Below are 57,671 nucleotides of genomic sequence, written 5' to 3'. Positions count from 1 at the left end.
CCCTGCTGAATATCTGCCGCAACGCGATGCAGGCGATGATGGAAAATCCAAACCCGGAGCGACCACCATCACTAACAATGAAAACCCGATCGATGCGCCAGTTTACGATTGGCCATCACCGTCACCGCCTCGTTGTTCGTGTCGATATTACTGATAACGGCCCTGGCATTCCTGAAGAGATTCAGGAGAGTCTTTTCTATCCGATGGTTACGGGACGCCCTGAAGGTACAGGCCTTGGCCTTTCGATCTCACAATCCATTATTAATCAGTGCGACGGCATCATTGAATTTGAATCCGAGCCCGGACGCACCACATTCTCAATTTATCTGCCTTTGGAATCACTATGAGCACTGTCTGGATCATTGATGACGATAAATCCATCCGCTGGGTTTTAGAAAAAGCACTGCAACAGGCGGGGATTGAAACCAAAGTATTTGAGCAGGCTGAACCTGCACTCAATCAACTGAAAAAAGAGCATCCCAGCGCCATTATTACGGATATCCGCATGCCGGGTATGGATGGTCTCACGCTGTTGAAGCACGCAAACGAGGCACATCCTGATTTACCAGTCATCATTATGACAGCGCACTCTGACCTTGAGAGCGCGGTCAGCTCGTACCAGAGTGGTGCCTTCGAATATCTGCCAAAGCCTTTCGATGTCGACGAAGCGGTCAGCCTGATTCAACGTGCCATAGATCACTTCTCTGAAATTTCAGCACAGGCACCATCGGTTGAACCTGAGATGCCAACGCAGGAGATCATCGGTGAAGCGCCCGCAATGCAGGAAGTTTTCCGCGCCATTGGTCGTCTCTCGCAATCGAATATTACTGTTTTAATTAACGGTGAATCAGGCACGGGTAAAGAACTCGTCGCTCATGCACTTCATAAGCATAGCCCTCGTGCTCCTGAGCCTTTCATTGCTCTGAACATGGCTGCAATTCCCAAAGATCTGATTGAATCAGAGCTTTTTGGCCATGAAAAAGGCTCTTTCACCGGCGCTGGCGGCCAACGTCGTGGACGTTTTGAACAAGCTAACGGTGGCACCTTATTCCTCGACGAAATCGGTGATATGCCGGCTGACACCCAGACACGACTGCTTCGTGTACTGGCTGATGGTGAGTTTTACCGCGTAGGTGGTACGACACCGGTCAAGGTGAATGTGCGCATTATTGCTGCAACGCACCAGGACCTTGAAGGTTTGGTAAAAGACGGGAAATTCCGCGAAGATTTATTCCATCGTCTTAACGTTATCCGTATCCACCTGCCTCGTCTCGCCGATCGTCGTGAAGATATTCCGAAACTTCTGACGCACTTCCTGCAACGCGCAGCCGAAGAGCTTGAAGTAGAGACTAAGTCGCTGCGACCAGAAACCGAAGAGTTTTTGTCTACCCTGGACTGGCCGGGTAACGTCCGCCAACTCGAGAATACCTGTCGCTGGATCACTGTGATGGCATCTGGTCGCGAAGTGCTGGTAAAAGATCTGCCACCTGAGCTTCTGGAACAGAAAAGTGATATTCAGACCTCAGGTAACTGGGAACAGAATCTGCGTTTCTGGGCTGATCAACAGCTGGCCTCGGGCATGACGGATCTGCTTGATACCGCAGTTCCTATCTTTGAACGTATTATGATTGAGACCGCACTTAAGCATACCGCGGGTCGTCGTCGCGATGCCGCAAACCTGCTGGGATGGGGCCGGAACACCCTGACAAGAAAGATCAAAGAGCTGCAGATGGACACCGAAGATCATCATGACGATGATCATGGCGATGACTGACTATTTCAGCTGACCGCGACAAAACAACCGGGAGCCTATTACTCCCGGACTTCCCTGCGATATAAAATGCGTTCATGCCCACGGAAGACACCGAAGCTGACGGTTGATGAGGGCGATTCAAAACTACCATCTCCATCGTAATCGCCTCGTAACCACTGCGGGGCAGTGTAGCTCAGAGACGCATCACCTGTATCCGGTGTGCCGGGTACCAGTGTTGGGGCGAGCAAGGTAATTCCCGCATTACCACTGCTCCCCCCGGTTAACTGACCTGAGGTGGCCGTAATCTGACTGATACCGTCGACAGAAGCATTGGCACTGTCCCAGACGGTACAGTCATCGTCAGTATTCTGTACATACCTGCCGCCCTGGAAATATTCTGTGATCAGCCTTGCGGTCAGATCGTGGGTTTCGGCACCAAAGGTATCCTGTAAACGCATACGGCCAAAGCGCACACTCACCCCACTACCATCAGGTGTAAAGTCGACACTGGCAGACTGGGTTACCTCGCCGTCGGTAACACCGGTAAGCGTAAATTGCAGCTCCGGAGAAAAAGGATTTATTTCAGCATTTAAATCACGCACATAGGCGATGTTATCTAGTGGTGAAAAGACATACTCCATCACCCCCGGCGTACTTACCGTTAATGAGCCAGCCTGATAATCAGTAGTAGGAGAACCAGCCAAAGAGAGCGCCAGGCCATCGTTGCCCACAACACTCTGGTCGACTAACGGGAATGAAACTCCGTTAAATACGTCACCGGCCGATAAACGCATAAAAGCAGTGTCAGTATAATTCTGAGTAATCTCAGCATCGGCTGATGCGTTGTAGGCAGAAACAATGATTGCCGGTGCCACCAGCCATGAGAAAGATTGCCCGGTGTAGCTATTTCCAGTACTACAAGCGCCAGAAAATACGCCAGAGTCTGCCACACTCACCTCAAAATACGCGGGAACAAACCGCCCCAGCGGCGCACTTGAGAAGGTGGCTAAATTGGTATCAGACAAGGTGCCGAGCGCTGCGCCAAAATACAAAGGCGGCGTTGCATTTAGAGTAAATACACCGCTTTCTCCTTGCGTAAGATTAATACTCGAAACGCCGCTGACGCTCACAGGGTGAATATATTCAGCGGGTTCCAGTGTGCCATTTTGTCCGGCGGCTGGTGCGACAACGGTTGAAGACAAAGTAATCGGCGATCCTGAGCTGTAATTTGGTGTCGTGATGTTATCCAAACAGAAATCACTGTCGCTATCTGCTTCCCAGGCGACCGCACGGATATTCACTGGGAATGTCACACCTGCAAGTGAGAACACAGGACAGTCTTCATATGGCTCGGTACAGACATTGGCTGGATCAATACACAAACCCGCTGGGCGCGCTACAAAGCTGGTTTGTCCATTCAGGATCAGTCCAGCATCAGCACCACTTCCGGTATAACTGGCAAACAGTGTTTTCTGCCCGGCGTCGTCGTAGTTAAAGGACGTCAGCGAGGCGGTGCCGGAAGCATCAAAGGCAAGAGAGAGGCTTGTTGGGCTTACAGGCGAAGTGGACACATCAACGCCTGCAACTTGCACAGCTTTACTGCCAGAAGCTGGCGCGTTGTAACGGGTGTATATATCCACGGCCTTCGATACGTTTGCGAAAGCCGGCACACACTCAGGTGAGTTATCGCTCTTTCTGACTGCCTGTATAGTCGCCGAAGCGGGTCCTTTCGCGGATATAAAATCAGGAACACTGACTACAAAACCCGCATCGGCAAACGTCAGGTTACACGCCACAGATACGCTGCCACCATCCACTGAGCAGAGATTACTGCCGCCGACTTTTGCGGGCGACGATGATGACACTCCAACAATCGCTGTACCAAGGGCAGTCTGGCGAAGCTCAAAGCTACCGCTACCACCCGACAGAGTTCGTGTATTGCCACCGACCCAACCCGTAGGCAACAGGGTTATATCCACATCGTCGGTATACAGACTTGAGCAAGTACTATCGGCACAGGCCAGAATATCGATGGTTTGAGGCTTGCAGGTTAATGCGTCAGACGCATAAGACAACCGGAAATGATCCGGGCCTGCCGGTGGTAAATCGGCTGTGATCTCAATATCACTGACATACCAGTTATCACCGAGGAGGTCGAATACACTGATCCCGCCGCCGGTCATGACATAACGTAGCTGGAAATTGTCGTGGTAAGCGTTCGCAGGTAGCGACGCTGAATAGGAATAGCTATCCCCTATTGAGAGCAGCCCAAGAAAGCCGTTGTCTGCAACGAAGGTCGTCAGGGTCTGCCAGCCTCCGTTACTTCGTCGGTACTGAACAACTAAGTCTTCTCCGGGGTTAGGTGCAGTACCGATAAGCCCAAATCCGAGGCTGAAAGGCACGTAAACATCGAAATTAATATCAACAGAATCTGCTTCAGAGAAATCAAATACCCGTGACTCGACTTCGACATAACCATTACGAAGATTGAGTTCGCCCAGTGAATTAATCACCACCCGGGAGGTGTTACTGGCTATCCAGTCCACACCGACAACGGCACTATTGAGCAGGTTAAACAGCACCGGAAGAGCAGCCACAGATGATGTGCACAGATAAAACAATGCTGAAATAGCCCAGACTCTGGGCCGCACATGAAACTGCTTTTTACTGAGGCGCATTTATCTCAACTCTTTTTTGTAGATAACCCGCTCGTGGCCTCGATAGATACCGAAGGTCGATGTTGCTGATGGATCATCGTTGAAGTTTCCATCACCGTTAAAGTCACCTTCCAGCCAGACGGGGGCATCATAAGTCACGGTTGCATCACCTGTGTCAGGTGTGCCTGCTACCGTGGTGGGGGCTGCTAACTCAAGACCATCGCTACCCGTCGTACCCGAAGAGACAGATCCTGACCCGGGTTGGATCGAGCTTAAACTATCGACACTGGCGTTAACGCTGTTCCATGTCGAACACGAATCAAAGGTGTTAAGGACGTAGTCGCCATCAGAGAAATATTCCATCGACATGGGAAGCGTAAGACTGCTGTTTTCAGGGCCGTAACTGTCTTCAATTGTCATCCTGCCAAAGCGCATATCAACAGAGCTTCCATCGGGTGTGATATTTACCGTGTTATTTACATTCACCTCACCATCAGAGACTGCTGAGCCAATTTCAAAGACCAGATCGGGACTGAATGTATTTATTTCAGCATCGCTGTTGCGCAAATAGGCGAGGCTATCTGCTGCAGAGAATACATATTCCATTTGCCCTGCTGCCGAGACACTTATTGTCCCGTCGTTAAACTGTGTATCAGGCACACCAGAGAGCTGCAACCGGCTGCCGTCGTTACCATCCGTCGCATTGTCTTCCGTGGGATAGGTAATATTATCTGCGACGTTCGCCGCAGTCAGTCGACGGAAATCGTCGTGAGTATAATTTTCAGTCACTGCCTTGGGGCTTGCCCCATTATATGCGGTGAACGCGATTGTAGGAGCAATTAACCAGTCAAATGACTGACCGGTGTAAGTGTTACCCGTCGGGCAGGCTGGGGAAAACTCACCAATATCACTGGTCGAAGCTTCGAAGTGATCGGGTATGAAGCGACCGGTTGGTTGGCTTGTATAAGTAACCGGCGTCGTACTGGAGGTTGACCCAAGTGCGACACCAAAATATAAAGGTGGCGTTGCATCGAAGGTGAACACGCCAACTTCACTCTGCGCAAGTGCAATGGTGTTTGTTCCTCCCGAGCCACTTGAACCAACATGCGTATACGCTGTTGGAATCACTGAACCGGCGGCACCGGGAACAGGCGCCAGCAACCCCGACGACAACAGAATATTCCCGCCCGAGTTGTAATTCGGCGTCCCGCTATTCCCCGAGCAGAAATTGGAATCTCCGTCAGACTCCCAGGCGACAGCAGTAATATTGGCGTTAAAAGGAACCCCTGCCGTACCGAATACGCCACACGAAGCGTAAGGCAAACCGCAGCTACTGCCTGTATCAATACACATACCCGCTGGGCGCGAGATATACGAGTTACTACCTTCCATAATCAAGCCGAGATCGGCCCCTGTACCAACGTATCTCGCATACAGTGATTTCTGACCGGCATCGTAATAATTCAACGAAGGTAGCACTGCCTCACCATTACTATCGAAGTTCAGCGGCAGCGTTGTCGGCAATAGATTATTTCCTGATACCGCTACGCCGCCCAGACTTGTCGCCATGGTGCCAGAGGCAGGAATATCGTAACTCGTCCAGAAATCTACATTTTTAGTGACATTGGCAAAGGCCGGTACACATTGTGGCGCGTTATCGCTTTTGCGCACCGCCTGTATCGTCGCTACAGCCGTCCCCTTACCTGCAATAATATCCGGTACATCGACCAGAAAACCGGAGTCAGAAAAGGTCAGCGAACAAGATGGCGTAAAGGAGCCACTATCGATTGAGCAACGGTTAGTGGAACCTGTCATCAAAGGGACTGAAGAAACAACATCCAGATCAACTGTTCCGGCCGCGGTACGGGCCAGCGAGGCAACACCACTGCCACCCGTTATCGTAACGGCATTGCCTCCAACCCACCCTGTCGGTGATAAAACAATGTCGACAGGGTCTGTATACAGGCTTGAACAAGATGCGTCTTCGCACACCTGAATTGTTACGTCCTGCGGGTTGCAGGTCAGCGCCGCTGAATTATACGAAAGACGAAAATGGTGAACCGCAGATGAGGTATCATCGCGTGTACCTACATAGACATTATCAATGTGATAAAAGTCGTAACGCCTGAATATCGAAGTCGTGCCGTCAGCTTGATAAAACCTGAGCCTGAAGTTGCTGTGCAGGGCATCGTCAGGTACCCGAGCCTCATATCGGTATGCTTCGCCCGAATTTAATATCGAAGGATCATGGAAATCAATCGTACGCCACGTGCCATCAGGTAAATAAATCTGCACATACAATTCAGCCGCTGACGGGTCTTCACTGTCGTAATTCCCTGGCGTAATTGCATCCGTACCACTGAAGTTATCATCGCCGTAGCGAATCCAGTACTCCAACTCAACAAACGTCTCTCCTGACAAATCGATGCTGCGTGTAGTCGTGGCTCGCTCACCACAGCAGGTAAAAAAGCTACGAGTACCGGTCTCGGCGGTATGGTTGCTGATCTGAGAAGTGAAGTTGCCATCAAAAATGGTGACGTACCAATCAGGTATCGTCCCGCCAGGAGGTGGCGCAAGAAATAAGTCGCGTTCGAATTGATCTTCAAAAAGTGGGTAGCGCGTCGTCCCCACTTCAAAATCGGTTACTTTCAGATCATCAATATGCCAGAAGTCCCGACGGGTAAAAGAGCTTCCTGAGCCGTCAGCCTGATAAAAACGAAAACGGAAATTGCTGTGTAATCCTGCAACAGGAATTCTGGCATATACGTTATAAGTATCACCGCCAGATGAGCCGCCCCCCTCCCATAACTGTAAGGCCTGCCAACTACCATTATCCAACAGAACATCCAGTCGGAGATCGTCACCGCTTGAAGGCCATTCACTGTAGTCATCAGAACCGCTTCTTAGCCAGAAATTAACTTCAGCGTAGTTCGAAGCACTCAGGTCAATAGGGTCTGAAGTAACATAAACCTCGTCGCAGCATATAAACATACTGCGGGTTCCGGAATTAGCGATGTAAGTGCCAATGCCGGCCTCACCGCGAGAACCAATGGGTGTCACTGTGTATTTTTGCGGGCCGCCGTTCAGATTGCTCCGCTCGAAGTCGTCCGACCATAAATCGATGCGAGCCATGGCACTCATGGAGGTAAACAATAAAGACAGCAGCGCATATTTCAGCATAATATTCTTCCAGCTAACCTTTGGTTACGGCAAAACCTGCAGCACCTTGCTAAACCTTCCCGATATAACTAAATGATATTCTTCAGTTTGGCTTTTTCTATTCTTTCACAAAACGTCACGATGGACTGTATTAACCTCGTAATCACAGCGCTATGTAACGGCAATCTAGCTATAGGCGGGAGACACTACCGAGCCCGAACTTCTAGCGTTCGTGACGCCTGATCAAGTCCGGTGCCACAAGAACCCTGCGATATCAGGGTATAGAGATCCTCGCCATCGACGGTCATCTGAACACAACTGACGGAAACACTGCATCCGCGCAGACCAGGAGCAGTAAAAGTCGCAGTAAAAAATGGGGAAGTTGCACAGGCTCGCCCGGGAGAACCATCCGGAGGCAGCAGTACATTAAGAGCCGCTTCGGTACCTGATTCAGCAGCGTAAAAAGCGCGCTCTCCCTGAATATGTAGCACACTCGACTGACCGCTGGTCGTTTGCATGGACCCCATAGCGGTCACAATGACAGCCAGAACAGTGATGACAAATAAGGCCATGGGCAGACCAAAGCCACGCTGCTGCTGTCGATATACTCGCATTCTATTATCACGGAACATTAACAACCCTCACCTGCTGACCTATAGACAGCGTTTCGCCCGTTGTCGGGTGTTGCAGCACGTACTCAAAAGCCACCAGCCCGCTTCTGGCCAGAGTCGGATTCTGATAGCGGAAAGTCATAGATCCTGCCTGAAGCGGAAATGCCAGAACGGTACGCCCACTTGCCCGGTCAGAGGGAAGGGCCGCCCTGAGATTGGCAACGTCACTGACAAACCCATAGTTGCGATAGCGATAAAGATAAGCGCCATCCTGACAAATGGTTTCTGGCGCTGACGATAAATAGTAGCGACGCTCAGGTGAATCTGACGGAAACGTATGCGAGCTGGCCAGGGTCACATCGACTTCTGTTGTTCCTGCAGGCACAGAGCCAATATCAGGGGTCAGTGGGCCCGGATCATTCTGGGCGTACAGGTTAGCCGATCCGATAGGATAAACAGATACGTAACCACTCGCACCGTCGGATACAGAATAAGGCGCTGCACGAAAAGAGGTGACGGCTGAATTAACCGATAAATCAGTGTACATGGATGCAGCAACCACCGGCATGTATTCAACGCACAAGCCATCGGCTGTTGTGCGGATACTTCCCGGAAGCGCATCACGCAGCGCACGGCTGATTTGTTCATTAACGACATAACCCGCCGCCGCTAATTGCTCGCGGCCGTTACTGGCGATAAAGCCTTCACTGGTCGAGCGGATAAACTGCACTGACATAGTACCCAGCACCGCTGCGATGACCATGGTCATCACCAACTCTACCAGCGTGAATCCAGACTGACGCGACAGACTCACTACGCTCAGCGATTTCATCAACATCAGTAATTCCCCTTATAGACAGAGAATACTGAGGTATCACCGGTCGGATCATTGATAGAGATTTGTATGCGCTTAGTACCACCGGTATTCACACCAATAGAATCATCACAGACCACGCTGATAGACACTGTGTAGCCGCTGTAGTCGGTGGCCAGAGAAGCGTCCATCGTATCCGGGGCTTCATTCACCACCACGTTGTAGTCATCGACATCATCGAAATTATCGCGACTTTCACCATCGTCGGTAATCCGACAGGCTCCAGTATAGGCCGGTACACCATTAGTACCCGTCGCTTCGTCATACCGGCGCGACAGTATTTCATCAAAATAGAGCTGAGCCAGATCGACGGACCGGGTCTGAATAAGAACGTCAGCAGAGCGCCCCGTAAGAACACTGAACGCACGCAGAGAAGCGACTAAAGCGACGGAAATAATAACAATCGTAATGACCATTTCGACCAGAGACATGCCGCGCATTTTTAGCATAAAGTGCGTGCCTCCTTCAGGGCTGGCAATTACCGATATAGGCGAAACCGCTGGCAGAAATACAGAGTGAATGGGAGTTACCGGCGGAGAAAACAAACTGAGTCGCAGCCCCCGTTTCTGCATTCGTATCGAAGTTAATGGTGACGCTACCGCCGTCAGACAATGATGCGCCATTAACCGCTAGTTCAGCGCCACTGCGCGGCGCTTCTTTAGTACCAAAAGTGGTTGTCCCCTGCGAAACAGTGAAAAGCCAATCAGAGCTGGTCTGAGAAACCGTGAGATTGACCGGAGTTGCCGCCACTGCATTTGCCAGTGCTCTTCTCTGAGCAAGGATTGCTACCGACACCAGTTGCTCACGAGCAGCAAGCGTAGTGTAGCGATCGGTATTCAGGAAAAGGCTGCTTGCGCCGATTGAGATAATGGCGATCAATGTGATCACCATTATCATCTCAACCAGAGTAAAGCCTCGTTGGCGGATCAAATCAGCCTCAGCAACCGTTTGGATCAACAACAACCTTTGGCGCGGCGGTGATTGGATTCACGTTTTCCACTGCGGCGGTTGCAGCGGTGTAAGTCACAGTACAGCCAGCGCCAGTTGTCAGGGTATAAACAGCCTCTTCGCCACCTGCGGCGGCTCCATGAGTAATCTGGTAGTCACCAGCGACCTGAGCAGCGTCAGTGATGCCAGCCTGTACGGCCTGAGGGTAACCGTTCACCATAGCAATGGAGGCGCCTTCAAGAACCACTGGCTGACCGGGCGTTGAACCATCTGCCAGCTGCTGCGCATGTGCAATGTTGGCAGCAGCTCGTAGCGCACCAGCAAGTGCATTCAAACTAGCGACCCGCGCGTCCTGACCAAAATCTGCGAAACGCGGCAGCGCAAAGGCAGAGAGCACACCGAGAATAACAATTACCATGATCAGTTCGATCAGTGTAAAACCTCTTTGTTTTTTCATGTCCCGACTCCTGTGTGTTATCGGATATTCCAGCTTACGCGGCCATTGGCCGAGCTATAGTCAATGTAAAATCTGTCGCCACTTGCTCTGTGGTAGTACCGACAATGTCCCTCTACGACTTCGACCCGGAAATCGGCGCTGGCATTATCACCAGCGGTCAGTGTCGGAACTTCTATATCCAGAAGACTATTCCACAGCGCTTCACAACTCAGTGTCATTGTTACTCCTGATCCGGACATCCCTTCCGGTTCCTGCGGTACGGGCCAGCCATATTGATTCATGACAAAGCCTTCAAGCAGGGTGCTGTTTTTATCGGTCATCCAGGCTTTCCGGAAAATCATGACTCCGGTCTGCAGGGAACTACCCACCGACTTAACATGTGCACGCCAGGCATCTTCGATAATGTTGTCCATCCGGGGCACCAGAATCAGTATCCCGACCATCATTACCGCTAATGCGATCGCCGACTGGAGTAGAGAGAAACCTCGTTTCCGGCCGACGTTCAGTAACGTCGTTGGCATACTTAAACCTTAGTCAACAATAGAATTTTTGAAGCTGGATTTAACGAAAATAAACAAATATTGAATTACAAAAACTTCTGTTACATATGTGGCGTCAGTGTCTAACCTGACACCGCACCACTGAGCTCCCATACGGGTAAGAAAACACCCAGTGCAAGCACAAGTACCAGCGCACCCAGAAACACGAGGAGAATCGGTTCTATCGCATCTGACAGTTGTTTGAGCTCGTAGTCGACCTCTTCCTCATAAAAGTCAGCGACTTCATCAAGTAGCCGGTCAACAGACCCTGTTTCTTCACCAACCGACATCATCTGCAGTACAAGTGGTGTGAACAGGCCAGTTCTCTGCGCCGTATTAGTCAGCCCTTCGCCACGCTGGACCCCATCCCCCATATCGCTGACAGCATTACCGATATATTTATTACCAACACTGGCCGCTACAATAGACAGGCTATTCAGGATTGGCACACCGGCCGTTAACATCATAGAAAACGAGCGTGAGAAACGCGCCAACGCAATACGCTCAAAGATGCTGCCAATCAATGGGATATTTAATTTAGTGCGATCCCACCAGACTGCGCCCTCGTCCGTAGATATAAACTGACGGAACGCAATACCGCCGACAACCAGGCCTGCCAGCAATACGTGCCACCAGTTCTGCATAAATTCTGAGACAGAAATAAGGATCAAAGTAGCAAACGGCAGATCAGCGCCTAACTTATTAAAAACCGATGAAAAACTTGGAATCACAAACATGGTGACCACCACCATAGCTATCGTAATAGCACTGACGACCATGATCGGATAACGCAACGCGGACTTAATACGCTTTTTAGTTTCACGTTCCATTTCCAGGTGTCCGACCAGGCGCAGCAGAGCGTCATCCAGATTACCCGTGCTTTCACCAATATGGATCATGCTGACGTAAATAGGAGAGAAGAGTTTAGGATGTCTTCGAAATGCCGAAGCCAGATCAGAACCACCGACCAGTTGCTCGCTGATGTCCTGCAATACCGTGCGCAACTGATCGTTGTTGGCACTCTCGGCCAGCCCGGTCAGCGCTCGTATAATAGGAACACCTGCTTTCGTCAGTGCATATAACTGGCGGGTGAACAGAACGAGTTCTTCTGATTTAATTTTCCGTGAACGCTGGACTGTTTTACCGTCTTTTGCCGGTAATGCTTTTTGTTGCTGAATTTTTAGCGGTGTAATGCCACGCTGCATCAATTGGGATACGGCGACTTCCCGGCTACCTGCCTGCAGGGAGCCCTCTACCGCCGCTCCCGAGTTATCACGACCGCGATAGAGATAGATAGCCATCAGATCTCCTCGCCGTCCAGAGTCGCAGAAACGCGGAAGACTTCTTCCAGAGAGGTCACCCCCTCAGTCGCAAAGTCCAGGGCTGACATAGCGAGTGGCCGGAAATACGGTGACTTAAGCGCTGCCTCAGAGAATCCTTGAGAATCCCCCTTACGCAATGCACCTATCATGTTGGCATCGAGCTCCAGTAACTCGTAAATACCGACACGCCCCTGATAGCCGGTATTATTACAGTGGTGGCAACCGCGCCCGTTAAGGTACTGACGCGACGAGCTGCCCGGCTCCATGGTTTCTAACCAGGCTTTTTCCTGATCGTCCGGCTCGTAGTTCTGTGTACAGTGCGGGCAAAGCTTTTTAATCAGCCGCTGCGCCAGTACTGCTCTGAGGGAAGAAGCGACCAGATAGCTATCAACGCCCATATCCATCAGGCGTGCGGCTGCCGACTGCGCATCATTGGTGTGCAGTGTCGAAAGTACCATGTGACCTGTCATTGCTGCCCGCAACCCGATCTCTGCCGTCTCGTGGTCACGCATCTCACCAATCAGAACGATATCCGGATCCTGACGCAGAGCCGCACGAAGTACGGTCGAAAATTCGAGACCCACTTTGGTATTTACCTGGACCTGGTTAATTCGCGGAAGTCTGTACTCAATAGGATCTTCGGCGGTGATAATTTTCTTTTCGGCCTGATTCAGCTGAGTCAGTGCCGCATAAAGCGTTGTTGTTTTACCCGAACCTGTCGGACCAGTAACAAGAATCAGTCCGTGCGGACGCGCAATCAGGTACTCAAAGCGTTTCCTGATCTGATCTCTCATACCCAGTGATGCCATGCTCAGAATGCCGCCACTCTGATCGAGCAGACGCATAACCACCGACTCACCAAACTGCACCGGCATCGTCGACAGACGTACGTCGATATTCTTATTGCGTACGCGGATGTTAAAACGACCGTCCTGCGGTAAACGTTTTTCTGAAATATCCAGACCCGACATGATTTTTAAACGCGACACCAATGCCGAGGCAACGCGTTTTTCTTTCATAATCTGTTCTTGTAACTCGCCATCAACACGCAAGCGAATACGCAACTGGCTCTCTTCAGGCTCGATATGAACGTCCGATGCTTTTACCTGTACGGCGTCTTCAAAGAGGCTCTGCAACAAACGTACGACAGGAGCCTCTGACGTATCAGAGCTTGAAACAATGGCATTGATATCGAAGTCGCTGCTCTGTAATTCACCCGCCAGTTCACCCGCAATGGAAGCCATCTGCTCCTGACGACGATAGACATTATCGAGAATAGAGAGCAGCTCATCTTCCTGAACAAACGCTGGCAGAACGGGCTTTTTAAGAATTCTCTGGAGATCATCAATAACCATCAGGTCAGTCGGATCGGCCATACCGACCATCATTCCGCCCGGCTCTTCTGACAATAGCAGGCAGCGATATCGACGGGCCTGAGTTTCAGGCAACTGCTGTATCAGCGCATTATCGAGACGAAAACGCGACAGATCGATAAATGGATAACCAAAGTAATCAGAAAGAATAGAAAGCAATTTAACCTCTGAGACAAAACCGAGATCCGTAATCGCTTTACCCAATTTTTTTCCGGTGCGCTTCTGCTCTACCAGCGCCATCTGCAACTGTTTCTGATCGATTAACTGCTTCTCAAGTAGCAGATCGCCGACACGAACTTTACGACGTAATCTTGCTTCCATGTTTTACTCCAGCAGCCCTTGCTGATATTTCACCCAGTCTTGCTGTGGTTTACTCAGAGGGTAATTTTCGGTGAGGAACTCAAGGCTTTGTTGTGCTGCGGCGGTTGCGCCAGCGTCTATTTGTGCCTGAGTACGGGCAATAGCCCACTGTGTATTACGCGGCTCCTGTTGTATCAGGCGCGAGTAGTATTCTGCGGCCGCCTGATACTGCCCAAACATATGCAGGCCCGGTGCAATCGTACTGAGCCAGATGCGACTCTGATTCGTGGCGTATTTTTCGGACGCAGCAATAAACTCATCACGCATCCCCTGCTCCAGATAAATACGGGCCTGCAGTGCGGGATACTCAATCGCGGTTCCCAGCTTGATCGCCTCATCCAACTGAGACAGTGCCCGTTGCCAGTCTCCATTGCGATAGTAGGTCACAGCCCGGATATAGAAGTTTTCTGGGTCCAGACGTCGTGTCACACTCGCACTTGCTGCGTTAGCGTCTTTTGCAATGGAGGCTTCTGTGGAGTGGGCTTCTATGGCGGAGACTTGCACGGATGCTGCTTCAGGCTCGTCGACCACCAGAGCTTCGGGAATTGAAACTGGAGCCTCTGATCTGGCTTCAGCAGGTTGGACGACCGCGGCAGGTGGCGACTGTTCCTGAGCGGCTACCTCTTCAAGAAATACTGAATTACCTGCCACTTCAGGTTCTGGTGCAATGGCCAACGTAATTGTTTCGGGTTGCTGCATTTGCTGCGTCTCTCTGCCTGTGTCGCTGAAAGGCATCTCTGCTGGGCCAGACACTTCAGCAATGACGGGAACAACGGCTGGATTCGTTCCCGTTACAGGAATAACAGGTATAGAACTGCGATTAATTACAGACGGATCAGACTCAAAATACTGACTGAAATACAATACAAACACAGCAGCAAGAATAGAGATCACAAGTGCAGGCCATATCATCACACGATGGTTGTACTCGTGATCGGCATAGCCAATAATTTCTCCGGGTGTGACTTCTCGCTGACCATCGAGATCTTTCAGAACCTGATGTATAAGACTCATAGTTCGCTCCTTATAGCCCGATAACGAGTTTCAGACGTTCACGCCATGCGATCGGTTGTTGAATACTTTCAGTGTCTGCTGCCGCCTTTTCTACATGCTGAGCATGGATGGCCTTACTGCCCTGACCGAAGGCCACCAGCAAGCATTTGGCGGCCAGAACATTGACCAGCCTCGGTGTACCACCGCTGCTGATCCATAAAAATCGAACGGCCCCCCGTGTAAACAACGGCTCACCACGGTAGCCTGCGCAGACCAGTCGGTGATTCAGGTAATGACTGACACTCTCAGGCGTACGTAACGCTTCAATATGAGCGGACGTGGTGATGCGCTGGCGCAGTTGCCGGAAGCGTTGCTCACTCAGGATATCGTCTAATTCAGGCTGACCGAAGAGAACGATCTGGACCAGTTTCTGACGTTCTGTTTCGAGGTTGGAAATGAGTCTTAATGCCTCCAGCGTTTCTGCTGGCAAACATTGGGCTTCGTCAATGACCAGGACCAGGCGCCGTCCTTCCTGAGCGATATTAAGAAGATAACGCTGAATATCCGCCCTCAGCTGGCTCAGTCTAGAGTGGCCAGATAATCCGAGCTCATCTCCGATTGCCAGCCAAAGTGCTGTGGGAGATAGCGTCGGATTAGGAATATAAGCAGTATCACTGTTAACTGATTCAAGGTGATTCAGAAGACGCCGACACAACAATGTTTTTCCAGTGCCGACTTCTCCAGTGACTTTGATAAAACCTTCACCGCCAGCCAGTGCATACTGAACGGCTTCAAATGCTTCGTCATGAGACTCAAGGCCGACGTAAAATCCGGTATCCGGCGTCAAAGAGAAAGGGGTGTCACTCAGTCCATAATGTGACTCGCAAGCTTGCTTGATCTCAGTAACATCCATCTCACCACTCCGGCAATAACACGCGAGAGTAACGGCTGTTGAGCTGCTCTATACGCTCCGCAGGTAACTGTGTACCGATAATTCGGGGCTGAATAAGAATGACCAGTTCACTCTGGACTGTCTCGCGGCGCGTCTGACGGAACAATGCACCCAGCACAGGAATATCTCCCAGTACCGGTACCTTGTGCACAACATCGTTTGACTTGTTCTGCATCAGTCCGCCAATAACAACGATCTGGCCTGAGCGGGCACGAACAATAGAATCTGTCTCGCGAACGGTACTGGCTGCGACCGGCAACGAATATTCATCATCGTTCAGCTGGATACGTTTCTGTTTTTCCTCGACTTCTGTCACGCTCGGATGAACGTGCAGGGTAATGTCTTCGTCATCACCAATCTGTGGGGTCACATCGAGAGCAATACCCGAGAAAAATGGCGTCAGCTCAATTTTAGGGGTATCCGAGGTGCCTGTTACCGTTGCCGTCGTTGTGCGGGTCACGTCGGTAACAAAATATTCGTCGTTACCGACTTTGATCACTGCTTTCTGATTATTGACGGTGGCGATACGTGGACTAGAAAGTACCTCGACATCACCTTGTGTTTCCAGAAGGCTCAGGGCACCGGCAAAGTTACCTGCATCGATATTGAGACTGAAAATACCAGCCAATTCATTCGGGTCATTTAAAGCAGTTGAGGTTTGTGTTGCCCAGACGTCATTCTTTCCCGTCTGTGCCGCAATCGTATTCCAGTTAATACCACTCTGGTAACCGTCACTGAGTGTGACTTCTACTATTTTTGCTTCGATCAGAACTTGCTTCTGTACAGTCAGCTCAGCCTGCTCCAGGTATTTCTGAACCTGAGTCAGTGTTCCAGGCATTGCACGAGCAATGACAAGGCCAGCATGCGCATCAACGACGACGGAGGCACCTTCCTCTGAAGCCATCATAAGAGACAGTGTCGAACGCAGGTCTTTCCAGAATTCAGAGCCGGTCAGTGTCTCTACTTCTGAGGAATTAGTCTGATTACCGTCGTACTCGCCGAACACAGAGGTCGCTGCTCCGCTGTTCTCTGCGTCAGAACTGGTCATACCACTACTGACCTTCATACCTGAACGGCCTGAACGCATGACATTTAGGTAGTTAATCGGAAATATGCGGGTTTGCGCAGCCTTAGGAAGAATCTGCACGCCATATCCAGATTCATTAAAGTCGTACCCGTAAATATCACGAACAGCCATCAGGGCTTCACGGACAGTTACGTCTTTAAGGTTTAAAGAGATTTTGCCGCTGACATCCGGATGAACAATCATATTCATCCCAGTACCTTCGACCAGGCTGTTGAAGAATGCCGGTGCAGGCACCTGATTGGCAGTGACATCAAAACGCTCTTCAGCTTTTTCTGGCAAGGCGATTTCTGGCATCAGGCTTTTCGGGTCCAGGCCAGCCAGCATAGGAGCATCTGCTTCGAGTAATTTCTTTGGTGCAGCTGGTCGCTCTGCTTTCTGATCTGTCTGCTTCTGCGTATAGGTCGTCGCGCATGACGCCATAAGCAGGCTGGCAACAATCACAGCAGCTCGGTCGAACCTTGTATTTCTAAATATTCTCACAGTCTGCATCCTACTTACCAGAATGTTTCGTATTACTAAGTAAAGACAGTGTTTTAAGTTTCTGCCTGTATTTCAGAACAACTTTGCCTGATGTAATTTTCACAACCCGGGCACCGGAAACGATATCGCCCTCTTTCACTAAGTTGCCGTTAATTACCGCAGACGCTCCGTTCTGACTCATTTTTATCTGTTGTAGCGTAAAGCTTGTTCTCTTTACTGCTGATTGCTCAACCGCTGCAGGAGCGAACTGTGGCGGCTTCATCGGATCACTGGCCGCCATCGCATTCAGGAAAAGTCCGCTCAGGCAAAGCGCCATAACGACTGATCTAATCACTGAGAATCTCCTCACGGGTACTGAGGGTAAAGACTTCAAGATAAAGCTCACCGCTGGGGTAGTTTTCAACCGTGTAGTCAAGCGACTGCCAGTAGAGTTTCCATGGCATCGAATCCAGACGTTGCAGATAACTCATCAGCGACGGGTAGTCAGCGGACATGCGAATTTTCATGCCATGGCGGTAAAGGTCGACGTCACTGTATTCAGAGCCGAGCGCGATGCTCTCGCCCTCACTATTCTCGAGACTGATCAGCTTGAGCCGGGTGTCCTGAGTCATCATCGATTCCAGTACCGATGGCATATTTTCAGGGGCGACCAGGGTATCGGTAAGACTCTGAATCCGCTCATCTACGACGGCTTTCTGGCTCAAAACTTTTTCTATGTCATCGCGCACAGCATCATTCGGGTCAAGCACTGGCGTACTGCGTAAACGCTGCAAATGAGCCTCAAGACGTAATGCGTTAGACTCAAGTTCGTTAGCTTGCTTACGTTCATTCAGTGCCGTGGTCCAGATGGGGCCTGCGATAAAAAACAGAACGACAGCCGCAATCACAACATGCGCTGTGATCAGTACAAGCTTTCTCTCGCGGGCGCTCAACTCACGATACTTTTCCAGCCCTGAGACAATACGAGGGTCTTGCCACCAGATAATTTTCATAAGACCCCCTCCCTCGCACGACGCATCAACTCGGCAGACGTCAGTGCCGCATTACGAGGCTCCGCCGGCTTTTCTTTTTCTCGCGGACGGGTATCCAGCTTGAAGGTCAGCCAACGGCTGTCTTCCTGTTTGCGGACATCGACGAAACGGAATGCCTGTTCAGAAAAACCGCTGCGCTTAAGAAGGTCAGAAACGTAACGAGAGATTTTCGCCGGATCATCGGTAAAGCCTGAGATATTGATGTGACGCCCCTCGTCGTAGAAGGCGAAACTCTTGAGCCAGACTCCCCGGACATCCTGATCCCCTAACTCTTTCACCATGGTGGTGAATGACGTGCTGCTATCGAGTTCCTGTTGAGTCAGATAGCGCAGAACTCGCTGACTGCTTTCAAGATCTTCACGGAGTTTGGTGCGCTGAGCGACAAGAGCATCATCCAGTTTCAGTGGTGGACGCTCACTTTCAATATTAGCGACCTGCTGCTCGACAATGGCCTGGCGCTCCTGCATGCCTTCCAGTCGGTGCCCTTGCCAATGCCAGTTAATCACCAGACCGAGAAGAACAACGACCGCAATACCAACATGCAAGCCAGCACCAATCAGAATCATCTTCAGATCATCAGGGATCTTAGGAGGCTGAAACTCGTCCAGATAGAAATTGACCCGTTGTTTAATTTCCCAGCTCATAGCTAAGCGCCCCTCCGAGTGCAACGGCCAGAGACGCCGTGAGTGGGCGGTCATCTTCCTGACGGTTAAAGGAGTTTTCCAGCGACATCAGGCGGACGGGCGTATTCACACGCTCTTCCAGCTCGCCCAAGGCATCAGTCACATCAACAAGATCAGACTTCAGCATCCACAACTGAGAAACTGCACCTAGCCCCAACTGACTTTCGAAATAATCCATGGAGCGTTGTAACTCGAGGGCAAGCACATCAATGCGGCTGTTTGGCTGCATACTCAACCCACCCTCTTCGACATTAAGCGAGCTGAGGCCAAGGTCGTCGGTTCCCAGAGAAATCTGACGAGTGAAATAGAGTGCGCCGTCGCGGTAGAGATAAATGACACCGCTACTTCCTTCGAGGCGAACGACCGCGACGCTGTCCTCCGGCTCAATGCTTGCCAGAAGATTCAGAACCGCCAACTCATTGATGATGATCTGCTCTAACTGAAGATTGCTATCGCGGCAGAATTCAACGATTTCCTGCAGATATGCCCTGTCAGTAATCGCGGCAAACGCCATGCTCATTCGCCCACGATACGCATCGCCGGGAAGAGGAAATGCCTGCAGCACCTTATCAGCCGCTGGCGCTCCGACCAGCTCATCGATACGAAAACTCAGTGCATCCGTCAGCTCTTCCGGTGGAACAGGAGGAGCATCCACAAGCTGCAAGTCATAGCGTTCGCTATCCATGCAGACCACGGTCGGCGAACCCGCCAGCCCCTGAGCCTCGATCCATTCTGATAATTCAGCAAAGCCTGACTCATCAGCCTCTGCGATATAGCTGGAGACGACCCCACGCTGAGTGCGGTGTACAGCCCAGGCCCGACCATGATTGATCTCTATTCCCAGACATCCCTGCGCAGTTCGACGTTGTTTCAGCCACGGCAGCTGCATGGCAACCCTCACACAAATTCAACTTACTGAATCTGAGTGTAGACCATGGTGGGAAAAGCGATGGTCTGAGACGACACGCCTGACTATAATGACCCCGAGCCGACCCAGTAAGTGGCCCAAAGCAACAAAATCCCTATTCTGGTACGTCGAGTACACCACCCCCTACTTCCGGATTTCCAGCGTGTTTCATATCGTTCTTTTCGAGCCAGAGATTCCACCCAATACGGGCAATATAATTCGTCTGTGCGCTAACACAGGCTGTCATCTGCACCTTATTGAGCCCCTGGGCTTTGATATGGAAGAGAAAGCATTGCGCCGGGCGGGTCTGGATTACAGCGAGTGGGCCAGCGTAAAGATACACAAAGACTACGAAGCGTTTGTTGATTGCGAACATCCACAACGCCTCTTCGCTCTGACTACAAAAGGTAAGACCCGTCATTCTGATGTTGCTTTCACCAAGGGGGATTATCTGATGTTCGGACCAGAAACCCGGGGCCTGCCCGAGGATGTCCGCCTGACGATTCAAGAAAAAGACTGGCTGCGTCTGCCCATGCTGTCACACAGTCGCAGTATGAACCTGTCGAATGCCGTAGCCGTCATGGTCTATGAGGCCTGGCGCCAGCTTGGCTATGAGGGTGGACAATAAGCCAGAAGTGAGAGTCTTACAGAAACAAAAACGCCCCGATCTTCGGGGCGTTTTTGTTGAAGCAGCATTATCAATGCGTTGGCTGTTCGCCAGCTTGCTGAGCCTGAGCTTCTTTAACGCGCTGCTGATACAGAGCATCAAAGTTGATCGGCGCCAGCATCAGCGCAGGGAAACCGCCTTTGATCACCAGGCTATCGACGTTTTCGCGCAGGTATGGGAACAGAATATTAGGGCACATGGCACCCAGCATCGGACCCATCTGCTGCTCTGGAATATTCGCCACAACGAAGAGACCACACTGAACCAGCTCAACCAGGAACGCGGTATCGCCGTCGTTCTTTGCTGTTACGGTCACTTTTACAGACACTTCATAGTGCTGTTCATCGACTTTACGACCATTGGTGTTCAGGTCGAGCTTTACTTCTGGCTTCCACGGCTTGGTAAATGCCGCTGGAGAGTTAGGTGCTTCGAATGACACGTCTTTGGTGTAGATACGCTGAAGAGCGAACTGCGCCTGTTCTTTATTTTCGGCCATTGGTTGGTTCCTTATCAGATTTAATTCTTAACGACTGGCAGATTCTGGCTGTTCCATTCCATCATGCCGCCTTTCATACGTACAGCGTTGAAGCCTTTCTCACGCAGCATCTTACCTGCCATGCTAACGGTCTGGCCTGTTTTGCACACCAGTACAATGGGACGCTCGCGCTCTTTGTCCAGCTCACTCATACGCTGAGCAAGACTGGCATACGGAATGTTGACCGCATTCACAAGATGACCTGCTTTGAAGTCGGCCTTGTCGCGGATATCCAGAACCAATGCGTTCTGGCGGTTGATCATAGTCGTCGCTTCAGCGGTGGACACAGTCTGCCCGTTGCGGCGGTTATTATCCCAGAGCAAAGCGATCAGAAACGCTGCCCAGATACCTACCAGCCACCAGTGATTTACGACAAATTCAATGTACTGATCCATTAGCCTGTCTACTGTCTTTCAATATGGAGGCCGGAGTATACCGTCACTGGCGCTATGCCTCCACCGCCGGCGCATTGTCATTCCTGTATATGACAATTATTCGTGGGCGCTTTGTTCAGTGTCGCACGGGGGTAAGGTATACTGCCGTTTTGCTGTAATTCTGAGTGTACGGACATGACCACGCGACCAAAACCGACCGCCCTGATTATTCTTGATGGCTGGGGCTACCGCGAAGAAACCGCGAACAACGCCATTGCCAATGCTAATACCCCAACCTGGGATCGCCTTCTCGATGAGTACCCGAACGCTCTGATTCAGACCTCAGGCGAGGCCGTTGGCCTGCCGGATGGCCAGATGGGTAACTCTGAGGTTGGCCACATGAACCTGGGTGCTGGTCGCATCGTGTATCAGAACTACACTCGCATTAACAAAACCATCCGCGATGGCGAGCTGACCAGTAATTCTGCTCTCGCAGCGGCGATGGACAAAGCGGCAGAGACAGGCAAGGCCGTGCATCTGCTTGGTCTGTTATCACCGGGCGGTGTTCACAGTCATGAAGATCACCTGATTGCTCTGCTTGATATGGCCAAAGAGAAAGGTGTCAGCAAGGTCTGCATCCACGCGATTCTCGACGGCCGCGATATGCCACCACGCTCAGCCGAGCCGTCGCTCAGCAAAATTGAAGCGCATTGTGCGACACTTGGTAATGCCTCGATTGCAACGGTCATTGGCCGTTTCTATTCGATGGACCGCGATAACCGCTGGGATCGGGTCGAGCAAGGCTACAATGCGATGACACTCGGTCAGGCTGAGTTTTCCGCACCAACAGGTGTTGATGCGCTGAAAGCCGCTTACGAGCGTGACGAAAACGACGAGTTTGTTAAAGCCACTGTGATTGGCGACCAGCCGGGCAAAGTGGAAGACGGCGATGCCATCATCTGCTTTAACTTCCGCCCAGACCGCGCCCGTGAAATCACCCGCGCGTTTGTCGAAGGTGATGAATTCAAAGGCTTTGAGCGCCAGGCTCACCCGGCCCTGTGCGACTACGTCATGATGACGGAGTACGCCGCTGACATTCCAGCCAGCTGTGCTTTTCCGCCGGAAAAGCTGGTCAATGGCATTGGCGAATACATTTCTGACAAAGGCATGAAGCAACTGCGTATTGCTGAAACAGAAAAATACGCCCACGTGACCTTCTTCTTCTCAGGCGGTCGCGAACAGGAGTACGACGGCGAAACCCGTATTCTTGTGAAGTCACCAGACGTTGCCACTTACGACCTGCAACCCGAAATGAGCGCCCCAGAGGTCACCGATAAACTGGTCGACGCCATTAAAAATGGGGGTTACGACCTGATCGTCTGTAACTATGCAAACGGCGACATGGTCGGTCACACCGGTGTCTACGACGCTGCTGTTAAAGCCGCGGAATGCATTGATGACTGCCTGCAGAAAGTAACTGACGCGATTCTGGAAGTGGGTGGCGAGTGCCTGATTACTGCCGACCACGGCAATGCCGAGCAGATGTTGGATGAAAATGGCCAGGCGATGACTCAGCACACCACCGGCCCAGTGAATCTGATTCACGTCCACAACCGTGCGGAAGGTGGCCTGAACACCGGACGCCTGTGTGACGTATCACCTACCCTTCTTGATATTATGGGCGTCGAACAACCGGCTGAAATGACCGGTGTTTCGCTACTGACCAGGTAATCCAGACTTACGACCTCATGCTACGTTCTGTTGTTGTCATCCTGACTATGATCATCAGCCTGACCGTTCAGGCTGATGACCAGGCACGTCTGGATCAGATCAAAGCCGAAATCAAAAAGCTGCAAAGCTGGCTCACAGAAGCCCGAGAAGAGCATGATGAGCTGCAACAACGCCTGCGCAAATCCGATCAGGAAATAGCCGCGCAGATCAAAGAGATAGAAGCTACCCGCGCTCGTTTGCGTGAGGAGCAGATTCGCCTAAAAAAGCTTCAGGCGGAGCAGGCCCAGGTTCGTCAGCTCCGTAACCGCCATCAGAAACTATTAAGTGAACAGATACGCCTTGCCCGACAGATGGGTGATGAGGCAGCCATACGCTTCTGGCTCGCTCAGGACGATCCAGCCCAGAACCAACGAATGACCCGCTATTTCGGTTATTTCAACCGTGCCCGCCTTGAAAACCTCAGTAACACCATCGCCGAACTGAACCGGTTGGATAATCTCGAAGTCCTGATCGCAGAGCAGGAAGCTCAGTTACGCGAGAGTGATGCGCGCCTGACGCGGGAAAACAAACAACTCGAGACGCGCCGCGCAGAGCAAGAGACCCTGCTCGCTAAGCTTGATCGCCAGATGAGCAGCGAAAGTGAACGTCTGAAACAGCGCGAAGCTGACCGAAAACGCCTCGAATCCCTGCTGGCCGAAGTTGAAACACTGGTCAGTAACAGCCCGCGACATAACGATGAAGTGCCGTTCCGTAAGATGCGCGGCAAGCTCCCCCGACCACTTGCCGGCCCTGTAATCGCTGCATTTGGCAACCGCAATGGCCCCAATGCACGTTGGGAAGGCTGGAAGATAGGCACACGGGAAGGCGCAGACATCCGCGCGATACATCATGGCCGGGTTGTATTTTCTGAATGGCTCCGGGGCTTTGGTCTGCTGTTAATTCTTGACCACGGCGATGGCTACCTCAGCCTTTATGCTCACAATCAGACCCTGCTCAGGGACGTTGGCAGCTGGGTAAATGGTGGTGAAATTATTGCGACCGCCGGGAAAAGCGGCGGACAACAGAGCGCCGCCCTCTACTTTGAGATTCGTCATAAAGGTCAACCGCAAGACCCGGCGGCCTGGCTGAAGCGCGGATAAAACAACCAGATTAAGAAGAAAAACGCCTCTGAACAGGCCATTCTTAACAGCCAGACAGTTTTGTGCCATGCTTGCGGCACGTTATACAGAGCGAGTGAACATGCTAAGGAAACATCTGCTCCGCCCCTTGATTGCCAGTGCAGTCATCGTTATGCCGTTATCAGGTATCGCTGAAGAGACCGCAGTAGATATCACAGAGGATCAGTCGGCGATTGAAAGCAGCCCGCAAATCCAGCAGGAACTGCCCCTTCAGGATCTTCGCACGTTCACCGAAATATTCGAACGCATCCGCAGCTCGTACGTTGAAGAGGTCGATGACAAGACGCTTTTCAACAATGCCATTAAAGGCATGCTCAATTCTCTCGATCCGCACTCCGCCTACCTTCAGGAGGAAGACTTCTCCGACCTCCAGGAAAATACCTCAGGCAAGTTCGGCGGCCTTGGTATTGAAGTCGGCATGGAGAACGGCCTGGTTCGTGTCATTACACCGATCGACGATACCCCGGCACAACGTGCAGGAATACGCGCTGGCGACCTGATCGTCAGCCTCGATGGCGAACCCGTGATGGGCTTATCACTGAGCGATGCCGTTGAACTCATGCGCGGCGAACCCGGTACGCCGATTACGTTAGAAGTACGCCGCAAAGGTGAAGCCGAACTTCTCAGTTTCACGATTGAGCGCGCGGAAATTAAAGTGGCCAGCGTCCGTACCGAAATGCTCGACGGCGAAATAGGCTATGTCCGCCTGACGCAATTTCAGGAAAACACCGGCATTGAACTTCAGGAAGCGCTGCGCGCCTGGCAAAACGGTTCTGACCTCAATGGCCTGATTCTGGATATGCGTAACAATCCGGGCGGAGTACTCCAGGCCGCAGTTGTTGTCGTCGATACCTTTATTTCAGAAGGCCTGATCGTCTACACCGAAGGGCGCTCGCATATGTCAGATGTCCGCTACGAAGCGCGCAAAGACACTCTGGTGCCAGACATCCCTATTGTTGTGCTAATCAACGGTGGTTCTGCCTCGGCGTCAGAAATTGTCGCTGGTGCTTTACAGGATCACAGCCGTGCCGTCATCGTGGGCACTCAATCCTTCGGCAAAGGCTCCGTTCAGACGGTTCTGCCAGTTTCAGAAACCGCTGCGGTCAAACTGACCACAGCCCGCTACTTCACACCGGATGGCCGCTCTATTCAAGCGCAGGGTATCGTGCCGGATATCGTCGTCGAGCAAAGCGAAGTGACGCCAAGTGAACAACAGTACTACAAAGAGTCTGATTTACCCGGGCACCTTGAAAACCCTGACGGCGAAGTCACTTCAAAGAACAGCAAAGAGAGCCAGAAAGAAAATAAGAGCGATGATCTGATTCGTCGTGATTTCCAGCTTTATGAAGCACATACACTGCTCCGTGGTGTCTCGATTCTTAGCCCTAAGAAAGCCAGAAGCAGCAGTCCTACTGCCGAATAAGGATGAACCGCGCGGTGATACGAAAGCCTCTCTCTGCGCTTTTTCTGGCGCTTATTGCACTGTCCGCTCTACCGGTGATTTCTTCACCGGCGAGCGCCGCTGAAAGCAGTACGCCGACCCTCATTATCATTATCGATGATGTCGGCAACAACGGTCCGTTAGGTGACCGCGCTGTCGCGCTTCCCGGCCCGGTAACACTGGCATTTCTGCCTCATACCCCTCACGCAAAACGTCTCGCCAATAAAGCGGCGGAGAATAACAAGGGCATCATGCTTCACGCCCCTATGGCTAACGCCACTGGGGCAGCTTTAGGGCCAGGTGCCCTGACTCAGGACATGACACCCGCTGAACTTCAGGAAATTCTGTCCGAGAGCCTGGACTCAATTCCTCATGTGCAGGGGGTTAACAACCATATGGGCAGTGTTCTAACCGCGGATCAGACCGCCATGAGCAGTATTATGAAGGTGGTTCAGCAACGCGGGCTGTATTTTATCGATAGCCTCACTAACCCCTTGAGCGTGGCCGAAAGTGAAGCTCAGCAGGCGGGAATACCAACAGACCGGCGCGATGTCTTTCTCGATAATGACCGCAGTCTGGACGGGCTTTTCCAACAGTTTCAACGCGCAATGGATATTGCAGAGCGTAAAGGCAGCGCCATTTTAATCGGTCACCCTTACCCTGAGACACTCGATTTTCTCGAAGTCGTTTTACCCGAGTTGATCGCATCCGATGAAGTGATTATTACCCGCGCAGATCAACATCTTCAGGAAGAAGCGTGGTTGAACTCTGTTCACACAGCCGATAAAGCTGAGCTGAAATCCAGACTCGAGCTGCGGTTGCCTCTGCCAGTAAAGAACAAGGCAGAGGCTCAACTTAGCAACCTTAGTTATCAGAACTGATAACCCATCCCAAGGTTGAAACCGCTGCCTGAATTAATATCACCACGGCTTTCAGCGTCGTCATTCTGCATCTGAACATCCGCCTTAAATACAACGTCAGGATGCGGATAATAATTCACCCCAAAATCAGTCTGAGCGGCGTTATCGTCTTCTTCCTGAGACCAGTTACTCTGACGAGCAAAAACGCCCCACTTTTCGCCTAAGCGCTGCGAGACCTCAACATAGCCGCCATACTGTTCGGACTTGCCTGCTGCTTCGGCGGCATCGCCTGCAAGGTCCCAACGGGCATACAGCGCCGTAAAGGTTGTGTCTTTAAGGGTGTAAATCACGTGACCGCCCAACAGTAATGCAGAATCGGCATAGGACTCCTCGGCACTCTGATCAAGGTCTGGCTGGTACTGGGTATAACCCGCAACTTCGAGGCCCGTAATACCACGGTAACGTAAGCGAGCCGTGATAGCAGGATCAAATACCGACGCATACGACGACTTCTGTTTGCCCGCTTTCAGATCAAAGGGATCTGCGGCGTCGTTGGTGGTCGGATCTTCGGTTTTAAATCCTTCAGTAATCAGGACATCGTAGCTCAGGCCGTTATCGAGCGTATCTGACAGTGAGATACCCGCACTGTACCAGGTGGATGGAATAACCGTGGTCTCGATAATCGGACGCTCTGTTCCGTAAAACGTCGGTGGCTCATGTGTTTCATTGACAATACCGAGCGGCATCAACATAACACCGGTACGGAACTGGGCGCCATTGAGAACATCCATTTCGATATAGGCCTGCTCAATTTCTACCGCACCATACTGACTGCCACCACTGACCAGAGTGTGCTCAACTTCAAACTCAGAAACAAAGCGGATCGAGTCTGAATAATCGTAACCTACGAACAGCACCAGTCGATGCAGATCAATCTGACGCTTATCTTCGTCGTCGGTACTCAGATTGTTGTAGTGCAGCTCGCCATAACCGCCAAGGTGAACCTGCTTCGTCGACTCCTGAGCCAGGCTTTCATCCATAGTATCCGCGAGCGCACCCAGCCTCTCATTTAATATAGACTCAAGCTCAGAGATACGCTGTTCAAGCTCTGCGCGCGAGACCGGCTCATCTGCTGCTTCCTGCGCCGATACGTTCCCAACCGCGAGTGAACAAATAGCGAGCGACAGCGTTGCCAGCATCGGATTACAAAAATGCCCGTGTTTTTTCGTGTTCGTTTTCATTGTGTATGTCCTGTATCTGATCCTGTTGAGGGCACTATTTATTAATCGCCATCACTGAAATTAATACCCAGTTCTACGGCCAGGGCATCGGGAATTTCTCGTTTAAAGTTGCCATCCAATAGTCCGGCTGCGGTATAAAAATCGAGATTGCTCTGATCAATAACCGCTTCGTAGACTCGTTCAAAATTATCCCGCACGCTCAGTAACGCGGACTCTTCCTGGGCCGCCAGCATAAGAGAGGCAAGCGTGACAACTGAATCACCACCACCTTCAATAATGACCTCAGTCGCTTCCATTGTTGCCTGCATCAGTGCCCAACTGGTGCCGGATATCTGGCCAGCCTGATCAGCCACTGTTCTCTGCTTCAGATAGTTAAGATGTTCTTGTGCACTGGTCAGAAGCAGAGTCAGTGGCGCCGAGCCATCATCCGTCGCGCCACGAAGAAAGCGCTCGCGGTAAGCTTCACCGGAGTTCTGATAATCACTTGTCCACCCCTGATAAAAGTCATTGGCATAGTTCGCCTGCAAACGGGCCAGCCCCTCCAGAACGTCACAACGTCGGGGCTCTGTAATAAAACCGGCAACGATGTCTGAATCAGTTGTGCTTTCAGAGGCGTCTTCAAACAGAGCGACTTCTAAGGCCAGCAGGCCTACTTTAGTAAAACTCAGCCCCTCAAAGTACGCGTCGTTTAATGTTTCACTGCCAGAGGCTGACTCATTGATTTCTGTACGCACGGTTGAGATGTAGTCATTACCGCGCTGACGCAACGAATCAATATACAGATACCCTGGCGTCAGCAGGTTATCGTCCGGCGGTCCAAACAGAAACGGGAGTACGCGATACCAGCTGACACTGCTTTGTTGCCAGGCCGTCTGAGCCTGTTCGAGCCTTTCTATATCGGGGTCTTCGCAAAAACTAACGGTGGCAGACACCAGCGCATCAGCGTCAACAGCGAAAGCTTCTGTATTAGGAATCACTGTCTCATCGACAATGCGTGTCAGTGCGGTATTTAGCGTGTCATCAGTCAGAATGAGCGGATCATTTTTACGCTCACCACCACAGGCTGTGAGCGCTCCAGCCAGTAATATCGCGACTGCAATTCTGACATTATTTTTACGGTATCCGTCATCATTAGGGACGCAGCTGGGTAATGCTTCTGGCTTATTCAAAGTTGGTCAGCCTTTTCGGATTATCACAGGTTGAGATAAATGGTTATCGAAACGCAGATCTGAATAACTCTGACGCAACGATGTATTTTCTTGTTGGGATACGGGATCAATAAATCGCAATTCGCCCGCTGAATTACTCAGCACAAAACAATCATTTAATTCGCTGACGGACACACCGCACACATCGTGCATCTGAAAGTACCCCAGTAAAGTCTGCGAACTCACATGCCAGAAAACAGCGAAATTCCCTTTCGGAGTCGTCATACAGGCAACATCCGTCGAAGCATGTACCGCAACGCTGCCCATATAGTCATGGGCTCCCAACCACAGATTGTCCGGGGCAGGTAGGTAACTGAAATCTCCCTCGGGAGTCAGCACCGCGGCTAATGGCCGCGGATCGCTATCGGTCAACGCCTGACGCTGCACCTGCAAAGCGGCAACCACACTGCCCTCCTTGTTGATGGCAAGATGACGGATGCTTGCTTTCAGCTCCGTCAGGGTGTGGCGCTGACTGATTTCTCCAGTAGTTCTGTCGATGATCACCAGTGACGAACTCATCTCTGTGGCGTCGTTACTTCGCCCATCCTGTCCCGGAAAACGACCACCGTTAGCAACGACAAGGTGTATTCCGTCAGGCATCAGCAGCACTTCATGGGGCTCGGGGTCGCCCGTTTCAAACTCACGTAATTGAACGAAGCTTCTGGCATCACGAACACTGATCATGCCTTTGCCGTGATCAGGGTGGCCGGGAGAAAATATCGTTTGTGTCACGTATATTTCTGAGCCATCTTCACTGTAACAGGCGTGGCCCTGAAACTGACGTTCAGGGAGCGCGTAAAAGCGCGATAATTCTTCGCCAGTCGCTAGGTCAAAAATAATTCCCTCACTGCCCGGGCGGCGAGCCATCATCAGTATCGAATGGCTATTTTTATCTGTAGGATTCAGGCACACCCCGTGACCGCGAAATGCCGTTTGCTCAAGGGCGGACGTTTGATTGCGGGATACAGAAGCAAATCCGGTCTGATCCTCAGATAGAACTGCTGAGCCCCAATATTCACTCTCCATCACCGAAGAGGAATAACCCAAAGCAAGGCCATGCAAAGGTAAAAGAACCGTACTGCCGAACACGCCTGATTTCAGGATCTGCCTTCTCGTCATCATGTCAGACGTCGCCATTCAGAGCGCCTCCACAAAGGCGATCAGTTGTCGCCGGGTATCTGCAGACATAGCCTCAAAAAGAGCCCGCGCTTTAGCTGCTTCTCCACCGTGCCAAAGAATCGCTTCTTCAACGCTACGGGCTCGCCCGTCGTGCAGTAGTGAAAGGTCTGCCCCCACGGTTTTCTGAAGCCCAATCCCCCACAAAGGCGCCGTTCGCCACTCAGAGCCCGTCGCCTGGAAGTCTGGTCGCTCATCAGCGAGCAAAGGCCCCATATCGTGCAAAAGAAAATCGCTGTATGGCCAGATACGTTGACCCACAAGGTGTGAAGCAGGAGCATTTTCAGAGGTCGTGAACGAGGGCTGGTGACATTGCTGGCAACCAGCGAGGTTAAACGCCATCTGGCCAGCGTTATGCTTTTCAGTCAGGCGTGCAGCAGGCGCACCGGTGTGACGCAGGAATTCGACGACTAACTCTAATAAATCAGCAGGAATTTCGAAGCCATCCGAATTATTGCCATTGGGTTGTTGCTGGCACAAAAGCTGGGCTGGAGTGCAGGGTTGCGAAGGAAACAGCGGATTAGAAATACCGATATCATCTGCAAACGCGGCGGCGACAGTGACTTCAAGATCGGGGCGATTCGCCTTCCAGCCAAAGCGACCGGGAACCGTCGCCTGTTCAGAGGCACTCCATACCTGGTTAACCCGACCTGAAATACCGTCTTTATTAGTGTCAGACGGATCAGCCAGAGCATCAATATCGGCTTGTTTAATGGCTGCAATCAGTCCGGTCCCAAACATGCCTGGTGCCTGACGCAGACTGAACAAGGTATCTGGATGCAGCGCACCATCACTTAACTGGCGCAAATCCAGTTGAGGTTTTCGCAATTCAACCACGCTACCGTCAGGATAGGTATGCGAGTGATACTGCCAGTCAATCCTCAGGTCAGCCTCAGGTTTCAGGTCGTCAGGACCGGGAGGTAATCCCAGCTGCGCTATCAGGCCCGTCGCTTGCGTTTGAATCTGTTGACCATAAGTGGGTTCAGGCACAGAACCCAGTTGCGGCTCTTCACCGGGAATACTCAGACGGACAAAGGCGGTAAAGACGGCTTCTGTATCGTCAGCTGGCAATGTGCCACGTCCACCTTCGATATGACAGCCAAGGCAACTGCGGGCATTAAACAACGGCCCCAGGCCATCGCGCGCGGTCGTGCTTGTCGGTGCCTTCACCCACGGCTGATGTGCTAACGCGCGCCCAGCATAAAAATCCGCCTTTTCTCCGTCCGTGAGCGTCGGAGCGGGTAAATCGAAGCGGGTCAGATGCGTCGTTGAATAGGTCGCAACACCGCCCGCCAGAATCTGTTGATCCAGCGTATTACTGTCGTTACAACCAACAAGAAGCGTCAGAGCCGCCAGCCCAGAACTGGCCGCTGCTAACGCAAAAAGCCGGCGAAGCGCCGGCTTTTTATTTACCACGGCAGACTTACTCGTCACAGCTCGCGGTTGGGTCTTCGGTATCACACGCCGACGCTTCAGGGTCTACGACGACAGATCCGTCGATACCTGCTTTTTCAGCGATATCTGCGATCAATGCCGATTGAGCGTTCAGGGCAATAATGGCTTGTGCCACCGCACTGGAAACTTCTGCGTTTTCTTCCATGATCTGAACATCAAACGGGGACCCCGCACGCGCCTGAGTATCAATGGCAACGTACTGAGTTTCGGTCGCCGCCAGGGCCACTGCGATCTCTGCAGCGAGTTCAGCTTCACCAGAATCCTTCAGCCAGTCATCGATACCGTAGCCATTCACCGCGTTGGTGGTCACATTATCAACGCCGTTCAGTGTGCTGTCATAACCGGCGTATTTCCCGTAGTAGCTGTTTGAAACGCCTTCAGCGTTCAGCCAGATATCACGGTGCGTGTTGTCAGAGAAACATGAGTGCTCGTCTTCCTGGGAATTCGCAGAGAAAGCGATCTGCATCCGCTCACCCGCCAGTTCACCTTCAGACAGCGTGCCCATACCGGTCAGAATTTCAGTTAATTTCTGCTTCGCCTGAGCTTCATTGGTGACTGTGGTAAATGCGGTACGGTAAGTCGCACCCGGTGCCCAACCATCGCGAACAGATTCAAGGTCAGCGATCAGCTTATCAACGGCCACTTCGAGGAATTTGTGACGACGGTGAGATTCGACAGAAGAATCGTAGGCGGCATCGACATTTTCATTCTCAGCCGCTTCGTCAGCATCATAGCTTGGCTGGAAGTCAATAATCGGGCGATCACCACCGGCCGCATAGAAAGAGTTATCTTCGTCAGCATCTTCTACATCGAGAACTTTAACTGCATCATCACGATCAGTGCCGTCTGTAGTCTCTTCGTTATCTTTGAGATCTTGGCCCCAGAGCAGGAATTCAATCGCATGGTAACCGGAGATCACATCATGCTCATCTTCAGCAGTGGCCGAATTTTCCAGTAGATCTGCATTGATCTCGATACTAGTGTTACCAATAATATTGGTTTCAGGGCTGGTTTCGTCGTAGTTGCTGCTATCGACCGCGCCACCACCATTAATACCTACACCGTTCGCAGTCACACCGATTTCGCTGTCGCCAAAGTCAGTCGTATTCACCTGAACGTAATCAATCAGCGCTTCACCCAGAGGCCAGGCGTTGATCGCCCCTTCAGGGCCGTCTTCGCTGCTGTAGTCGGTTGAATCAATCGGGCTGTTACGGAAACGGTAAACTTCAGTCTGACCGTATGGCTCACGAGCTACCAGCCAGGCGCGCTTCGCTGCCAGCAGGTTTGCTTCGCTCGGATCAGCACGGAAGGTAGCCAGGGCAGCTTTCAGCGCCTGAGCAGTCGTGACAGAGTCAGAATACGCGGCGTAGGCGATGTCGGCGTTGGTTTCCAGTACCTTACCTACGTTCTCGAGGTTCAGGATATCTTCCGTACTGCTGCTATTACTGCCACCGCAGGCGGCCAGTGTGAATCCGGCTGCGACAACGATCGCCAGTCGAGAAAGCTTCATATATTACTCCATCATCAGAGAGCCACTCAGGGCTTAAAAAGTGAAGTCACATTAAACTCAATGCGAATTACTTTCAATACCAAATGTAAGCTAGTGTCATGATTTAAATTACGATCATCTGCTACTATCACGTTATGCTCAGCAACTGACCCGAATAGTCGTATTTTTTATGGTGTGTACATGGTGTGGAATATGAAGCTCAGCCTGCTCGCAGCGACCGTTTTCTTATCAGCAGGCCTGACAGCCTGTGGCGGCGATAGTGGGGGTTCAGACTCCGCTTCGCCCGGTGACCTTGAGATTGAGGTGAGACCCCCAGAGGTAGGGGTAATAGGCCTGGGCGAAACCCTGTTCCACGACACCAACCTATCGCTGGAACGCACTCAGTCCTGCGCGACCTGCCACGACCCGGATCATGCGTTCACAGACCCATCTACAAATGGCAGCGGCAACGTGCGCTCTGCCTCCGTCGGTGATGATGGTGTATCTCTCGGCGACCGGAATACGCCAACCGCGCTGTATTCAGCCAGCATCCCGGAATTCACCTACGGTACCCATCAACGTTTTAACAGCCCAAGGGAAGACTATGTTGGTTATATAGGTGGCCAGTTCTGGGATGGCCGGGCAGCGACACTGGAAGATCAGGCCGGCGGCCCACCGCTGAATCCAGTCGAGATGAATATGCCCGACAAGGCCACTGTGATCGCTCGTCTGAGAGAAAATGCCAGCTACGAAGAAAACTTTACCGAACTCTTCGGCGCCAACATTTTTGATGATGTCGACCAGGCCTATGTTGCAATGACTCAGGCCATTGCAGCCTTTGAGCGCAGCGCTGACATGTCGCCCTTCAATTCAAAATACGACAAATTCCTCCGCGGCGAATACGAATACAGCCCGGTATCCAAAGCAGCATTGGGCAAGGCTCGCTTTTTTTCGCAGCAGTTTACAAACTGTGCAACCTGCCACCAGATCCGGCCAAATGGCAATGAAGGCGAGACATTCAGTAATTACGAGTTTCACAATATTGGTGTCCCGGTAAATACCGGACTTCGCACAGCAAACGGCAGCGATGAAGGCTTCACTGATACGGGTCTTGCTGCCATCGACGCTGTTTCAGACGAGCCTGATACGAGTGAGCTGGAAGGTAAGTTCCGGGTGCCTACCTTGCGCAATGTCGGCGTCACAGCGCCCTACATGCACAATGGAGTATTTCAGTCTCTGGATACCGTCATCCGCTTTTACGACCGCCACCTGACAAACTCAACTAACGGCATAAACCCGGAAACCGGCGTGGCATGGGCGGCACCTGAAGTTGCCGCAAACGTGAGTTTTCCGGAGCTACGTCAGGGCACAGCTCTGAGTGAGAACGATATCGAAGGGTTGGTCTGCTTCCTCTATAGCCTGACCGATGAGCAGTACGAACACCTGCTTCCCGAAGATGCTGATGAATGTGGACTCTGATCACCAGAGTCCACTTTCAGCAACTATTATAGCCAGCGTATTTTACGGAATAGCGCCAGCAGCCCCACAGCAATTGAGCCCATGGCCGCCAATAAAATAAAGTAGCCATTTTCTATTTTAAGCTCGGGAATGTATTCAAAGTTCATCCCGTAGAGGCCCGCCAGAAAGCCGAGAGGCACAAATATCGCTGTAATAACCGTGAGCACCTGCATCGTGCGGTTCAGCTGATGTGAAGCAATAGAAATATAACCATCAATTAAATCACCGCTGATGCTGTAGAAAATTTCCGCAAGCGTATAGAGACGGTCAAAACGATCATGAAGGTCAGTGATCGCGTGTCCCATCGGGTCGTCTTTATAATTCAGAGCCAGATACTCATCACTGCGCAGTTCATCGGTAATATTGCGGTGATAATTAAACAAGCGCCGCAGTTTTACCAGGCGAGTACGATAGGTCACCAGCTCGCGCATCAGGTCGTCGTTGCCGTCGTCTAGCAGAGCATCTTCGATATCGCTCAGGCGCTCTTCGAACTCAAGCAACGCATCAAGATACAGCCCCGCCGACGTATGCATAATTCGCAGAGCAAGAAACCCCGGGCCTTGCTTAAGTAACTTTGAGCCCTGTTCGGAAAACAATTTTTCAATACTGGCCGCAGGTTTTGGGTGACGGGTAACAAGGAAATTCTCACCGACAAAAAATGCGATGTTCTGCGAGTCATGCACCAACTCCGAGTTAAAGCTGGCAATGCCCCGATACAGTACAAAAGTGAAATCATCGAACTCTTCGAGTTTAGGCGGGTGACGATCACGCTGAGCATCCTGTACTGCCAGAGTATGCAGACCCAGGTTCTCTAGTAATTTGCGCTCACCGGGGACATCTTCTTCCTGAATGTCCAGCCAGAACCGACCTTCCCGCTGGCGTTGCCATTCGATTAATAATTCAGAGCCACCGGTACGTATCGAACCGTCCGTGCCTTCAAGCATACATCTGATCATACTGTTTCCTGTCTGTATTCTGCCGGTCAGAACAGCCGATGCTGCTGGCCAGCCTCCTGATCGAAGTTATGACCCGTAAACTGAAATATAGAATCAGCAATGGGTTTAAGTTGTTTTTCCAGATAGTGGTGATAGTCGATTGCGGATTGCCTGATCTCGGTTGGTTCCGGGCCATTCACCGTCATAACATAACTGATCCAGCCACCTCGCTCCTGATACTTCGCAGGACGTCTCTGTGCTTCTAACCAGCGATCCATCACCGCTGCCGCTTTCGCATGAGGAGGCCGGCTTTTCTGGTAATGCGGCAAAGGACGACGTAAGCGCTTGCGATACACCAGCAGTTCGTCACTCCCGCCATCAAACAGCTCAGTGACCTGATCTTTCAACCATTGGTTCCAGGGCTCGCCGCAGAACACTCTTCGGTAAAGCTCTTTCTGAAACTCACGTGCCAGAGGTGTCCAGTCGCTACGAACGGCCTCTAACCCCTTAAACACCAGCCTACTATCTTTTGCATTAATCCCGGCATACCGTTTCTTGCTACCGGTTTCAGCACCGCGGATAGACGGCATAAAGAATTGTCGGTAATGCGTTTCGTATTCCAGTTCAAGATAGCTTTTGAGCCCGAATTCGCCATTCAGTTCACTGGATAGCCAGCGATTAATGTCCAGCGCCAGTTGCTGCCCCAGTGCGTCTGCATCGCTATCCGTCAATTCCCGGTTGACCCAGACAAACACCGAGTCAGTATCGCCGTAAATGACCTGATAACCCTGTTCAGCAATGTAAGCCGTTGTGCGTTGAATAATGTCGTGGCCGCGTTTGGTGATTGAGGCCGATAACCGGGTGTCGTAAAAGCGGCAGCCTTCGGAACCCAGCACGCCATAACAAGAAGCCATGATGATTTTGATCGCCTGAGAAAGCGGCTGGTTGTTATGCTTTTTGGCCTCTTCCCTAAGTTCTCCAAGGTGGCGGATCAAGTCAGGCAGTATGTGCTTCTGACGATGAAACACACCGCCAAAATAACCGGGAACAGCCTCGGAATCAGGCACTCCTTCTCCCGCTATTAAGCCAACAGGGTCGATACAGAATGTCCGAATAATGGATGGGTACAGGCTTTTAAAATCCAGCACCAGTACATGCCGGAATAAACCCGGCTGGGAATCCATAACATAGCCGCCCGGGCTTTTTTCTGCGCTATAGCCATCGCCCATATTCGGTGCGACCCAACCGGCACGGTGCATACGCGGTAAGTACATATATTCAAACGCCGCGACAGAGCCGCCCATGCGATCCATCAACAGGCCGGTCATTCGTGAGCGCTCAACCAGAAAATTGAACAGATCTGTGTGCTCAAAAATACGCCAGACAAGCTCACAGTCTTTCAGGTTATAGGCCGCAAGCGACTGCTTGTCTTCAACAAACAAGCGCTCAATATCCCCGCCGCGCTCATCACCGTGAAGAAGTTTACCTTCACCCAACAGCTGATCAGCGACATCATCAAGGGCAAAGCTATCAAACTGCCAGGTCGCTGTTCGCAGACACTCTATTCCGTCAAGGATCACCCGCCCTGGCGTATGCAGGAAAATACGATCCGGATTCTGCGCAGACTGGCGCCAGTCCAGCAAGCTACCATCGCGGCCAAGCGCAAACGGAATATCATGCTCAGCGAACTTACGCTTAAGAAACGCCATATCAAACTGAATGAAATTCCAGCCGATCAGCACATCTGGATCATACTCTGCGATAACTTCCAGAAAACGTGTCAGTAAAGCAGGCTCATCTGCAACCGCTTCATAGTTATCACCTTCCCGGTTATCGCCTTCCTGGTCACTGATCATAAGAACGTGCGAAAACTCAGGCGCATAGAATGCTATCGAGAATAACCGGTCGGGTTGATCGGTCCGCGGAAATGAAGTTTCGATATCCACCGACAGGTAACGCAGGTCGGGGCGGTAATCACCAGGAGTAAGCTGGACGTCGGTCGCAGAGTGCCAGGTAGCGGATTGAGAAAAAGACGTCCAGTGCCCACCATGGATCTGAGCCGACCCAGCAATAAAACGCTCCATCAGATAACGATCGGTGGGGCGGATATCCAACTCATAAACCTGAATTTTCTGATCGCTCAGAACATCCCGCCAGCGGTATAGGTAAGCTGACGGAAGATAACAAGCCACTGCGTCTTCTCCGCTGAAAAGCTTCAACGCGACTTCACGCAACGTCACAGGCCAGCCAAGAGCAGTAATCACCTGCTGCGCGCGTACCCGATGCTCCGCCGGTATAAAACAGACGCACGGCTGCTCAATGCATGTGCGTACGGGTCCTTCAGGCGTAGACCACCAGAAAGTGAGTTGTGTTTTATCCCCCTCGTCCTGCCAGCGACTACTGAGAAGAAATGCGGGAAGCGGTGTGGAAAGCAATGTCGGAACCAGTGCCTATACTGAGAGCATCAAAGTGTATTTCAGGAGTCACTGCATGACCACACCTCAAATCAGTCAGGACCCAATGTATCTGATGCTGCGCAACGATAACGTCGAAGGCTTTAATCAGGCGCGCGAGTCCGGGCAATCCTGTGACCTTACCGGGTGTGATCTTCGAGGTCTGGATCTGCGCAAGCTCAATGTATCAGGCATGGACCTCACGGATACGTATTTTCGCGGCTCGGATCTGCGTGGAATTGACTTCCGAGGGTGCCAGTTAGGTGGAGCCAGCTTCGCTGACGCAAAAATCAGTGGCTGCTATTTTCCGCCCGAACTCAGTGCAGAAGAGATTCGTTTATCCGTCACTATGGGGACACGTCTGCGCCACAGTAGCAATATGTGACTCAGTTATCACTGAGCGACTGAGGCTGCTTACATCTCAGCCGAATCGGGTAAAGTAGTGTCATTAACGAATTGCTCACAGAAGCAAGAGAGGCACCATGTATCAGAATGGAACTGAACCCGCGACAGGATTCGAAGCGAACTCCCCCCGGCTACAGCAGCTCGCACGAGAGATGCTGCAAGGCTTCGCTTACTCGCAGAATGCTGTCACTTTCGAGTCTGTGGACGACCTCTATGAGCACTTTGACGAAGACACTCTGTTCCTTGTCAAAGATGGCATCATCAATATCTGCAGCAACGAGAATACCCTGTTTTCCTGTGAAGAAGGGGACCTGATCGGAATCAGTCAATCGTTCCACCTGCCATCACCGACACTGACGACTGACGGCTATGTCGAACTGCAACCGATTAACCGTGACGATTTCCTGCTACACATCTACAACGACAAGCGACGTCAGCACTGCTGGAGCCATTACCTGGTCACCCTCAATTCGTTATTGACCGAACGTCTTGGCGCTCTGTCGAAAGAGCAACTCAAGCCCGTGGCCGGATTCCTGAACTTTTCAGCGGGTGACACTATCATTCAACAAGGCGACGACGCCGATATGGTGTATACCATCATCAGTGGCAATGCTGATGTGATCGTGGATGGGGTGTCTGTCGGTGAACTGGGTGAAGATGAAGTTTTTGGCGCCATGGCAGTATTTACTGGCGAAAAACGTTCGGCGTCCATCATCGCCTCCACGGCGTGTACTGTGATGGCAGTGCCGCAGCAGGACTTCACCGTATTAATCGAAGCGCAACCTCAGGCTGCGGTTAACCTGATTGAAAACCTTGCCCGACGCATCGGTATGATGAATCAGCAGGTACTGGAGCAACACTGAAAGCCGCTCTCCATTCAGAAAGACGACCTTTGACATACCCTTTACAAAACTAAATGATAATTATTATTGACTGCATTTAGGATCTTCCCTAATATGAATCCTGTCGCTGGCTCATCACCAACGATGTTCAGCATTCTGACATGGTCTGAATGATGATCTCTCTCATCACTGGCCGAGAGGCCAGGCTAATCACGGTTGCTTTGCCCCTCTATCTTTTCACGAAGAGTCGAGGGGCGTTTTTTTGCCCGCTTGCTAGAATAGATGTCCAGTATTCATAACCCGCAGGGCGTTACCCTTTGCGGTATGCTTAAAGACCAAGAGAAGTAACAGGACGCACCGTGCCAGCCATCTGCAAAGATTCCGACCTGCAAGAAGGTCAGTCCCGTGGATTCGAACTCGACGGACATTCCTTTTTTATCGTCCGCCAACAGGGCAGTCTTTACGCCTACCGTAATCATTGCCCGCATCTGGGCGTAAACCTTGAGTGGATGCCGGATCAGTTTCTGGATTCGGATGGCAGGCTGATTCAGTGCGCCATGCACGGTGCACTGTTTCTGATAGAAAGCGGTTACTGTATCTCTGGCCCCTGCACCGGCCAGTCGCTCACGCCACTTCCTTGCGAAGTGCGCGATGAAGATATCTGGATAGAACTCTGACCGGCAATCTCAAAAACATCAGAGTGCTCTCAAATTGCTCTCAAAGTACTGTCAGAGCACTACCGGCAATAAGCCACTGACCTCAAGTCCTGAATCGTCGTCGGCAAAGCTGACCTTCGCCGCCATCACTTCAACCCCGGCAGCCATCACTGCACGCAAAGCCTCTGCGTACCTGGGGTCAATATGCTCTGCCACGGTCACTTCACGAATACCTTCGTGAGGAACACAAAACAGCAGCACCGCCCTATCACCTTCTTCTTTCAGGGCCTGCAGACGAAGCAAGTGCTTACGTCCGCGGTCGGTTACTGCGTCCGGAAAACAGCCAAGGCCATTGTCTTCTTCGAGCAGAGTGACACTTTTCACTTCAATCCAGCACCGACGACCGTCGTCCAGACGCTGACAGAAATCGAGGCGACCATCCTCGACTTTGGGCTCCCGCTGCAGTGATTCATAATCAGTGAGGCCTTCTATTGCTCTGGCCTCAAGCGCCTCACCAATGATCTGATTAGGACGGGACGTGTTCACGCAAACCCGGTACTTTCCGTCTACTTCGACCCACTCCCAGGTGTAGCGGTATTTACGCTTCGGATTCGCACTGTCCGAAATCCAGACTTTACTCCCCGGCTCAGCGCAGCGTTTCATCGAACCTGTGTTCGGGCAATGCACTGTAATCTCGGAGCCATCCTGCAAGCGGATATCGGCAAGAAAGCGCTTATAACGCTTAATCAGAGTGCCTTCGATCAGAGGTAACTCGTACTGCATTATCGACCACCCTGTTCAGCAACGTATTCTGGCAACCAATCAGCAAGGCGCCCTATCGCTTCCTTTAAGCGCTCAATACGGGTCGTGAAAGCGAAGCGCACATGTTCGCCGGCACGATGCTCACCAAAGTCCACGCCCGGCGTGATGGCAACACCCGTTTCACGCAGAAGCCGGGCACAGAAAGCCAGACTGTCATCGGTAAAACGACTGGCATCCGCATAGACGTAGAATGCGCCCTCCGGGACCACTGGCACCTTGAAACCAAGCTCAGGCAATACGCTCAGCAGATAATCGCGGCGCTCGTGCAGTATCTGCCGGCGCTCTTCTAATGTCGCCATAACCTCTGGAGAAAAGGCTGCCAGTGCTGCGTATTGGGCCGGTGTAGGAGGCGCCAGAAACAGATTCTGTGCGAGGGTATCCAGCACGGGAACCAGTGATTCGGGTACGACAGCCCAACCGAGACGCCAGCCCGTCATGCCAAAGAATTTGGAAAAACTGTTCAGCACGACTGCATCGTCGGCGACAGATAATACGGTTTCGGCTCCGCCGCCTTCACCGGCTCCGAAGTTCAGCCCCTGATAAATTTCATCAACCCAAAGCTCGCCGCCCTGCTTAGCGACGGTTTGAGATAGATGTGACAATTCATCCAGAGACAGGACGGTGCCCGTCGGATTCGCAGGGCTCGCCACCAACGCAGCACGAGTCGATGGCTGCCAGTGCCTTTCGACATCGGCCGCCGTCAACTGGTACTTCTGCTCAGGACCTGCCGGGATCAGTTGCCCATGAGCCTCAAACACGCGCGCGAAATGTCGGTTACACGGGTATCCCGGATCAGCCAGCATCAATTGATCACCCGGGTTCAACCGCGCAGCCGTCAGCAGCAATAACGCCCCCGACGCGCCGGGCGTCAGTACCACACGGGATGCGGGCACGGTAACGCCAAACCGCGATTGGTAATAGTGCGCGATTTTTTCGCGTAGCTCAGGCAGGCCCAGTGCCGGTGTGTATCCCGTTTTTCCTGCTCTTAAGGCAGCAATACCTGCTTCGGTTACAGGCTCCGGCGTCGTGAAATCTGGCTCACCGACCTCAAGGTGGATAATGTCATGCCCTGCGGCCTGCAGAGCCTGCGCTTCTGCCAGAATAGCCATGACCTGAAACGGCTTAATTTCGCCACTTCTTTTCGAAGTTGATGACATAGTTCTCAAATTTTTGAAGATTTATGGGCTATTGTGCCAGATTAGGTGTTGGCACAGCAGGATATGAACCCACAAATGAACACATAAAAGTATTGGCGCTGGCGATGTTATCTGATAGTTTCCCGGCCTTGTATTTTTTGCGCATCTGATGCATAGCTCAGAAAAGCGCTGATGCGTGACTATTATTTGAACAGGTGAGGCACAAGAGAAATGCCGCAAGAGAAAAAAGAATTTGCCCTGTCTGACTTTACTCCATACGACCTGAAAGAAGGCGAGGAGTATATGAATGAAGCGCAACAGGATCACTTCCGCAAAATCCTTGGCAACTGGCGCCAGGAGCTGATGGAAGAAGTTGACCGCACAAAAGAGCACATGCAGACCGAACTCAACAACTACGCTGATCCGAATGATCGTGCCAGCCAGGAAGAAGAGTTCAGTCTTGAACTGCGTACCCGTGATCGCGAGCGGAAACTACTTAAGAAAATCGAGAAGACCATCGATCTGATTGATAAGGACGACTACGGCTACTGCGAAGCCTGTGGCGTTGAGATCGGTATCCGTCGTCTTGAAGCCCGCCCGACTGCTGACCTCTGCATCGACTGCAAGACCCTTGCAGAGATCAAGGAAAAGCAACTCGGCGTATAAGCTCCGACGCTTTAGCTCAGTGACCGGTGGGCAGCGATGACCTGCCTGCCGGAACACATCTATGACTGATTATATCGGGCGTTTTGCTCCCTCCCCGACCGGGCCTCTCCATTTTGGCTCTCTGCTGGCTGCACTCGCCAGCTATCTGGATGCACGACACTGTCATGGAAAGTGGTTAGTACGCATCGAAGATCTCGACCCTCCGCGCGAAGACCCGACAGCCGCTGCTGAGATTCTACGGATTCTCGATGCTTATGGTCTGCACTGGGACGGTGACATTGTTTATCAGAGCCAGCGTGGTGAACTCTATCAGGCGGCGCTGGATAAACTGCGAGATCAGGGCGATGCCTTTCCTTGTGCCTGCTCCCGAAAGCAGCTTGGCGGAGAACTTCATCAGGGCATCTGCCCAGCACCCGCCGATCATGATTTCGCCTGGCGTTTCCTCTGCCCCGTCGGAGTTACTACTCTGCACGATGGCCTACAACCCGATCACCGCTATGACCTCGCAGATGAAATCGGCGATTTTGTTATCCGTCGCCGCGACGGCTTCTGGTCTTACCAACTAGCCGTTGTCGTCGATGACGCCGCACAGGAAATTACCCACGTCGTTCGCGGTATCGACCTGATCGACTCCACCGTTCGTCAATATCTGCTGCAACAGGCGTTGTCTCTCAGTGTTCCGCAATACAGTCATATTCCAGTGGCGGTCGAACAGAATGGCCAGAAGTTGAGTAAACAGAATCTGGCTCTGCCGCTCTCGGATCAACGCATCAATGAAACTCTCTGGCAGGCCCTGAACTGGTTGCGCCAGTCACCACCACAAACCCTGCTTGGCGCGCCAGCGGACGAGCTCTTAAACTGGGCTGTCAGTCACTGGAACCCCGCGCCCTTGAAAGGCGAGCAATCTATGCCTGCGCCCGGGCCATTTCAACGCACATAATCAGCGTCTGGTATGATAACCTCTGGGCAACCAAACACCCAGAGCGCTAAATGTACGATTATCGCCTCAGTCTGCTGATGCTGGTTGGCATCTATCTTATTTCTCCAGTCATGATGGACTGGTGGCTCGACGACCGTGCCGCCTGGTATCGTCCATTCGGTATCTGGGCGCTTCTGATTGCTCTCTACATCTGGTTTAACAGCAAGCAGAAGGACAACGATGACGTTTAGCCTTGGTCAGCTGGCGCTCCTCGGCGTTGGCTATCTGTTTTCTCTCTTTCTCGCGGCCTATGCCGTCGAGCGTAACTGGCTACCCCGCGCCTGGGTGCGCCACCCACTGGTGTATGTGCTGTCTTTGGGTGTCTACGCCAGCGCCTGGGCGTTTTACGGCTCTGTCGGTCTGGCTAACCAATACGGTTATGGCTTTCTCGCCTACTACATGGGTATTTCCGGGGCCTTTGTTATGTCCCCGATTCTGCTTAAACCGATTTTGCAGATCACCCGAACCTACCAGCTAAGCTCGCTGGCTGACTTACTCGCCTTCCGTTACCGGTCGCGATGGGCCGGGATCACAGTATCCCTGATCATGCTGGCGGTTGTGATACCGATGCTGACGCTGCAGATCACCGCCATCGGTGACACCCTCTACCTGCTTAACCGCGAATGGCCGGTTGAGAACCTGGCGCTGGCCTACTGTCTGATCATGATTCTGTTCGCCATTCTGTTTGGTGCGCGCCATGTGTCTCCGCGGGAGAAACACGAAGGGCTGGTGTTCGCCATTGCCTTTGAATCCGTCCTTAAGCTGGTCGCCATACTTGTATTGGGTGGCGTGGTTCTGTTTGGCGTATTCCCTGAAGTCGGCGGTCTGGAACAGTGGCTCTCAGACAATCAGGCTCAGCTCGCACGTGAACAGGTAAGGCTTCAGGATGGCCCGTGGCGAACCCTGCTGTTGATGTTCTTTGCGGCTGCGGTGGCGATGCCGCACATGTTCCACATGGCTTTCACCGAGAATACCAACCCCGGCGCGCTGAAACATGCGAGCTGGGGGTTCCCTCTTTTCCTACTGGTTATGAGCCTCTCGGTGCCACCTATTCTGTGGGCTGGCTACTATCTCAACGTTGACAGTGATCCTTCCTACTTTGCACTGGGCATTGGTCTGGCACTGGAATCTGAATTTCTGACCGTCATGATTTTCGTCGGCGGTCTGGCGGCTGCGTCTGGCATCATTATTGTTACCACCCTGTCGACTGCGGCCATGTTCCTGAATCACCTGGTGCTGCCGGTTTACAAGCCTGCGCCGCGCTACGATTTCTATCGTTGGTTGCTGTGGATGCGCCGCTCACTGATTGGGGTAATCCTGTTACTGGCGTATGGCTTCTACCGCATCGTCGGCTCTGATCTCGACCTCAGTCAGCTGGGCATTCTCGGGTTCGTTGCCTGCTCGCAATTCCTGCCTGGTATTCTTGGCTTACTTTACTGGCCTCAGTCCAACCGCAAAGGGTTTATCGTTGGTCTGGTCGTCGGCACCGTCACCTGGATCTACGGCCTATTGCTGCCGTTCTGTGAGCTGGCACTGGGCTGGGAAATCCCGTTCTTCTTACCACCCACCGATGAAGGCAACTGGCACTTGTCGGCCATCACAGCCATTGGCATCAATTTCCTGTTGTTTGTGATTATCAGTCTGAGCACCAAACGCAGCGCCGAAGAGCAGTCTGCCGCGGATGCCTGCTCAATTGATAACGTGTCACGCCCATCGCGTCTGCCCCTGCAGGCGGTAAACACCAATGAAGTCATCAATGCATTAACGCCGTCATTGGGACGCTATGTCGCCGAGCGTGAAGTCTATCAGGCGTTAGATGATCTTGAGCTTCCGTCTTACGAAGACAGACCCTACGCCCTGCGCCGCCTGCGCGCCCGACTGGAGGCCAACCTCTCAGGTCTGATGGGCCCAACCGTTGCTCACGATCTGGTGAACCGCTACCTGCCCTTCCAGAAAGACGTTGAACTGACCGAAGACATCTTCCAGCTGGAGCAGCGCCTTGAAGGTTTCCACAGCCGCCTGGGCGGTCTTGCCAGCGAACTCGATAACCTGCGCCGTTATCACCGCCAGACACTTGAGCGCCTTCCTATGGGGGTATGCTCACTCGCTCCGGATGGCGAAGTACTGATGTGGAATCAGGTCATGTCGCAACTGACGGGGACCGAGTCCCGTGAAGTGACGGGCTCGCACGTCAGTCGTCTGCCTTCTCCATGGGGCCCAATGCTGACTGACTTCCTGACCAGCCACGCCATGCACAAACATAAGCACCGCGTCGACAGTGCCGGTCGTCCACGCTGGTTTGGTATGCACAAAGCCGTACTGCAACCCAGCGGCAGCCAGCCCGGTGGCACCGTTATTCTGCTTGAAGACCAGACTGAAACTCAGCTCCTTGAAGAAGAGCTGATGCACAGCGAGCGCCTCGCGTCGATCGGCCGTCTTGCTGCCGGCGTCGCCCACGAAATCGGTAACCCGATCACTGGCATCGACTGTCTCGCACAGAGCATGCGTTACGAGACCGACAACCCGGAATTACTGGAAATGGCCGACCAGATTCAGGAACAGACCAAGCGTGTTACCCGAATCGTGCAATCGCTGATGAACTTCTCTCACGCCGGACATCACAGCACAGAACACGAGCCGGTCGACGCCACTTACTGTATTAACGAAGCCATCCAGCTTCTTAAGCTGAGTAAGCGCAGTCAGGACATCAATTTTATTAACGACTGCCCGCCCGAACTGATGACCCTTGGGGACGCCCAGCGTCTGGTACAGGTGTTCGTAAACCTGTTGGGTAACGCACGCGACGCCTCCGAAGCCGGCGGCACCATCTGGGTTCAGGGCGATATGGATGAGCAGCAGGTCAGAATCCGCGTGATTGATGACGGACACGGCATTCCTGCAGAAACACTTGATCATATATTTGAGCCATTTTTCACCACCAAAGACGTGGGCAAAGGCACAGGGCTGGGGCTATCACTGGTCTACAGCATCATTGAAGAGCACTACGGTCACATCGCAATCGACAGCCCATTGGCCAGCGGACGCGGAACCTGTGTTACAGTCAGTCTTCCACGTTGTGAACAACCTGAGTTAACGGATCACCATTCATGAGTCATATTCTGGTCGTAGAAGACGAAGCTATTATCCGCAACGCGGTGCGTCGCCTGTTAACTCGCCATAACCATGAAGTGACTGAAGCAGACTCTGTCGACGCAGCTAAAGCGCTCGACCTGACCAGCTATGACATGATCATCAGTGACCTGCGCCTGCCTGGCGGCCATGGCACAGACCTGATCGAACTGTCAGGCAAAGTGCCGGTTCTGATCATGACCAGCTATGCCAGCCTGCGCTCCGCCGTCGACGCCATGAAGCTCGGCGCCGTCGATTACATCGCTAAGCCCTTCGATCACGACGAAATGATTCAGGCGGTTGAGCGTATCCTGGCGATGCGCACAGATACCGACGACACCGCTAACGACACCCACGAAGACCTGCCAGAACCAGTGCCTTCCTCTGAGACCGGGATCATCGGCAGTTGCGAACCAATGCAGCTGTTATTCCGCAAAATTGCGAAAGTCGCTCCGACGGATGCCACTGTGCTTATTCAAGGCGAATCCGGTACTGGTAAAGAACTGGTCGCGAAAGCGATCCACAATCAGAGCCGACGCGCCGACAAACCACTGATCTCTGTGAACTGTGCGGCAATCCCTGAGACCCTGATTGAGTCCGAACTCTTTGGCCATGAAAAAGGCGCGTTTACTGGTGCCACGGCACAGCGTCAGGGCCTGGTAGAAGCGGCGGATGGCGGCACCCTGTTTCTGGACGAAATCGGCGAACTGCCTTTAGAAGCTCAGGCCCGCCTGCTGCGCGTTCTGCAGGAAGGTGAGATCCGCCGCGTCGGTTCAGTGCAAAGCCAGAAGGTTAATGTGCGCCTCGTCGCTGCGACACACCGCAACCTGAAAGAACTCTCCTCACAGGGCGAATTCCGGGAAGATCTGTATTACCGCCTCAACGTCATGGAACTGCACCTGCCGCCTCTGCGTGACCGCGGTGAAGATGTCATTGAAATTGCCACAGCTATGTTGGCACGCGCCTGTGAAAAAATGGCTCAGGCACCGATGCGCTTTAACGATGCCTCGTTGAAAGCGATCCGTGATTACCATTGGCCCGGCAATGTGCGCGAGCTGGAGAACGCTGTTGAGCGCTCTGTCATCCTCGCTGAGTCTGATGAGGTTGAACCTGACCTGCTGGGCATCGAAGTCAGCCCTGATCGTTACATCAGTGACTCCATGCGTAACAGCCTGGTCGAAGACAACCCATACCAGCCCACGGACCAGAACGACGAACAACAGGGTGACCTGTCACTGGACGATTACTTTGTGCACTTCGTACTCGAGAACGAAGCATCCATGACCGAGACCGAACTGGCGAAAAAGCTGGGAATCTCACGTAAATCGCTGTGGGAACGTCGCCAGCGCCTTGGCATTCCACGCAAAAAAGGTGGCCGCTGACTCCCGGTCGGCCACTCCTTTTGTTACCCCTGCTGGTACACATTTCTTTCGGGACAGCCTTCTGTCCTTTCTGTTACGCATGTAACGAATCCAGTTACAGAGTGTTACTCAGGTATCAAAACTGTTACTTAATGGCTCATAGTTCGTAACACTTTAGTCTAACCGTCTATAATCATAGACAGGTGTAATTTCATAACTCATTGTTTTTATTAGTTTTTTCATTATTGGCACGGGTTTAGCTTTATAGACAGCACTGAGCTGGTGTCCATCAATAAAAATAATAAAGAGACACTGCCGGTAAGCGGGGGGCGCACTAATAAAAATAACAAAGCGCCGGCAATTCCCAACCTCATAACAAAAACGACAATGGCCACCATTGCCAGTTTCGAATGAGCAGAGACAGAACAAGAATAAAAACAGAAGCTCTGCCTATTCAAAACGACGATGACACCTGTGGCAGCACAGAATAATAAGAATAACGCCCCTGAAGAGCCGCCTGAGCGGCTTTTTTATTGCCTGTCCGTCAGGCATCAGCACCCGACTCAGCAATCATTCCCGATCGGTAACGACTTTGTTACCCCAGGCAGAACACTTCGACTAAAGTGTTACCTCCCCTCACCCACTGTTACCAATAGACATGTGTCAGCGTAATGTTACGTAACACTTTTTGTAAAATTGCGCCGAAGTCACACCCATGAAAATCGTAAGCCATTGAAAAATAAGAACTTTATAAAACTGGCACGATCTTGGCATTATTTTACGTATAGCGGGACGACACTGATAAAAATAACAAAGTCGAACTGCCGGGCTTGCTGCTGAAACGCAAACAATAAAAATAATCAGCAAGCCCAGTGAAGGACCCCTTCACAAACAATAAGAAGTACGGAAGATCAGAGAAGAATAAGACAGTTGGGCCGCTAACAATAAAAATAACAGAGGCGTCCAAACAAAGACTGCAGAAAGAATCCAAGAAGCCGCACCTGCGGCTTTTTTATTGCCTGAAATTTACCCCCTACACCGTCTGTTTACTTCATACCCTCAAAACTGCGTGCGCCCGGGACCAGGAAACTGGCTTATTGAACATTTACTCAGTGTTACGTTTCCTGAAGTTTGTTACCTGTGGGTTACACAATCCGTAATCTTTCGTAACACTCCGGGCCGCAGCACAATTCAAAAATCGGAGGATAAAAACCTAAACTATTGATATTAAAGGATTTTTAAAAGTTGGCACACCATTCGCTTTATATTCATCAGAGAGCAACGCAAATTATAAAAATAACAAATGCGACGCCTCAGCAAGATCTCAGAATGAAGCGCACTAATAAAAATAACAAAGTGCTTCCGATGAGATCTGGTAGTGAAGAAGGGCCAACAATAAAAATAACCAAGGCCTGGGTGACAAATGTTTTGAATGCGCATTGAGCGCCGACAACAACAATAAAAAATGAGGCAGGGGATGCCCATTCAAAACATCTGTCGACATGGTAGCCGGGCATAACAATAACAACATCCGGCATAACCCGACTCAGAAAGCCGCACTGGCCCCAAGCAGTGCGGCTTTTTCTTTGCCTGGTACCTACCCCTCCGGGCCAGCCTCAACTGTTTACTTTGTGTCCGCTCCGGCTTAGCTGTAAACTCGCTCGCAGATTAACCAGAGAACCACTTCTATCGTGACCCTGATCAACCGAGTCAAAAAACTGTTCAGCCAAAAAGCCGATACAGACGACGTACAGCTGCGCGTGATTCCACGCGACGAGCATTCTATTTCCCGCACAAACATCAGTGAGCCTGCGCTGAAGGTGCTCTATCGACTGCGCAAAGCTGGCTACGGTGCCTATCTTGTGGGTGGTGGCGTCCGCGATAACCTTCTAGGTTTGTCACCTAAAGATTTCGATGTGTCGACGGATGCGACGCCAGAGCAGGTTAATGCTCTGTTCCGCAACTCTCGTCTGATTGGTCGTCGGTTTAAGTTGGTTCATGTGGTGTTTGGCCGCGAGGTCATTGAAGTCGCAACGTTCCGTGCGCCCCCCTCTGAAGAGCATTCGGATAAAGTATCCCGCCAGGGCGATCAGGGCATGATCCTGCGCGATAATGTCTACGGCAACAAAGATGAAGACGCGATGCGCCGCGACTTCACTATTAATGCCCTCTACTACAACATCGATGACTTCAGTGTGCATTCTTACGCTGGCGGTTGGGATGACCTCAAAGCCAAGCAGATCCGCCTCATCGGTGACCCGGCAACACGTTATCGGGAAGACCCGGTGCGCATGCTCCGTGCCATCCGCTTTGCGGTAAAACTTGGCTTCGACATCGAAGCGAAAACGGCCGCGCCGATTCGTGACATGGCACCACTGATGACTCAGATCCCTGCAGCGCGTCTGTTCGAAGAGTCTCTGAAACTTATTCTGGCGGGCAACGCACTGGATACTGTGCGCATGCTTCGTGACTATCACCTGTTCGAACCTCTGTTCCCGTCTGCTGAACAACGCATGCAGGAAGACGATTACGCCGTGTCTCTGATCGAGAACACCATGCGTAACACCGATGCCCGTATTCAGTCGGGTAAGTCGGTAACACCGTATTTCTTCCTTGCTGCACTGCTCTGGCCGCAACTGAATAAAGTGCGTCAGAAGTACGAAGACGATGGCATGGCGCCGCATCCGGCAGTCCAGAAAGCCGCCGACAAGGTGCTTCAGGAACAGGTGAAAGCTACTGCGATTCCGAAGCGTTTCTCGATTCCGATGCGTGAAATCTGGGAAATGCAGCTACGCCTGCCGAAAACGCGCAGCCGCAAAGCTGCCGAGCTGACCCAGCATCCGCGCTTCCGTGCCGCTTACGACTTCCTGTTGCTACGTCAGCAGTCCGGCGAAGACCTGCAGGAGCTGTGTGATTTCTGGACCGAAATCCAGAAAGACCATCCACCAGCGGCGAGTCGTTCACACGATAGACGCAGTGATGGCGCAGGCGAGCGCAATGATGGCCAACGCCGCCGTCGCCCGCGTCGTCGTCGCAACGGCAATAACAACCGTAGCTGACCCCAATGACCACGGTTTATATCGGGCTTGGGGCCAACATAGACGGGCCCATCGAGCAGATTCATATCGCCCTGCGAACACTGAAAGCTCTGCCAGAGACTGAGCTCATCCGCTGCTCTTCTCTTTATGGCAGCGCGCCGCTTGGCCCTGAAGATCAGCCCGACTATGTGAATGCGGTCGCCGAGCTTGAGACAATTCTGGCGCCTCTGGATCTCCTCGATGCCCTGCAGGCGATTGAAAAGACCCAGGGCCGGATAAAACACCGCCACTGGGGCGAACGCTGCATCGACCTCGATATCCTTCTTTACGGCAATGAAACACTGAATTCAGAACGCCTGAATCTTCCTCACCACGAAATGGCGAACCGCTCTTTCGTGGTGACTCCATTACTGGAGATTGCGCCGGATCTCACCTTACCTGACGGGCAAAGGCTCAGTCAGATCCAGCCTGAATTTGACGGCGATCTGCACAAGCTGCAATCGCCCGTTATTGACTTATAACCCACAATCCGCACCATACGCCCATTACCCGCGTATCGGGATTACCGGAGAACAAACAGCATGAGCGCTATCAGCATCCGCACGTTACAAAGCATGAAAGACAAAGGTCAGAAGTTTTCTGTACTGACCGCGTACGATGCCACCTTCGCCCAACTGGCCGCCGATGCAGGTGTTGAGGCACTGCTGGTTGGTGATTCACTCGGTAACGTTATTCAGGGCCAGACCAGTACGATTCCGGTCACACTGGAAGAAATGGTCTATCACACGGCCGCTGTTGCTCGCGGTAACGCACGCGCTGAACGCCAGGCACTGATCATGACCGACCTACCATTTATGACTTACGGTGATATCGCAACAGGCGTAGACAGCGCTCGTGCTGTCATGCAGGCCGGTGCTCACATGGTTAAAGTCGAAGGCGATGACTGGCTGGTGCCACTTGTAGAGAGCCTGGCTCGTCAAGGCGTGCCGGTTTGTGCTCACCTCGGCCTTACGCCGCAAGCGGTAAACAAAATGGGCGGTTATCGCGTTCAGGGCCGTGAAGAAGAGAAAGCCGACGCTATGGTCGCGCACTCCATTGCTCTGGCTGAAGCCGGGGCCGATATTATCCTGCTTGAGTGTGTTCCAAGCCCTCTTGCGAAGCGCATTACAGAAGCGGTAAACGTACCTGTCGTCGGCATTGGTGCGGGTTCAGACACTGATGCTCAGGTGCTGGTCTGCTACGACATGCTGGGCCTCAATACTCAGCACATCCCGAAGTTTGTGAAAAACTACATGACCGGTGGCCGCACTGTGCCAGAAGCGATCAAAGCCTACGCTGATGAAGTCCGCGATGGCAGCTTCCCGGCCCCAGAACATGGATTCGATGCATGATCACTGTCCATACTATTGCCGAACTGCGGGAGCACGTCCGCAACGCTCGTATGAGCGGAAAACGTATTGGTTTCGTGCCGACGATGGGTAACCTTCACGCAGGCCACATCAGCCTGATTGATCGCGCCAACGCTGAGACCGACTACGTTGTCAGCAGCATCTTCGTGAATCCTCTGCAGTTCAACGACAAAACTGATCTACAGCGCTATCCACGCACCCTGCCACAGGATCAGGAAAAGCTTGCCGCAGCCAGCTGCGACCTGCTGTTCGCACCGGACGTCGACGAGATGTATCCGAACGGTCAGGACGAGCAAAGCATTGTCCATGTGCCCGTGGTTTCTGAAGGCCTGTGCGGTGGCAGCCGCCCAGGGCACTTCGACGGCGTTTCTACGGTGGTAACCAAGCTGTTTAATCAGGTACTGCCCGACGCCGCCTTCTTTGGTGAAAAAGACTTCCAGCAGGTCGCTGTGATCAAGAAAATGGTCAACGACCTGTGTATTCCAGTGGAGGTAGCCACCGTCCCGACTGCCCGCGCAGAAGACGGACTGGCCCTGAGTTCACGCAACGGCTACCTGACGGAAGAAGAGCGCCAGCTTGCCACAGGACTCTACAAGACACTGAACGAAATTGCCGACGCACTGAACGCCGGTGAGTCGCTGGACAATAGCCTGAGCGCGGCTAGTCTTCGCCTTGAAGAGCGCGGATTCCGCCCAGACTATGTTGAAGTAAGATCCGCCACAGACCTGAGCCCAGCGGCATCAGGGGTTGCCGAGGTGGTCATTCTGGGGGCCGCATTTTTAGGCAATGCGCGCCTTATTGATAATCTGGTCGTAACGTTGAATCGCGGGATTGTTTAGGGCATACTTCCGCGCCTTACGCCTATAGGCCAGAAAATGAACAGTTCAGACGCCCGCAAATTTACGCGGTTTTGAATTGTCCGAACAGAGAACTTGAAGGGTTTACCCATGCAAACCATCATGCTGAAAGCCAAGCTTCACCAGGCACGTGTGACTCACTCTGTGCTGAATTATGAAGGCTCTTGTGCCATTGACGGCAAGCTGCTCGAACTAACGGGCATGCGTGAGTTTGAACAAATCCAGATCTACAACATTGATAACGGCCAGCGCTTCACCACCTATATCATTCGTGGAGAAGACGACTCAGGCATTATCTCTGTAAACGGTGCAGCTGCACACCACGCCAGTGTTGGCGACCGCATCATCATCTGCGCTTATGGCAACTACAGCGAAGAAGAACTGGCGAACTTTAAGCCAAAGATGGTGTACATGAACGAAGACAACACTGTCAGCCACACCAGCTTCGACATTCCGGTTCAGGTGGCCTGATCACACGATCACTGTCAAACTGACCACAAAGGCCGCCTCCGGGCGGTCTTTTTTTGCCCGTTGATTACCCACACCGTATACTCAATTCATTAGTTACGGAAAAAGTGCAGGAAAACCAATGGGATACACAGGAAGCCTGACGCAGTCAGCAGCGTGGAAAGACCTTCAGGAACACTACAGCCGCATCAGTGATCACCACATGCGTGACTGGTTTAACGAAGACCCCAACCGCTTTGACACCTTCCAGCTTGAAGCGGCAGGCCTTACCCTCGACTACTCCAAAAACCGCATCACCGAAGACACTATGTCTCTGCTGCTCAGCCTTGCCCGTGAGCAGGACCTGCCAGCGAAAATCGGAGCCATGTTCAATGGCGAAACCATTAACCGCAGCGAAAACCGTCCGGCACTGCACACCGCTCTGCGTAACTTCGGCGACCGAGACATCATGGTCGACGGCGAAAACATCATGCCAGAGATCCGCGAGACGGTTCATCGCATGGAAGAGTTCTGCTGGAAGATCCGTCGTAACCAATGGCGCGGCTACACCAACAAGCCTTTTACTGACGTGGTATCCATCGGTATCGGTGGTTCGTTCCTCGGCCCGAAACTGGCCTCCAGCGCTCTCAAGCCCTACTGGGACAGCCGCCTGAACATTCACTACCTTGCCAACATTGACGGCTCGCACATTACTGAGATTCTGAAGCGACTCGACCCGGCGACCACCCTCTTTATTATCCAGTCGAAATCGTTTGGTACTCAGGAAACCCTGAAGAACGCCAATGCCTGCCGTCAGTGGTTCCTGGATAATGGTGGTACCGAAGGCGACCTGTGCAAGCACTTCACCGCGGTGTCTTCCAACGTCGAAAAAGCCACTGCTTTTGGTATTTCTGAAGAGAACATCTTCCCGATGTGGGACTGGGTAGGCGGTCGTTATTCGCTCTGGTCGGCCATTGGCCTGCCACTGGCGCTGGCCATCGGGATTGATAACTTCCGCGACCTGCTGCGCGGTGCTTACCTGATGGATGAGCATTTCCGCACGGCACCACTCGAACACAATATGCCCGTCATCATGGCCTTGCTGGGTGTCTGGTACGTTAACTTCTTTGGTGTGAACTCACACGCCATCCTGCCGTACGATCACTACCTGCGCTCACTGCCTGCGCACCTGCAGCAGCTTGATATGGAAAGTAACGGCAAAAGCGTGACCATTGATGGCAGCAAAGTGAATTACAACACCGGCCCGGTTATCTGGGGCGGCGTAGGGACCAATGGTCAGCACGCGTTCCACCAGCTATTGCACCAGGGCACGCACTTCTCACCGTGTGACTTCATCATGCCGATGAACAGTCACAACCCGATTGATAACTTCCATGCGATGCTGGTATCTAACTGCCTGTCACAGAGCCAGGCGCTGCTGCAGGGTAAATCAGAAGACGAAGCCATAGAAGAGTTGGTTGCCTCAGGCATGAGCAAAGCCGAAGCCATGGTGCTGGCGCCACATAAAGTGATTCCGGGTAACCGCCCGTCTAACACTCTGTACTTCCCGAAATCGACGCCTCAGGTGGTTGGTGCACTGATTGCGCTTTACGAGCATAAAGTTGCCGCACAGGGCATGCTCTGGGACGTGAACTCATTCGACCAATGGGGTGTGGAGCTGGGCAAAAAGCTCGGCAACAAAGTACTCGATGCTCTGGAATCACAGAGCGCACCGGACGGTTTCGACGGCTCGACCAACGGCCTGATTAACGCCTTCCATCGCATGCAGAAGCTTCTGTAACCCGGAACACCCCCAGAATGTCTGAGTGCAGCACGTTGTAAATACATCCCTGTAAACTCTGTGCCAGCATCCCTGCTGGCAAAGGCTGCAAACAGACATTCTGGCGCTGTTGTTACCTCCGCAATGATTTTATTGCCGGCGCCCATGCCAGCAATGGCCGCTCACTACTTCCCATCACCCCATCGTTAACTCTGCAGCAGTAATTGAGCCCGGTATGCGGCAGCGACACACCATCTCCCACATGGATGTGGGAGCTGAGCATACAAGGACGTACTTGCTGCGTGTGTGGAGTGCCGTATAGCGGGGTGATACTCACCGGTACGCACGACAAGTCGAGGTGAAGAGGTGTAAAATGCGGCACTTTACCCCCTCAGTCTGGTGTTACCTATGACAGCGCATTCATCATCGTTTCATGCCATCGAATGGCGCGGCCAATCGCTGCATCTTTTAGATCAGCGCGTACTGCCGCACACTCACACAGTGCATGAATACACCACCGCCAATGATGTTGCTGATGCCATCCGTGACATGGTCGTGCGTGGCGCGCCTGCCATCGGTATCACCGCCGCCTACGGTTACGCACTGGATGCTTTAAACGGCCGCGATCTTGGCGAAGCTTATAAAGTACTGGCAGAATCCCGCCCAACCGCCGTTAACCTGTTCTGGGCACTTGAGCGCATGGCCAGCCTGGGTACCGAAGATCCACACGCACTGGTCGCCGAAGCGAAGAGGATTCACGAAGAAGACATCGCCGCTAATCTGGCTATGGGGCAGTTTGGCGCTTCGCTGATTAAAGAAGGCAGCCGCATTTATACCCACTGCAACACAGGCGCACTGGCGACTGGCGGCCACGGCACCGCACTGGGCATCATCCGCTCGGCCTACGCCGATGGCAAAATCACCCAGGTATACGCCGGTGAAACCCGCCCCTGGCTGCAAGGCGCACGCTTAACCGCGTGGGAGCTGATGCAGGATAACATTCCGGTGAAACTGGTGTGTGATGGCGCAGCCGCACAGCTATTCCGTGCCAACGGCGCCGACTGGGTGATTGTCGGGGCTGACCGCATCACCGCCAACGGTGACGTTGCCAACAAAATTGGTACTTACAGCCTGGCAGTTTTAGCCAAACACCACGGCATGAAAGTCATGGTTGCCGCACCGACCACGACTTTCGACCTGACACTCGACAGCGGCAAGGCCATCCCGATTGAACAGCGCCCGATGTCAGAAGTGACATCACTTAACGGCCAGCCAATTGCGCCGGAGGGTTGTGAAGCGATTAACCCATCGTTCGATGTCACACCGGCGGAACTGATCGACGCCATCGTGACCGAGAAAGGCTTTGTCGAAAATCCAACGGTGGATAATATCGCCGTTATGGTCAACAGCTGAGCACTGGGCAGGTATTAACTGATGACCGCATTCAACAAAGCCGCATTCAACAAGGCAGACTTCCAGAAAGCCGCCGAAGAACTCTGCCGCTACGGCCGCATTCTCTACGGCAACAACTGGTCGCCAGCCACCAGCTCAAACTATTCAGTACGCCTGAACGAAGATGTTTGTGCCCTGACCAGCTCTGGCAAACACAAAGGCGAACTGACGCCGGCCGATATACTTGCCGTAAACATGAACGGCGAACCGCTGTCAGAAGGTAAGCCATCGGCAGAAACCGGCCT

At 52.3% G+C, this 57,671-nt stretch carries 52 protein-coding genes (2 of these 52 running past the window's edge); 24 read left to right on the top strand and 28 right to left on the bottom strand.

The genetic code is table 11. From position 1 onward, the window contains the following. Positions 1-347, top strand: the 3' portion of a protein-coding gene (gene glnL / locus AC5E51_RS10860) for a nitrogen regulation protein NR(II) (RefSeq protein WP_491778587.1). The gene continues 736 nt to the left of window position 1, outside the view; 347 of the gene's 1,083 nt are visible here — the last part of the coding sequence; the start codon falls outside the window, past its left edge; its stop codon occupies positions 345-347. Further along, positions 344-1,774 carry a nitrogen regulation protein NR(I) gene (gene glnG, locus AC5E51_RS10855; RefSeq protein WP_491222313.1) on the top strand — a complete coding sequence of 477 codons (1,431 nt, stop codon included), beginning with the start codon at positions 344-346 and terminating at the stop codon, positions 1,772-1,774. The genes glnL and glnG overlap by 4 nt, the downstream gene beginning before the upstream one ends. A gap of 38 nt (positions 1,775-1,812) precedes the next feature. On the opposite strand, the gene AC5E51_RS10850 is transcribed toward glnG, so the two are convergent. The 17 genes from AC5E51_RS10850 to AC5E51_RS10770 form a co-directional block, all read right to left on the bottom strand. Beyond that, the gene (locus AC5E51_RS10850; protein WP_491778586.1) at positions 1,813-4,431 is read right to left on the bottom strand and encodes a DUF6701 domain-containing protein; all 2,619 of its coding nucleotides are present in this window, start codon (positions 4,429-4,431) and stop codon (positions 1,813-1,815) included. Then, positions 4,432-7,590: a DUF6701 domain-containing protein gene (locus AC5E51_RS10845; RefSeq protein ID WP_491778585.1), complete on the bottom strand. Its 3,159-nt coding sequence runs from the start codon at positions 7,588-7,590 to the stop codon at positions 4,432-4,434. Positions 7,591-7,775: 185 nt separating this feature from the next. Next, complete coding sequence (locus AC5E51_RS10840) at positions 7,776-8,201, bottom strand: hypothetical protein (RefSeq protein ID WP_491778584.1); 426 nt, start codon at positions 8,199-8,201, stop codon at positions 7,776-7,778. Next, on the bottom strand, positions 8,191-9,018 hold the full coding sequence (locus AC5E51_RS10835) for a prepilin-type N-terminal cleavage/methylation domain-containing protein (RefSeq protein WP_488046195.1): 828 nt from the start codon (positions 9,016-9,018) through the stop codon (positions 8,191-8,193). Before AC5E51_RS10835 ends, AC5E51_RS10840 begins: the two co-directional genes overlap by 11 nt. After that, complete coding sequence (locus tag AC5E51_RS10830; RefSeq protein ID WP_488046196.1) at positions 9,018-9,503, bottom strand: type IV pilus modification PilV family protein; 486 nt, start codon at positions 9,501-9,503, stop codon at positions 9,018-9,020. The genes AC5E51_RS10835 and AC5E51_RS10830 overlap by 1 nt, the downstream gene beginning before the upstream one ends. A 16-nt stretch (positions 9,504-9,519) precedes the next feature. Then, positions 9,520-9,984 (bottom strand): pilus assembly FimT family protein, encoded by a 465-nt coding sequence (locus tag AC5E51_RS10825; protein WP_491778583.1) that lies wholly within the window; start codon positions 9,982-9,984, stop codon positions 9,520-9,522. Between the two features lie 7 nt (positions 9,985-9,991). Further along, positions 9,992-10,459 (bottom strand): prepilin-type N-terminal cleavage/methylation domain-containing protein, encoded by a 468-nt coding sequence (locus tag AC5E51_RS10820; protein ID WP_491778582.1) that lies wholly within the window; start codon positions 10,457-10,459, stop codon positions 9,992-9,994. A 17-nt stretch (positions 10,460-10,476) separates the two neighbouring features. Next, positions 10,477-10,980: a type II secretion system protein gene (locus AC5E51_RS10815; RefSeq protein WP_491778581.1), complete on the bottom strand. Its 504-nt coding sequence runs from the start codon at positions 10,978-10,980 to the stop codon at positions 10,477-10,479. Positions 10,981-11,081: 101 nt separating this feature from the next. Continuing rightward, entirely contained in the window at positions 11,082-12,299 is a 1,218-nt protein-coding gene (locus tag AC5E51_RS10810) for a type II secretion system F family protein (protein ID WP_491778580.1), read from the bottom strand. Beyond that, the gene (locus tag AC5E51_RS10805; RefSeq protein WP_491778579.1) at positions 12,299-14,014 is read right to left on the bottom strand and encodes a GspE/PulE family protein; all 1,716 of its coding nucleotides are present in this window, start codon (positions 14,012-14,014) and stop codon (positions 12,299-12,301) included. The genes AC5E51_RS10810 and AC5E51_RS10805 overlap by 1 nt, the downstream gene beginning before the upstream one ends. 3 nt (positions 14,015-14,017) lie before the next feature. Next, positions 14,018-15,067: a tetratricopeptide repeat protein gene (locus AC5E51_RS10800; protein WP_491778578.1), complete on the bottom strand. Its 1,050-nt coding sequence runs from the start codon at positions 15,065-15,067 to the stop codon at positions 14,018-14,020. Positions 15,068-15,077: 10 nt separating this feature from the next. Continuing rightward, complete coding sequence (locus AC5E51_RS10795) at positions 15,078-15,959, bottom strand: ExeA family protein (RefSeq protein WP_068439336.1); 882 nt, start codon at positions 15,957-15,959, stop codon at positions 15,078-15,080. 1 nt (position 15,960) lies between these two features. Next, the gene (gene mshL / locus AC5E51_RS10790) at positions 15,961-17,565 is read right to left on the bottom strand and encodes a pilus (MSHA type) biogenesis protein MshL (protein WP_491778577.1); all 1,605 of its coding nucleotides are present in this window, start codon (positions 17,563-17,565) and stop codon (positions 15,961-15,963) included. A 10-nt stretch (positions 17,566-17,575) separates the two neighbouring features. After that, positions 17,576-17,899: a hypothetical protein gene (locus tag AC5E51_RS10785; RefSeq protein ID WP_301181829.1), complete on the bottom strand. Its 324-nt coding sequence runs from the start codon at positions 17,897-17,899 to the stop codon at positions 17,576-17,578. Beyond that, on the bottom strand, positions 17,892-18,557 hold the full coding sequence (locus tag AC5E51_RS10780; protein ID WP_068439332.1) for a type II secretion system protein M: 666 nt from the start codon (positions 18,555-18,557) through the stop codon (positions 17,892-17,894). Before AC5E51_RS10780 ends, AC5E51_RS10785 begins: the two co-directional genes overlap by 8 nt. Continuing rightward, on the bottom strand, positions 18,554-19,240 hold the full coding sequence (locus tag AC5E51_RS10775) for a hypothetical protein (RefSeq protein ID WP_491778576.1): 687 nt from the start codon (positions 19,238-19,240) through the stop codon (positions 18,554-18,556). The genes AC5E51_RS10780 and AC5E51_RS10775 overlap by 4 nt, the downstream gene beginning before the upstream one ends. Then, the gene (locus AC5E51_RS10770; RefSeq protein WP_491226462.1) at positions 19,224-20,168 is read right to left on the bottom strand and encodes a hypothetical protein; all 945 of its coding nucleotides are present in this window, start codon (positions 20,166-20,168) and stop codon (positions 19,224-19,226) included. The genes AC5E51_RS10775 and AC5E51_RS10770 overlap by 17 nt, the downstream gene beginning before the upstream one ends. Before the next feature lie 181 nt (positions 20,169-20,349). Here AC5E51_RS10770 and trmL point away from each other — a divergent pair, with 181 nt between their 5' ends. Continuing rightward, on the top strand, positions 20,350-20,814 hold the full coding sequence (gene trmL / locus AC5E51_RS10765) for a tRNA (uridine(34)/cytosine(34)/5-carboxymethylaminomethyluridine(34)-2'-O)-methyltransferase TrmL (RefSeq protein WP_491778575.1): 465 nt from the start codon (positions 20,350-20,352) through the stop codon (positions 20,812-20,814). A gap of 70 nt (positions 20,815-20,884) precedes the next feature. On the opposite strand, the gene secB is transcribed toward trmL, so the two are convergent. Continuing rightward, the gene (secB, locus tag AC5E51_RS10760) at positions 20,885-21,349 is read right to left on the bottom strand and encodes a protein-export chaperone SecB (RefSeq protein ID WP_491226460.1); all 465 of its coding nucleotides are present in this window, start codon (positions 21,347-21,349) and stop codon (positions 20,885-20,887) included. Positions 21,350-21,369: 20 nt separating this feature from the next. After that, complete coding sequence (locus AC5E51_RS10755) at positions 21,370-21,783, bottom strand: rhodanese-like domain-containing protein (RefSeq protein WP_491226459.1); 414 nt, start codon at positions 21,781-21,783, stop codon at positions 21,370-21,372. Between the two features lie 174 nt (positions 21,784-21,957). Here AC5E51_RS10755 and gpmI point away from each other — a divergent pair, with 174 nt between their 5' ends. The 4 genes from gpmI to AC5E51_RS10735 all read left to right on the top strand — a co-directional run bounded on the left by gpmI (position 21,958) and on the right by AC5E51_RS10735 (position 26,993). Next, positions 21,958-23,493: a 2,3-bisphosphoglycerate-independent phosphoglycerate mutase gene (gene gpmI / locus AC5E51_RS10750; RefSeq protein ID WP_491778574.1), complete on the top strand. Its 1,536-nt coding sequence runs from the start codon at positions 21,958-21,960 to the stop codon at positions 23,491-23,493. A 17-nt stretch (positions 23,494-23,510) separates the two neighbouring features. Further along, positions 23,511-24,632, top strand: a complete 1,122-nt coding sequence (locus AC5E51_RS10745) for a murein hydrolase activator EnvC family protein (protein ID WP_491778573.1) — start codon at positions 23,511-23,513, stop codon at positions 24,630-24,632. Between the two features lie 100 nt (positions 24,633-24,732). Beyond that, positions 24,733-26,094, top strand: a complete 1,362-nt coding sequence (locus AC5E51_RS10740; protein ID WP_491778572.1) for a S41 family peptidase — start codon at positions 24,733-24,735, stop codon at positions 26,092-26,094. A gap of 14 nt (positions 26,095-26,108) precedes the next feature. Further along, positions 26,109-26,993 (top strand): divergent polysaccharide deacetylase family protein, encoded by an 885-nt coding sequence (locus AC5E51_RS10735; RefSeq protein ID WP_491778571.1) that lies wholly within the window; start codon positions 26,109-26,111, stop codon positions 26,991-26,993. Here AC5E51_RS10735 and AC5E51_RS10730 read toward each other — a convergent pair. The 5 genes from AC5E51_RS10730 to AC5E51_RS10710 are packed head-to-tail and all read right to left on the bottom strand — an operon-like array spanning position 26,984 to position 33,562. Further along, entirely contained in the window at positions 26,984-28,213 is a 1,230-nt protein-coding gene (locus AC5E51_RS10730; RefSeq protein ID WP_491778570.1) for a hypothetical protein, read from the bottom strand. The genes AC5E51_RS10735 and AC5E51_RS10730 overlap by 10 nt on opposite strands. A 41-nt stretch (positions 28,214-28,254) precedes the next feature. Continuing rightward, complete coding sequence (locus AC5E51_RS10725) at positions 28,255-29,382, bottom strand: imelysin family protein (RefSeq protein ID WP_297533113.1); 1,128 nt, start codon at positions 29,380-29,382, stop codon at positions 28,255-28,257. Between the two features lie 6 nt (positions 29,383-29,388). After that, positions 29,389-30,558, bottom strand: a complete 1,170-nt coding sequence (locus tag AC5E51_RS10720) for a DUF1513 domain-containing protein (RefSeq protein ID WP_068439312.1) — start codon at positions 30,556-30,558, stop codon at positions 29,389-29,391. Further along, complete coding sequence (locus AC5E51_RS10715; protein ID WP_491778569.1) at positions 30,559-32,031, bottom strand: di-heme oxidoreductase family protein; 1,473 nt, start codon at positions 32,029-32,031, stop codon at positions 30,559-30,561. Then, positions 32,021-33,562 carry an imelysin family protein gene (locus AC5E51_RS10710; RefSeq protein ID WP_491778568.1) on the bottom strand — a complete coding sequence of 514 codons (1,542 nt, stop codon included), beginning with the start codon at positions 33,560-33,562 and terminating at the stop codon, positions 32,021-32,023. The genes AC5E51_RS10715 and AC5E51_RS10710 overlap by 11 nt, the downstream gene beginning before the upstream one ends. Before the next feature lie 192 nt (positions 33,563-33,754). Here AC5E51_RS10710 and AC5E51_RS10705 point away from each other — a divergent pair, with 192 nt between their 5' ends. Beyond that, a complete protein-coding gene (locus AC5E51_RS10705) occupies positions 33,755-35,020 on the top strand; it encodes a cytochrome-c peroxidase (protein WP_491778567.1) in 1,266 nt (421 codons plus the stop codon). A gap of 26 nt (positions 35,021-35,046) precedes the next feature. On the opposite strand, the gene AC5E51_RS10700 is transcribed toward AC5E51_RS10705, so the two are convergent. Continuing rightward, complete coding sequence (locus tag AC5E51_RS10700; RefSeq protein WP_491778566.1) at positions 35,047-36,015, bottom strand: magnesium transporter CorA family protein; 969 nt, start codon at positions 36,013-36,015, stop codon at positions 35,047-35,049. A gap of 26 nt (positions 36,016-36,041) precedes the next feature. Next, positions 36,042-38,429, bottom strand: coding sequence for a DNA polymerase II (locus tag AC5E51_RS10695; RefSeq protein WP_491778565.1), 2,388 nt, complete (start codon positions 38,427-38,429; stop codon positions 36,042-36,044). Positions 38,430-38,484: 55 nt separating this feature from the next. Between AC5E51_RS10695 and AC5E51_RS10690 the strand changes: the two genes are divergently transcribed. The 3 genes from AC5E51_RS10690 (at position 38,485) to AC5E51_RS10680 (ending at position 40,371) form a co-directional block, all read left to right on the top strand. Next, complete coding sequence (locus AC5E51_RS10690) at positions 38,485-38,832, top strand: pentapeptide repeat-containing protein (protein ID WP_491778564.1); 348 nt, start codon at positions 38,485-38,487, stop codon at positions 38,830-38,832. Between the two features lie 97 nt (positions 38,833-38,929). After that, entirely contained in the window at positions 38,930-39,715 is a 786-nt protein-coding gene (locus AC5E51_RS10685) for a Crp/Fnr family transcriptional regulator (protein WP_491778563.1), read from the top strand. Between the two features lie 338 nt (positions 39,716-40,053). After that, positions 40,054-40,371: a Rieske (2Fe-2S) protein gene (locus tag AC5E51_RS10680; protein WP_491778562.1), complete on the top strand. Its 318-nt coding sequence runs from the start codon at positions 40,054-40,056 to the stop codon at positions 40,369-40,371. A gap of 51 nt (positions 40,372-40,422) precedes the next feature. On the opposite strand, the gene sfsA is transcribed toward AC5E51_RS10680, so the two are convergent. Together sfsA and AC5E51_RS10670 are read right to left on the bottom strand one after the other, a co-directional pair. Then, positions 40,423-41,133 carry a DNA/RNA nuclease SfsA gene (gene sfsA, locus AC5E51_RS10675; protein WP_491778561.1) on the bottom strand — a complete coding sequence of 237 codons (711 nt, stop codon included), beginning with the start codon at positions 41,131-41,133 and terminating at the stop codon, positions 40,423-40,425. Further along, positions 41,133-42,329 (bottom strand): pyridoxal phosphate-dependent aminotransferase, encoded by a 1,197-nt coding sequence (locus AC5E51_RS10670; protein ID WP_491778560.1) that lies wholly within the window; start codon positions 42,327-42,329, stop codon positions 41,133-41,135. The genes sfsA and AC5E51_RS10670 overlap by 1 nt, the downstream gene beginning before the upstream one ends. A 210-nt stretch (positions 42,330-42,539) precedes the next feature. On the opposite strand from AC5E51_RS10670, the gene dksA reads away from it, so the two are divergent. The 13 genes from dksA to AC5E51_RS10605 all read left to right on the top strand — a co-directional run. Beyond that, a complete protein-coding gene (dksA, locus tag AC5E51_RS10665) occupies positions 42,540-42,974 on the top strand; it encodes an RNA polymerase-binding protein DksA (protein ID WP_488072658.1) in 435 nt (144 codons plus the stop codon). 61 nt (positions 42,975-43,035) lie between these two features. Continuing rightward, positions 43,036-43,914, top strand: a complete 879-nt coding sequence (gene gluQRS / locus AC5E51_RS10660) for a tRNA glutamyl-Q(34) synthetase GluQRS (RefSeq protein ID WP_491778559.1) — start codon at positions 43,036-43,038, stop codon at positions 43,912-43,914. A 50-nt stretch (positions 43,915-43,964) separates the two neighbouring features. Continuing rightward, positions 43,965-44,144, top strand: coding sequence for a hypothetical protein (locus AC5E51_RS10655; protein WP_068439288.1), 180 nt, complete (start codon positions 43,965-43,967; stop codon positions 44,142-44,144). Beyond that, entirely contained in the window at positions 44,134-47,064 is a 2,931-nt protein-coding gene (locus tag AC5E51_RS10650; protein WP_491778558.1) for an ATP-binding protein, read from the top strand. The genes AC5E51_RS10655 and AC5E51_RS10650 overlap by 11 nt, the downstream gene beginning before the upstream one ends. Then, positions 47,061-48,464: a sigma-54-dependent transcriptional regulator gene (locus tag AC5E51_RS10645; protein ID WP_491778557.1), complete on the top strand. Its 1,404-nt coding sequence runs from the start codon at positions 47,061-47,063 to the stop codon at positions 48,462-48,464. Before AC5E51_RS10650 ends, AC5E51_RS10645 begins: the two co-directional genes overlap by 4 nt. 1,670 nt (positions 48,465-50,134) lie before the next feature. Further along, complete coding sequence (gene pcnB, locus AC5E51_RS10640; protein ID WP_491778556.1) at positions 50,135-51,502, top strand: polynucleotide adenylyltransferase PcnB; 1,368 nt, start codon at positions 50,135-50,137, stop codon at positions 51,500-51,502. 5 nt (positions 51,503-51,507) lie between these two features. Beyond that, positions 51,508-52,002, top strand: a complete 495-nt coding sequence (gene folK / locus AC5E51_RS10635) for a 2-amino-4-hydroxy-6-hydroxymethyldihydropteridine diphosphokinase (protein ID WP_491778555.1) — start codon at positions 51,508-51,510, stop codon at positions 52,000-52,002. A 60-nt stretch (positions 52,003-52,062) separates the two neighbouring features. Then, the gene (gene panB / locus AC5E51_RS10630) at positions 52,063-52,872 is read left to right on the top strand and encodes a 3-methyl-2-oxobutanoate hydroxymethyltransferase (protein WP_488072663.1); all 810 of its coding nucleotides are present in this window, start codon (positions 52,063-52,065) and stop codon (positions 52,870-52,872) included. Beyond that, positions 52,869-53,729 (top strand): pantoate--beta-alanine ligase, encoded by an 861-nt coding sequence (panC, locus tag AC5E51_RS10625; RefSeq protein WP_491778554.1) that lies wholly within the window; start codon positions 52,869-52,871, stop codon positions 53,727-53,729. The genes panB and panC overlap by 4 nt, the downstream gene beginning before the upstream one ends. 108 nt (positions 53,730-53,837) lie before the next feature. After that, positions 53,838-54,218, top strand: coding sequence for an aspartate 1-decarboxylase (gene panD, locus AC5E51_RS10620; RefSeq protein WP_068439277.1), 381 nt, complete (start codon positions 53,838-53,840; stop codon positions 54,216-54,218). A gap of 118 nt (positions 54,219-54,336) precedes the next feature. Further along, on the top strand, positions 54,337-55,995 hold the full coding sequence (gene pgi / locus AC5E51_RS10615; RefSeq protein ID WP_076516571.1) for a glucose-6-phosphate isomerase: 1,659 nt from the start codon (positions 54,337-54,339) through the stop codon (positions 55,993-55,995). Positions 55,996-56,382: 387 nt separating this feature from the next. Beyond that, positions 56,383-57,387, top strand: a complete 1,005-nt coding sequence (mtnA, locus tag AC5E51_RS10610) for an S-methyl-5-thioribose-1-phosphate isomerase (protein ID WP_068439273.1) — start codon at positions 56,383-56,385, stop codon at positions 57,385-57,387. Positions 57,388-57,408: 21 nt separating this feature from the next. Next, positions 57,409-57,671 carry the beginning of a methylthioribulose 1-phosphate dehydratase gene (locus tag AC5E51_RS10605; RefSeq protein ID WP_068439271.1) on the top strand. It continues 382 nt past the right edge of the window, so the window shows 263 of its 645 coding nt (coding positions 1-263); it begins with the start codon at positions 57,409-57,411; the stop codon falls past the right edge of the window.

This window comes from Thalassolituus sp., from assembly GCF_984348125.1.
The sequence above is the reverse complement of the archived record's forward strand: the minus strand, read 5'-3'. Positions and strand labels throughout refer to the sequence as shown.

Excerpts from the sequence above, each read along its gene's own strand:
- glnG (WP_491222313.1), top strand. The coding sequence starts at position 344 with ATGAGCACTGTCTGGATCATTGATGACGATAAATCCATCCGCTGGGTT.
- AC5E51_RS10850 (WP_491778586.1), bottom strand. The coding sequence starts at position 4,431 with ATGCGCCTCAGTAAAAAGCAGTTTCATGTGCGGCCCAGAGTCTGGGCT.
- AC5E51_RS10845 (WP_491778585.1), bottom strand. The coding sequence starts at position 7,590 with ATGCTGAAATATGCGCTGCTGTCTTTATTGTTTACCTCCATGAGTGCC.
- AC5E51_RS10840 (WP_491778584.1), bottom strand. The coding sequence starts at position 8,201 with ATGTTCCGTGATAATAGAATGCGAGTATATCGACAGCAGCAGCGTGGC.
- AC5E51_RS10835 (WP_488046195.1), bottom strand. The coding sequence starts at position 9,018 with ATGTTGATGAAATCGCTGAGCGTAGTGAGTCTGTCGCGTCAGTCTGGA.
- AC5E51_RS10830 (WP_488046196.1), bottom strand. The coding sequence starts at position 9,503 with ATGCTAAAAATGCGCGGCATGTCTCTGGTCGAAATGGTCATTACGATT.
- AC5E51_RS10820 (WP_491778582.1), bottom strand. The coding sequence starts at position 10,459 with ATGAAAAAACAAAGAGGTTTTACACTGATCGAACTGATCATGGTAATT.
- AC5E51_RS10815 (WP_491778581.1), bottom strand. The coding sequence starts at position 10,980 with ATGCCAACGACGTTACTGAACGTCGGCCGGAAACGAGGTTTCTCTCTA.
- AC5E51_RS10810 (WP_491778580.1), bottom strand. The coding sequence starts at position 12,299 with ATGGCTATCTATCTCTATCGCGGTCGTGATAACTCGGGAGCGGCGGTA.
- AC5E51_RS10805 (WP_491778579.1), bottom strand. The coding sequence starts at position 14,014 with ATGGAAGCAAGATTACGTCGTAAAGTTCGTGTCGGCGATCTGCTACTT.
- AC5E51_RS10800 (WP_491778578.1), bottom strand. The coding sequence starts at position 15,067 with ATGAGTCTTATACATCAGGTTCTGAAAGATCTCGATGGTCAGCGAGAA.
- AC5E51_RS10795 (WP_068439336.1), bottom strand. The coding sequence starts at position 15,959 with ATGGATGTTACTGAGATCAAGCAAGCTTGCGAGTCACATTATGGACTG.
- AC5E51_RS10780 (WP_068439332.1), bottom strand. The coding sequence starts at position 18,557 with ATGAAAATTATCTGGTGGCAAGACCCTCGTATTGTCTCAGGGCTGGAA.
- AC5E51_RS10775 (WP_491778576.1), bottom strand. The coding sequence starts at position 19,240 with ATGAGCTGGGAAATTAAACAACGGGTCAATTTCTATCTGGACGAGTTT.
- AC5E51_RS10770 (WP_491226462.1), bottom strand. The coding sequence starts at position 20,168 with ATGCAGCTGCCGTGGCTGAAACAACGTCGAACTGCGCAGGGATGTCTG.
- secB (WP_491226460.1), bottom strand. The coding sequence starts at position 21,349 with ATGGCCGAAAATAAAGAACAGGCGCAGTTCGCTCTTCAGCGTATCTAC.
- AC5E51_RS10755 (WP_491226459.1), bottom strand. The coding sequence starts at position 21,783 with ATGGATCAGTACATTGAATTTGTCGTAAATCACTGGTGGCTGGTAGGT.
- gpmI (WP_491778574.1), top strand. The coding sequence starts at position 21,958 with ATGACCACGCGACCAAAACCGACCGCCCTGATTATTCTTGATGGCTGG.
- AC5E51_RS10745 (WP_491778573.1), top strand. The coding sequence starts at position 23,511 with ATGCTACGTTCTGTTGTTGTCATCCTGACTATGATCATCAGCCTGACC.
- AC5E51_RS10740 (WP_491778572.1), top strand. The coding sequence starts at position 24,733 with ATGCTAAGGAAACATCTGCTCCGCCCCTTGATTGCCAGTGCAGTCATC.
- AC5E51_RS10730 (WP_491778570.1), bottom strand. The coding sequence starts at position 28,213 with ATGAAAACGAACACGAAAAAACACGGGCATTTTTGTAATCCGATGCTG.
- AC5E51_RS10720 (WP_068439312.1), bottom strand. The coding sequence starts at position 30,558 with ATGGCGACGTCTGACATGATGACGAGAAGGCAGATCCTGAAATCAGGC.
- AC5E51_RS10710 (WP_491778568.1), bottom strand. The coding sequence starts at position 33,562 with ATGAAGCTTTCTCGACTGGCGATCGTTGTCGCAGCCGGATTCACACTG.
- AC5E51_RS10705 (WP_491778567.1), top strand. The coding sequence starts at position 33,755 with ATGAAGCTCAGCCTGCTCGCAGCGACCGTTTTCTTATCAGCAGGCCTG.
- AC5E51_RS10700 (WP_491778566.1), bottom strand. The coding sequence starts at position 36,015 with ATGATCAGATGTATGCTTGAAGGCACGGACGGTTCGATACGTACCGGT.
- AC5E51_RS10690 (WP_491778564.1), top strand. The coding sequence starts at position 38,485 with ATGACCACACCTCAAATCAGTCAGGACCCAATGTATCTGATGCTGCGC.
- AC5E51_RS10685 (WP_491778563.1), top strand. The coding sequence starts at position 38,930 with ATGTATCAGAATGGAACTGAACCCGCGACAGGATTCGAAGCGAACTCC.
- sfsA (WP_491778561.1), bottom strand. The coding sequence starts at position 41,133 with ATGCAGTACGAGTTACCTCTGATCGAAGGCACTCTGATTAAGCGTTAT.
- AC5E51_RS10670 (WP_491778560.1), bottom strand. The coding sequence starts at position 42,329 with ATGTCATCAACTTCGAAAAGAAGTGGCGAAATTAAGCCGTTTCAGGTC.
- dksA (WP_488072658.1), top strand. The coding sequence starts at position 42,540 with ATGCCGCAAGAGAAAAAAGAATTTGCCCTGTCTGACTTTACTCCATAC.
- gluQRS (WP_491778559.1), top strand. The coding sequence starts at position 43,036 with ATGACTGATTATATCGGGCGTTTTGCTCCCTCCCCGACCGGGCCTCTC.
- AC5E51_RS10655 (WP_068439288.1), top strand. The coding sequence starts at position 43,965 with ATGTACGATTATCGCCTCAGTCTGCTGATGCTGGTTGGCATCTATCTT.
- AC5E51_RS10650 (WP_491778558.1), top strand. The coding sequence starts at position 44,134 with ATGACGTTTAGCCTTGGTCAGCTGGCGCTCCTCGGCGTTGGCTATCTG.
- AC5E51_RS10645 (WP_491778557.1), top strand. The coding sequence starts at position 47,061 with ATGAGTCATATTCTGGTCGTAGAAGACGAAGCTATTATCCGCAACGCG.
- folK (WP_491778555.1), top strand. The coding sequence starts at position 51,508 with ATGACCACGGTTTATATCGGGCTTGGGGCCAACATAGACGGGCCCATC.
- panB (WP_488072663.1), top strand. The coding sequence starts at position 52,063 with ATGAGCGCTATCAGCATCCGCACGTTACAAAGCATGAAAGACAAAGGT.
- panC (WP_491778554.1), top strand. The coding sequence starts at position 52,869 with ATGATCACTGTCCATACTATTGCCGAACTGCGGGAGCACGTCCGCAAC.
- panD (WP_068439277.1), top strand. The coding sequence starts at position 53,838 with ATGCAAACCATCATGCTGAAAGCCAAGCTTCACCAGGCACGTGTGACT.
- pgi (WP_076516571.1), top strand. The coding sequence starts at position 54,337 with ATGGGATACACAGGAAGCCTGACGCAGTCAGCAGCGTGGAAAGACCTT.
- mtnA (WP_068439273.1), top strand. The coding sequence starts at position 56,383 with ATGACAGCGCATTCATCATCGTTTCATGCCATCGAATGGCGCGGCCAA.